Origin of the sequence: Plantibacter lichenum (assembly GCF_050587525.1) — a bacterium.
In the GTDB taxonomy this organism is placed as follows: Bacteria; Actinomycetota; Actinomycetes; order Actinomycetales; family Microbacteriaceae; genus Plantibacter.
In genome coordinates this window covers 55,560-113,230 of the sequence record NZ_JBOBFT010000015.1, presented here as the reverse complement: position 1 = coordinate 113,230, position 57,671 = coordinate 55,560, and the positions used below count along the sequence as shown (strand labels likewise).

The 57,671-nt window shown below is 68.1% G+C and carries 50 protein-coding genes (2 of these 50 cut by a window edge); 21 read left to right on the top strand and 29 right to left on the bottom strand.

The features are described 5' to 3' along the window. The 8 genes from ACQ3HB_RS18080 to ACQ3HB_RS18045 form a co-directional block, all read right to left on the bottom strand. Window positions 1-965, bottom strand: the 5' portion of a protein-coding gene (locus ACQ3HB_RS18080; RefSeq protein ID WP_430921944.1) for an LLM class flavin-dependent oxidoreductase. Its footprint begins 112 nt before the window's first position; only the first 965 of its 1,077 coding nucleotides appear in the window; its start codon is at window positions 963-965; its stop codon lies off the left edge, out of view. A gap of 124 nt (window positions 966-1,089) precedes the next feature. After that, on the bottom strand, window positions 1,090-2,193 hold the full coding sequence (locus tag ACQ3HB_RS18075; RefSeq protein ID WP_430921942.1) for an ABC transporter substrate-binding protein: 1,104 nt from the start codon (window positions 2,191-2,193) through the stop codon (window positions 1,090-1,092). 92 nt (window positions 2,194-2,285) lie between these two features. Continuing rightward, window positions 2,286-3,197 (bottom strand): ABC transporter permease, encoded by a 912-nt coding sequence (locus ACQ3HB_RS18070; protein WP_430921941.1) that lies wholly within the window; start codon window positions 3,195-3,197, stop codon window positions 2,286-2,288. A gap of 11 nt (window positions 3,198-3,208) precedes the next feature. Continuing rightward, window positions 3,209-4,120, bottom strand: coding sequence for an ABC transporter ATP-binding protein (locus ACQ3HB_RS18065; protein WP_430921939.1), 912 nt, complete (start codon window positions 4,118-4,120; stop codon window positions 3,209-3,211). A gap of 4 nt (window positions 4,121-4,124) precedes the next feature. Further along, window positions 4,125-4,640: a flavin reductase family protein gene (locus ACQ3HB_RS18060; protein WP_430921938.1), complete on the bottom strand. Its 516-nt coding sequence runs from the start codon at window positions 4,638-4,640 to the stop codon at window positions 4,125-4,127. After that, window positions 4,633-5,349, bottom strand: a complete 717-nt coding sequence (locus tag ACQ3HB_RS18055; protein WP_430921936.1) for an NADPH-dependent FMN reductase — start codon at window positions 5,347-5,349, stop codon at window positions 4,633-4,635. Before ACQ3HB_RS18055 ends, ACQ3HB_RS18060 begins: the two co-directional genes overlap by 8 nt. A gap of 258 nt (window positions 5,350-5,607) precedes the next feature. Further along, window positions 5,608-6,021 (bottom strand): hypothetical protein, encoded by a 414-nt coding sequence (locus ACQ3HB_RS18050; RefSeq protein WP_430921935.1) that lies wholly within the window; start codon window positions 6,019-6,021, stop codon window positions 5,608-5,610. A 177-nt stretch (window positions 6,022-6,198) separates the two neighbouring features. Beyond that, window positions 6,199-6,537, bottom strand: coding sequence for a hypothetical protein (locus ACQ3HB_RS18045; protein WP_430921933.1), 339 nt, complete (start codon window positions 6,535-6,537; stop codon window positions 6,199-6,201). A 137-nt stretch (window positions 6,538-6,674) separates the two neighbouring features. On the opposite strand from ACQ3HB_RS18045, the gene ACQ3HB_RS18040 reads away from it, so the two are divergent. After that, window positions 6,675-7,250 carry a DUF4232 domain-containing protein gene (locus ACQ3HB_RS18040; RefSeq protein WP_430921931.1) on the top strand — a complete coding sequence of 192 codons (576 nt, stop codon included), beginning with the start codon at window positions 6,675-6,677 and terminating at the stop codon, window positions 7,248-7,250. Window positions 7,251-7,380: 130 nt separating this feature from the next. After that, a complete protein-coding gene (locus tag ACQ3HB_RS18035; RefSeq protein ID WP_430921930.1) occupies window positions 7,381-8,916 on the top strand; it encodes a hypothetical protein in 1,536 nt (511 codons plus the stop codon). A 57-nt stretch (window positions 8,917-8,973) separates the two neighbouring features. On the opposite strand, the gene ACQ3HB_RS18030 is transcribed toward ACQ3HB_RS18035, so the two are convergent. Both ACQ3HB_RS18030 and ACQ3HB_RS18025 read right to left on the bottom strand, forming a co-directional pair. Beyond that, on the bottom strand, window positions 8,974-9,777 hold the full coding sequence (locus ACQ3HB_RS18030) for a hypothetical protein (protein WP_430921929.1): 804 nt from the start codon (window positions 9,775-9,777) through the stop codon (window positions 8,974-8,976). A 74-nt stretch (window positions 9,778-9,851) separates the two neighbouring features. After that, window positions 9,852-10,775, bottom strand: coding sequence for an ABC transporter ATP-binding protein (locus tag ACQ3HB_RS18025; RefSeq protein WP_430921928.1), 924 nt, complete (start codon window positions 10,773-10,775; stop codon window positions 9,852-9,854). A 291-nt stretch (window positions 10,776-11,066) separates the two neighbouring features. Here ACQ3HB_RS18025 and ACQ3HB_RS18020 point away from each other — a divergent pair, with 291 nt between their 5' ends. The 3 genes from ACQ3HB_RS18020 to ACQ3HB_RS18010 all read left to right on the top strand — a co-directional run bounded on the left by ACQ3HB_RS18020 (window position 11,067) and on the right by ACQ3HB_RS18010 (window position 14,646). Continuing rightward, window positions 11,067-12,098: a LacI family DNA-binding transcriptional regulator gene (locus ACQ3HB_RS18020; protein ID WP_430921927.1), complete on the top strand. Its 1,032-nt coding sequence runs from the start codon at window positions 11,067-11,069 to the stop codon at window positions 12,096-12,098. 161 nt (window positions 12,099-12,259) lie between these two features. After that, window positions 12,260-13,702: an arabinose isomerase gene (locus ACQ3HB_RS18015; protein ID WP_430921926.1), complete on the top strand. Its 1,443-nt coding sequence runs from the start codon at window positions 12,260-12,262 to the stop codon at window positions 13,700-13,702. A gap of 290 nt (window positions 13,703-13,992) precedes the next feature. Then, window positions 13,993-14,646 (top strand): hypothetical protein, encoded by a 654-nt coding sequence (locus ACQ3HB_RS18010; protein ID WP_430921925.1) that lies wholly within the window; start codon window positions 13,993-13,995, stop codon window positions 14,644-14,646. Between the two features lie 196 nt (window positions 14,647-14,842). Here ACQ3HB_RS18010 and ACQ3HB_RS18005 read toward each other — a convergent pair whose 3' ends face one another. The 11 genes from ACQ3HB_RS18005 to ACQ3HB_RS17955 all read right to left on the bottom strand — a co-directional run bounded on the left by ACQ3HB_RS18005 (window position 14,843) and on the right by ACQ3HB_RS17955 (window position 28,269). Then, window positions 14,843-15,430 carry a hypothetical protein gene (locus ACQ3HB_RS18005; protein ID WP_430921924.1) on the bottom strand — a complete coding sequence of 196 codons (588 nt, stop codon included), beginning with the start codon at window positions 15,428-15,430 and terminating at the stop codon, window positions 14,843-14,845. Window positions 15,431-16,086: 656 nt separating this feature from the next. Next, complete coding sequence (locus ACQ3HB_RS18000; RefSeq protein WP_430921923.1) at window positions 16,087-17,397, bottom strand: glycoside hydrolase domain-containing protein; 1,311 nt, start codon at window positions 17,395-17,397, stop codon at window positions 16,087-16,089. A 315-nt stretch (window positions 17,398-17,712) separates the two neighbouring features. After that, a complete protein-coding gene (locus ACQ3HB_RS17995; protein WP_430921922.1) occupies window positions 17,713-19,017 on the bottom strand; it encodes an amidohydrolase family protein in 1,305 nt (434 codons plus the stop codon). A 93-nt stretch (window positions 19,018-19,110) separates the two neighbouring features. Continuing rightward, window positions 19,111-20,436 carry a GntR family transcriptional regulator gene (locus ACQ3HB_RS17990; protein ID WP_430921921.1) on the bottom strand — a complete coding sequence of 442 codons (1,326 nt, stop codon included), beginning with the start codon at window positions 20,434-20,436 and terminating at the stop codon, window positions 19,111-19,113. Window positions 20,437-20,717: 281 nt separating this feature from the next. Next, window positions 20,718-22,385, bottom strand: coding sequence for a GntR family transcriptional regulator (locus ACQ3HB_RS17985; RefSeq protein WP_430921920.1), 1,668 nt, complete (start codon window positions 22,383-22,385; stop codon window positions 20,718-20,720). Between the two features lie 154 nt (window positions 22,386-22,539). Next, complete coding sequence (locus ACQ3HB_RS17980) at window positions 22,540-23,178, bottom strand: GntR family transcriptional regulator (RefSeq protein WP_430921918.1); 639 nt, start codon at window positions 23,176-23,178, stop codon at window positions 22,540-22,542. 396 nt (window positions 23,179-23,574) lie between these two features. Continuing rightward, window positions 23,575-24,474, bottom strand: coding sequence for a hypothetical protein (locus ACQ3HB_RS17975; RefSeq protein WP_430921916.1), 900 nt, complete (start codon window positions 24,472-24,474; stop codon window positions 23,575-23,577). Between the two features lie 262 nt (window positions 24,475-24,736). Continuing rightward, the gene (locus ACQ3HB_RS17970) at window positions 24,737-25,963 is read right to left on the bottom strand and encodes an ABC transporter permease (protein ID WP_430921915.1); all 1,227 of its coding nucleotides are present in this window, start codon (window positions 25,961-25,963) and stop codon (window positions 24,737-24,739) included. After that, window positions 25,960-26,652, bottom strand: coding sequence for an ABC transporter ATP-binding protein (locus ACQ3HB_RS17965; RefSeq protein WP_430921914.1), 693 nt, complete (start codon window positions 26,650-26,652; stop codon window positions 25,960-25,962). The genes ACQ3HB_RS17970 and ACQ3HB_RS17965 overlap by 4 nt, the downstream gene beginning before the upstream one ends. Next, on the bottom strand, window positions 26,649-27,782 hold the full coding sequence (locus ACQ3HB_RS17960) for a peptidoglycan-binding protein (RefSeq protein ID WP_430921912.1): 1,134 nt from the start codon (window positions 27,780-27,782) through the stop codon (window positions 26,649-26,651). The genes ACQ3HB_RS17965 and ACQ3HB_RS17960 overlap by 4 nt, the downstream gene beginning before the upstream one ends. Next, entirely contained in the window at window positions 27,772-28,269 is a 498-nt protein-coding gene (locus ACQ3HB_RS17955) for a hypothetical protein (RefSeq protein WP_430921910.1), read from the bottom strand. The genes ACQ3HB_RS17960 and ACQ3HB_RS17955 overlap by 11 nt, the downstream gene beginning before the upstream one ends. Before the next feature lie 197 nt (window positions 28,270-28,466). On the opposite strand from ACQ3HB_RS17955, the gene ACQ3HB_RS17950 reads away from it, so the two are divergent. Together ACQ3HB_RS17950 and ACQ3HB_RS17945 are read left to right on the top strand one after the other, a co-directional pair. Further along, window positions 28,467-29,054, top strand: coding sequence for a response regulator transcription factor (locus ACQ3HB_RS17950; protein ID WP_430921909.1), 588 nt, complete (start codon window positions 28,467-28,469; stop codon window positions 29,052-29,054). Window positions 29,055-29,199: 145 nt separating this feature from the next. Continuing rightward, complete coding sequence (locus ACQ3HB_RS17945) at window positions 29,200-29,658, top strand: OsmC family peroxiredoxin (RefSeq protein ID WP_430921907.1); 459 nt, start codon at window positions 29,200-29,202, stop codon at window positions 29,656-29,658. A gap of 111 nt (window positions 29,659-29,769) precedes the next feature. Here the strand turns inward: ACQ3HB_RS17945 and ACQ3HB_RS17940 are convergent, their stop codons facing one another. The 3 genes from ACQ3HB_RS17940 to ACQ3HB_RS17930 all read right to left on the bottom strand — a co-directional run bounded on the left by ACQ3HB_RS17940 (window position 29,770) and on the right by ACQ3HB_RS17930 (window position 33,923). Continuing rightward, window positions 29,770-31,731 (bottom strand): glycoside hydrolase, encoded by a 1,962-nt coding sequence (locus ACQ3HB_RS17940; protein ID WP_430921906.1) that lies wholly within the window; start codon window positions 31,729-31,731, stop codon window positions 29,770-29,772. Window positions 31,732-31,839: 108 nt separating this feature from the next. After that, window positions 31,840-32,571: a lytic polysaccharide monooxygenase auxiliary activity family 9 protein gene (locus ACQ3HB_RS17935; protein WP_430921904.1), complete on the bottom strand. Its 732-nt coding sequence runs from the start codon at window positions 32,569-32,571 to the stop codon at window positions 31,840-31,842. Window positions 32,572-32,606: 35 nt separating this feature from the next. Further along, window positions 32,607-33,923 (bottom strand): fibronectin type III domain-containing protein, encoded by a 1,317-nt coding sequence (locus ACQ3HB_RS17930; protein WP_430921902.1) that lies wholly within the window; start codon window positions 33,921-33,923, stop codon window positions 32,607-32,609. 160 nt (window positions 33,924-34,083) lie between these two features. Between ACQ3HB_RS17930 and ACQ3HB_RS17925 the strand changes: the two genes are divergently transcribed. From ACQ3HB_RS17925 to ACQ3HB_RS17885, 9 genes are all read left to right on the top strand, one after another. Next, entirely contained in the window at window positions 34,084-34,782 is a 699-nt protein-coding gene (locus ACQ3HB_RS17925) for a response regulator transcription factor (RefSeq protein WP_430921900.1), read from the top strand. After that, the gene (locus ACQ3HB_RS17920; protein ID WP_430921898.1) at window positions 34,779-36,248 is read left to right on the top strand and encodes a sensor histidine kinase; all 1,470 of its coding nucleotides are present in this window, start codon (window positions 34,779-34,781) and stop codon (window positions 36,246-36,248) included. Before ACQ3HB_RS17925 ends, ACQ3HB_RS17920 begins: the two co-directional genes overlap by 4 nt. A gap of 322 nt (window positions 36,249-36,570) precedes the next feature. Next, a complete protein-coding gene (locus tag ACQ3HB_RS17915) occupies window positions 36,571-37,125 on the top strand; it encodes a hypothetical protein (RefSeq protein WP_430921897.1) in 555 nt (184 codons plus the stop codon). 120 nt (window positions 37,126-37,245) lie between these two features. After that, complete coding sequence (locus ACQ3HB_RS17910; protein ID WP_430921895.1) at window positions 37,246-37,962, top strand: S24 family peptidase; 717 nt, start codon at window positions 37,246-37,248, stop codon at window positions 37,960-37,962. Next, complete coding sequence (locus tag ACQ3HB_RS17905; RefSeq protein ID WP_430921893.1) at window positions 37,959-38,648, top strand: hypothetical protein; 690 nt, start codon at window positions 37,959-37,961, stop codon at window positions 38,646-38,648. Before ACQ3HB_RS17910 ends, ACQ3HB_RS17905 begins: the two co-directional genes overlap by 4 nt. Further along, a complete protein-coding gene (locus tag ACQ3HB_RS17900) occupies window positions 38,645-43,660 on the top strand; it encodes a hypothetical protein (RefSeq protein ID WP_430921891.1) in 5,016 nt (1,671 codons plus the stop codon). Before ACQ3HB_RS17905 ends, ACQ3HB_RS17900 begins: the two co-directional genes overlap by 4 nt. Before the next feature lie 147 nt (window positions 43,661-43,807). Then, window positions 43,808-44,656, top strand: a complete 849-nt coding sequence (locus tag ACQ3HB_RS17895) for a S1 family peptidase (protein WP_430921889.1) — start codon at window positions 43,808-43,810, stop codon at window positions 44,654-44,656. 115 nt (window positions 44,657-44,771) lie between these two features. Further along, window positions 44,772-45,707 carry a class A beta-lactamase gene (gene bla / locus ACQ3HB_RS17890; protein ID WP_430921887.1) on the top strand — a complete coding sequence of 312 codons (936 nt, stop codon included), beginning with the start codon at window positions 44,772-44,774 and terminating at the stop codon, window positions 45,705-45,707. A gap of 252 nt (window positions 45,708-45,959) precedes the next feature. Next, window positions 45,960-47,663, top strand: a complete 1,704-nt coding sequence (locus tag ACQ3HB_RS17885) for an alkaline phosphatase family protein (protein WP_430921885.1) — start codon at window positions 45,960-45,962, stop codon at window positions 47,661-47,663. A 36-nt stretch (window positions 47,664-47,699) separates the two neighbouring features. Here the strand turns inward: ACQ3HB_RS17885 and ACQ3HB_RS17880 are convergent, their stop codons facing one another. The 3 genes from ACQ3HB_RS17880 to ACQ3HB_RS17870 all read right to left on the bottom strand — a co-directional run bounded on the left by ACQ3HB_RS17880 (window position 47,700) and on the right by ACQ3HB_RS17870 (window position 49,935). Beyond that, window positions 47,700-48,113: a helix-turn-helix domain-containing protein gene (locus tag ACQ3HB_RS17880; RefSeq protein ID WP_430921883.1), complete on the bottom strand. Its 414-nt coding sequence runs from the start codon at window positions 48,111-48,113 to the stop codon at window positions 47,700-47,702. A 107-nt stretch (window positions 48,114-48,220) separates the two neighbouring features. Next, window positions 48,221-49,018 (bottom strand): ABC transporter permease, encoded by a 798-nt coding sequence (locus ACQ3HB_RS17875; protein WP_430921881.1) that lies wholly within the window; start codon window positions 49,016-49,018, stop codon window positions 48,221-48,223. Beyond that, complete coding sequence (locus ACQ3HB_RS17870) at window positions 49,015-49,935, bottom strand: ABC transporter ATP-binding protein (RefSeq protein WP_430921879.1); 921 nt, start codon at window positions 49,933-49,935, stop codon at window positions 49,015-49,017. The genes ACQ3HB_RS17875 and ACQ3HB_RS17870 overlap by 4 nt, the downstream gene beginning before the upstream one ends. A gap of 212 nt (window positions 49,936-50,147) precedes the next feature. Between ACQ3HB_RS17870 and ACQ3HB_RS17865 the strand changes: the two genes are divergently transcribed. Then, window positions 50,148-50,621 carry a hypothetical protein gene (locus tag ACQ3HB_RS17865; RefSeq protein WP_430921878.1) on the top strand — a complete coding sequence of 158 codons (474 nt, stop codon included), beginning with the start codon at window positions 50,148-50,150 and terminating at the stop codon, window positions 50,619-50,621. 21 nt (window positions 50,622-50,642) lie between these two features. Here the strand turns inward: ACQ3HB_RS17865 and ACQ3HB_RS17860 are convergent, their stop codons facing one another. Next, entirely contained in the window at window positions 50,643-51,443 is an 801-nt protein-coding gene (locus ACQ3HB_RS17860) for a hypothetical protein (RefSeq protein ID WP_430921876.1), read from the bottom strand. Window positions 51,444-51,643: 200 nt separating this feature from the next. Between ACQ3HB_RS17860 and ACQ3HB_RS17855 the strand changes: the two genes are divergently transcribed. The 3 genes from ACQ3HB_RS17855 to ACQ3HB_RS17845 all read left to right on the top strand — a co-directional run bounded on the left by ACQ3HB_RS17855 (window position 51,644) and on the right by ACQ3HB_RS17845 (window position 53,801). Further along, the gene (locus tag ACQ3HB_RS17855) at window positions 51,644-52,708 is read left to right on the top strand and encodes a hypothetical protein (protein WP_430921874.1); all 1,065 of its coding nucleotides are present in this window, start codon (window positions 51,644-51,646) and stop codon (window positions 52,706-52,708) included. Between the two features lie 207 nt (window positions 52,709-52,915). Beyond that, window positions 52,916-53,377, top strand: a complete 462-nt coding sequence (locus tag ACQ3HB_RS17850) for a hypothetical protein (protein WP_430921872.1) — start codon at window positions 52,916-52,918, stop codon at window positions 53,375-53,377. Beyond that, window positions 53,361-53,801 carry a DUF6314 family protein gene (locus tag ACQ3HB_RS17845; protein WP_430921948.1) on the top strand — a complete coding sequence of 147 codons (441 nt, stop codon included), beginning with the start codon at window positions 53,361-53,363 and terminating at the stop codon, window positions 53,799-53,801. Before ACQ3HB_RS17850 ends, ACQ3HB_RS17845 begins: the two co-directional genes overlap by 17 nt. A 347-nt stretch (window positions 53,802-54,148) precedes the next feature. On the opposite strand, the gene ACQ3HB_RS17840 is transcribed toward ACQ3HB_RS17845, so the two are convergent. Then, complete coding sequence (locus ACQ3HB_RS17840) at window positions 54,149-56,413, bottom strand: transglycosylase domain-containing protein (RefSeq protein WP_430921870.1); 2,265 nt, start codon at window positions 56,411-56,413, stop codon at window positions 54,149-54,151. A gap of 36 nt (window positions 56,414-56,449) precedes the next feature. On the opposite strand from ACQ3HB_RS17840, the gene ACQ3HB_RS17835 reads away from it, so the two are divergent. After that, window positions 56,450-57,671 carry the 5' portion of a D-alanyl-D-alanine carboxypeptidase family protein gene (locus ACQ3HB_RS17835; protein WP_430921868.1) on the top strand. 59 nt of this gene lie beyond the right edge of the window, so 1,222 of the gene's 1,281 nt are visible here — the first part of the coding sequence; it begins with the start codon at window positions 56,450-56,452; the stop codon falls past the right edge of the window.

The window sequence follows — 57,671 nt, the reverse complement described above, 5'->3', positions numbered from 1 at the left end:
CCGTCGAGTTCGGCGCCTTCGACGACGGTGGTGATGTGGGAGAGCACCGAGTCGGGAGAGCCCGCGACGTAGGGCGTCTGGAAGGCGTCCTGCCCGGTCGCCGACTGCGTCCACGACGTCGCACGGTCGCGCGGCATCCCCCACGAGACCCGCATGTTCGCGAGCGCACCGACATCGACGCCCTCCGCGATCTGCGCGACCCGGCGCTCTGCGGCGGCATCGGTCTCGTCCATTACGACCGTGAGCATCGCGTACGTCTTCACGTCCCGTCCGAGGGCGGCTGCCTTGTCGTGCACGTCGCGGGACGCGTCGCGCAGCTCCTCCATCGTGTCGCCGGAGAGGAACGCGCCGTCGCTGCGCCGGGCCTGGAAATCGCGGCCGGCGGGTGACCGGCCGGCGCTGATGACGGTCGGACGGACGCGCGGATGCGGCCGCGACTCACAGTCCGTGAGTGTGAAGAACTCGCCGTCGAGCGTGACGGAGTCCTCCTCCCACAACCGCGTGACGGCATCCGTCCACTCGTCGACCATCCGGTACCTGGCCTCCTTCGACATGTCCGCATCCCACAGGCCCATCTGCTCGAACTCGTCCGCGTAGGAGCCGGAGACGATGTTCATGCCAGCGCGGCCGTTCGAGATCTGGTCGAGCGTGACGAACATCTTCGCGGCGATCGCCGGGTTGTGGACGTTCGCGTGCACCGTCGCCCAGATCTTGACCCGCTCGGTCGCCTCGGCGATGCCGGCCATCATCGTCATCGATTCGAGGCTGCGGCCCCAGTGATCCGTCGTTCCGCCGAACCCGCGCCACTTCGCCATCGCCATCACGAAGTCGAGACCTGCCTCCTCGGCGAGGATCGAGGCCCGCTTGTTGTACTCGTAGCTGCCGTCCGGGTGCGGGGCGGTCGTGGAGACGAGCCAGCCGCCGTTGCCGATCGGGAGGAAGATGCCGTATTCGTGTGGAGACATGGGAGTTCTTTCTGTTGATGCGGGATCAGGTGGAACGACTGCTGAGTCGGGTCGGGTCGAGCTGGCGGCACCACGGCCGGCCGGTGTCGGGGGGCAACGACCGGCCGGCCGCAGCGGGCGCCGGTTACGGTGCCGGCCAGATGAGCTTCGTGCCGTCGTAGATCTTCGAGACGAAGGTGTCGTCGAAGTAGGAGCGGACGTCGGCTGGAGCCGTGGCGATCTGGCCCGTCTTCACGAGGAAGGCGCTCTCGGCGTCGACGTTGTCGAGGTCGATGACGCCGACCGCCCGGTCCTTCGGCTGGTTGTCGGCGACGATGCCCGTCTCCGTCTCCCACACCTTCTGGTTGTGGGCGGCGTCGTATCCCTCACCGGAGAGCTTCGCGGCGTACCCCACGCACTCCTTCGCCTTCGTGAGGCAATAGTCGTAGGCGTGCTGGCTGGCGCGGAGGAAGTCCTCGACGGCCGTCGGGTTCTTCTTCGCGAACGCGGGATTGGCGGCGACGGTGCCGAGCGATCCGGGGACGCCGAAGTCGAACGGACGCCACACCTTCACGTCGTAACCCGCGGCCTTCAGGAGGTTGGGCTCGTTGGAGACGAATCCCGTGAGCGAGGCGACCTGGCCGCGAGGCAGGATCGTCGGGTCGTAGCCGACGACGACCTGCTTCATCGAGTCGACGTCGGCTCCCGCGTTCGTCAGCATCGTCGCGACCGCGGGCGGCAGATTGCCCTTCTGACCGAGGGTCGTGCCGTCGAGCTGGCTGAGCTTCGTGATGTCGGTACCCGTCATGAGCACTTCGAGACCGACGTTCGAGTACGTGGAGACGCCGAGGATGTCGACGCCGTTGCCCTGCGCCTGGATGAGGTTCTGTTCGCTCACGCCGGTAAAGGTGACCTGCCCCGATGCGAGGAGCTGGGCGTTCTCCCCCGTGTCCCCGGTGCCCGGTTTGATACTGACATCGAGGCACAGGGCGTCGTAGTAGCCGAGTTCCTTCGCCGCGACCATGTTCAGGATCGAGACGGACGCCTGGTACTGGTACCCGGTCAGGAAGGTGATGGGTCCGGCGGCCTTGTTCTCGGCGCATCGTTCGGCTGACACGGCGCTCCCGGCGCCGGCCGCTCCTGCTGCCGGAGTGGACGAGGGGCTCGCGGTGGAACTGCAACCGACGAGGCCGAGCGCGAGGACCGCGATCGAGGAGGCCACGAGGGCCAGAGGGGTGCGCGAAGGCATAGCTGTCTCCTTGGAGGGGTGGAGGTGCTGGGGGTGGGGTGCGTTGTGGGTGGGAAGTGGGTGCGGGGGCTCGTCCGGAATCGCGGCGAGCGTCAGCTCTGGCCGCCCTGCCGAGAGTCGTGCCAGTGGAGGGCACGGTTCTCGATGGCGGTGATCACGAGGAGGAGGATCGATCCCATGACGGCGAGGCAGGCGATCGCCGCGTAGACGACGGCGAGGCGGTTGTTCGAGGAGGCCACGGAGATGACCGTGCCGAGTCCTTCTGCTGCGCCGGGCGCTGCGAGCTCTGCGACGACCGCGCCGATGATCGACAAGGGGAAGACCACCCGGAGCGCGTTGAAGAGGTACGGCAGCGAGCTCGGCATCCGCACGTGCCAGAGCGTTTCGAGTCGCGACGCGTGGAGGGTCGTGAACACCTGGAGGACCGCGGGCGGCACCGACCGGAGGCCCGTCGAGACGCCGATGAGGATCGGGAAGAAGCAGATGAGCGCCGTCACGATGAGCTTCGGTTCCGGCCCGAACCCGAACGCCACGACGAGGGCCGGTGCGATGGCGACGAGCGGCGTGACGTTCAGAACGACGGCGACCGGCATGATCGCGCGGCGCATGATCGGCAGTTCGGAGACGAGGATCGCGAGGACGTACGCCACGACGAAGCCGATGACGAGTCCGACGAGCGCCACCCGGAGGGTCGCCCACGCGTTCTGGAGGTAGAACAGCGGGTTGCCGGCGAGCGCGTCGAAGACCGAGGTGAGCGGCGGAAGCAGGTAGGGGCTGTCCTTGGCGACGATCACCCAGACGACGGCGAGGCCGGCCACCAGGATGACGACGGGACCCCAGTAGCTGGGCTTGATGAAGCCGAGGCGCGGGGGCAGTCCGGTCCCCGCCTGCTTGACGGGGAGCGGTCCGGTGTCCGCGCGGCCGGCCGGGCCGGAGGCCGCCGTGGCGGATGCAGCGTCCGTGGCGATCGCCGATGCGGGTGCTGACGACGTGAGGGTGGTCATGGGTCGGTCTCCTAGGCTGCGCTCGTGATGGGACCCTCGTCCCAGGCCGACTGCAGGTGGCCGCGGATGAGGTCTTCGAAGTGGTGGAACTCGGGCGTCCCGAGCATGGTCTGGCTGCGCGGGCGATCGAGGGTGATGTCGACGGACGCCGTGATGCGGCCCGGTCGGGCGGACATCACGAGGACCTTGTCCGACAACCGCACGGCCTCGGTCACGGAGTGCGTGACGAAGACGACGGTCGACTTCTGCTGGTCCCAGATGTCGAGGAGCTGGCCCTGGATCGCTTCGCGGGTGAATTCGTCGAGCGCGGAGAACGGTTCGTCCATGAGCAGCACGTCCGGCTGCAGACCGAACGCGCGGACGATGGCGGTGCGCTGCTGCATGCCGCCGCTCAACTGCGCGGGGAGCTTGTGGATCGCATCGCCCAGTCCCACCTTCGTCAAGAGGTCCGTCATGTCCGGCGCGGCCTTCTCCATGTGCCCGCCGATCTTCTTCCGACGGCGCTCGGCACCGCGGTTGACCTTCGCCGGCAGGCTGACGTTCTGGAGGACGTTCAACCACGGCAGCAGCGCGGGCGCCTGCGGGACGAGACCGATCATCTTGGCCGCGCACGCCGCATCGGGCGTCACACCGAAGACGGAAGCGGTGCCCTCGTCGGCCGTCTCGAGGCCCGCGATCAGGCGGAGGAGCGTTGACTTGCCGCAGCCGGAGGGACCGATGATGCTCACGAACTGACCGCGCTCGATCTCCACGTCCACCCCATTGAGCGCCACCTGTTGCTTGGCGCCGGAGCCGTAGATCTTCACGGCTTTGCGGATCGAGATGCTGTCCGGGGCTGCCGCCTGCGCGGATGCGACCGCTTGACTGGTGGCCTGCTCGGGCGATGCGGCCGGGGCCGACACGGTGGAGGACGGTGTGCTCATGCGGCTAGACCAACTTCCTGAAGTCGCGGTTCTGGTAGACGAGGGGGACGTTCTGGGTGCGGATGACCTCGCCGACGCTCACGATGATCATCAGGTGGTCGCCGACCGTCCACCGCTCGTGGACGCTGCCGATGATCGACGCCTGCGCTCCCGTCACGACGGGCACGTGGTCATACCCCTCCTGCAGCGTGACGGCGGAGAACTTGTCGATGCCCTTCGTCGCGAAGTGCCGAGCGATGTCGCCCTGCCCGTCCGCGAGGATGTTGATCGCCACGTGGTCGGTTTCGGCGAAGGCCGGGTAGCTCTCCGCCGTCTCGGCGAGGAACACGGCGACGAGCGGCGGACTGACGGACACGTTCGTGAAGCTGTTCGCGGTGAAGCCGTAGGGCGTTCCTTCGACGCTCGTCGTGACGAGCGTGACCGAGGTCGCCATCCCGGCGAGCGCGCGGCGCAGTTCGGCCGGGTCGAAGCCGTCGGCCGCCGTTGCGGTCGAGGCGGTCGAGCTGGCGAGGTCAGTCATTGCTGCTCCCGGAGGTGTCGAGGTCGGTGTGGGTGGTCGTCGTCGCAGATGTCGCCGTGCTCGCGGACGCTATCGCCGTCGGGGTCGGGGGCGCGGACGCCGTCGGGGTCGGGGGCGGGGGCGCGGGCGCGGGCGCGAATGCGCTCGCGGACGCTCTCTGTTCGGCGGGAACGGCCGGCTCACCGAACGCGGCGGCCGCCGCGAGGAACGGGAGACGATCCGCGACCCACGCGTCCAGCACGGCATCGCGTCGTTCGATGTCCGCCGTGTACGCATCGGGGATCGCCAGGGCTCCCGCGGGACTCACCGAGCCGAGTTCGATGAGCAGCGGGTGCAGATGCGTGGATCCGGCGAGCGCGTGCTGCGGTGACGCCGCGATCGTGAGCGGGACGGTCGCCGTGCGTTCCAGGGCGCCCGGGCCGTAGCCGTCGAGGAACGCTTTCAGGAGGCCCGTGTACGAACCCTTGTAGACGGGCGTCGCGACGACGAGCAGTCGGATGTGGGTGAGCGATGTCCGGAGCTCGGCCAGTTCCTGATCGGTCGGATCGAGCACGCGCCCGCCGAACTCGGCGAGGTCGGTGACCTGTCCCCGGACGGCGCCGAGCGGCGCGAGCGCATCGACCAGTCGGTCGACGAGGGCGACGGTCGTCGCGTGGGTCTTGGATCCGGATCGGGGATTCCCCACGAGTCCGGCGACGGTGAATGTCAAGCGTGCCTCCCAGGCTCAGCAGGCGTCGACCGAGTGTCGACGCGGTGGCCGGAGAGCGAGCGGGTGAAATGCGATGGTGTCGCAGATGGCCCGCGGAGGTCCGTTGCTGCAACGCTAATCCCCGAACGTTACGTGCACCCTCCCCCGCATATTTCCGCCACGTAAACTCCCGGCCCCTCCGTCCTTTCTGCCGAGGGGTCGCAGATTGCGGGTGCAGCCACGTCACACCCACGATTTGCGACCCCTCGGCAGGTGGGTTCAGGGGGTGGTGGCCGCGCCGTCGCGGAAGACGAGGACTTCGACGCCGAGTTCGCGCGCGGCGGTGCTCGGCCAGGACGCCGGCGTGAAGAAGCGGAGGAGCGGCTCGGAGATGCAGAGGACGGCGCGGGGGTGCGCCGGCAGCGCCCGATGCAGCCAGACGAGCTTGAGCATGTCGGCCATCGCCTTGTTCCGGTGATGCGATTTCGGCGGACCGGATGTGGGGACCAGCTGGACGACGACGCTCCCAGCGGCATCGATCCCCTCGACTTCGACGCGGACGCCGCCGTCGATCGTCAGGACCCGTGGCGCGAGTTCGACGGCCAACCGTTCGCCGACGGCCCGCAGCATCGCGTGCTCGACCGACTCCGGCGCCATCCGCCCGGTCTCGCCGACGTGTTCTCGTTCCGCCATGCTGCTGCCCTCGCTCCGTCAGCCCCTGCCCCGGACCCTATCCCTCCCACGTTTCCTCCGTGTTTCGCCACCCTCGCAGCCTCTCCCGGCTCGCGAGGGGTCGCGAATGGCGGGTTCGACGCGGCAACACCCGCCGTTTGCGACCCCTCGCGAGATGAGGCGGCGGGAAAGGCGGCGTCAGGCGAGACGAGTGGCGCGACGAGTGTGGAGTTCGGCGACCATTCGGCGTTCGAGGTCATCGCCCCAGCCGTCGTTCGGGTCCATGCCGATCAGCCAGGTCAGTCCCTTGAGACCGGCCCGATCGAAGCCGACGAGCGCGATCGCGACGACTACGTCATCAGCGGCCGTCTCCTCCGCCCAGGCGAGTGCCTCGCTGAACGTCGCGCCGGTGACGTCAACCGTGTCGATCGCGAAACCCGACTCGTCGGCAGGCGGTACGGTCCCGAAGTACACCCGGAACACGGACTCGTGCTGCTCCCACGTGCTGTCCCGCTCGTCGACCTGTAGGGCATCCATCCCCTCACCCTATGTCCCGGCTCGCGAGGGGTCGCGAATGGCGGGTTGGACGCGGCAACACCCGCCATTTGCGACCCCTCGCGGGCTGGGAAGGGAAGTCGGGCGGGCGGCCGAGTTCCTGGTAGCTTCTGAACATCATGAGACGACACCTCTTCGCGATCGCCGCCGTCCCGCTGGCCGCCCTCGCCCTCGCCGGTTGTTCCGTTGGCTCCGCATCCGAACCGGGGCCTGCCCCGACCGCTGCGAAGGCGACGACGACGCCCGTCACGAGCCCGAACTGCCCCGACGCGTTCACGGCAACGCTCCTCCCTGACCCGACCGGTACTCCGGGGATCCACTACATCGATCTCGTCAATACCGGTCAGACGTCCTGCGAGCTCACGGGCTTCCCCGACATCACGCTCATCGGACCCGCCGATGAGCCGACTGGGCGACCAGCCGAGACCGACGTCGACGACCGCGGACGCACGCCCGTCACCGTCGAGCCGAACGGTCACGCGTACGCGTGGATCCACCTGGTCGAATCGGAGAACGGCCACGCGGACTGCACCTCGCCCGCGCAGGTCTCCGCGCTCTCGCTCCGCGTCCCTGAGGCGAGCGAGCCGGTCACCATCGACTACTCGTTCACCGCATGCGCCGATTCACCCCTGCTCGCGCAGATCCAGATCGGCCCGGTCGACTCCGAACCCCGCTCCCCCAGTCGCGGCTACTAGCCTCCCCCTCCCTGCTCGCGAGGGGTCGCACATGGCGGGTTGGACGCGCCAACACCCACCATTCGCGACCCCTCGCGAGCTGAAGGAAGGGAAATCGGGCGGGCAGCCGAGTTCCTGGTAGCTTCGGATGGTGGACGACGGATCACCCGGTACCAGCACGAGCATCCCGCTCATCGACGGCCCGAGGCGCGCCTCGTTCTCGTGGCCGAGGTTCCTCCTCGACGGGCTCCTCCTGGCCGTGAACGGAGCCGTCGCTCTCGCCGCAGTGAGCTTCGTCGCTTCGGCACTCGTCAGCCTCTGGGCTGGCGGGGCGACGACAGTGAGCTTCGCTCTCCTCATCTTCTGGCTAGCAGCACCGTGGGTCCTGGTTCCTCTGATCCTGGTAGTGCATCCGGCGCTCGAATTCTTCGGACGCCCAGACCGCCTGCTCACCGGCTCGACCGTCGCCGTGAGCATCGTCGCCGTGTTGCTCGTCCCGGCGATCGGGATCTGGTTCAGTCTGTACGGATCCCTCGTGCCAACGCAGCGAGTCGTCACCGATCCAGAGCTCTCCGGGACCGGTCCGACGCACGACGGAGGAGAGGCCCTGGCGACCTTCGGCCTCTACCTCGTCTTCGTCATCCCCTTGCTCGGTCTCCTGCTCGGCGCGTTCCTCCTGCTCGTCGCCGCGAGTTACAAGCGGCCTGTCGTCACCGTGATCACGGCAGTCTCGGTCCTCGCGATCGGCGCGCTGCTGTTCGCGATCGAGGCCGCGCCGCCTCCGCCGCCCGATTCCCGCGCTCCGGCCCAGGTGAGCGACGGCGCGGCCGAGGCCGACCGGATCCGCACCGAGATGGGACGCCCGGAAGGGTTGCAGCAGATCCGCGTCACCGGGCGTCCCGACGGGTCGACCGGTTCCTCGGCGCAGGTCGACCTGATCATCGGCCCCTCGACCACGGCCGCCCAAGCGCACGAGATTGCGGATGCCGCCATCGCGACGGCGACGCGACTCGGGTGGCCGGATGCCACGACCGTCACGATCCAACGTGCGGTCCCGGACATCGTCCAGCCCGTGCCGACGACCCCGTCGGACGACACGGACCCCTCCGCTCAGCAGCCACCGACACCCGACACGGACGATCCCCCGAGACACCGCCCGCCGTGGTCGCTCCAGCTCCTCCCGAAGCAGGTCGAGGACGTCGATCAGGCCCTCGACGACCTCCTCGAAGTCGACGAACTCCCGCCGGGCGTCAGCACGAAATCGTCGGGCGGGTGGCAGTACGTCGACATCACCGACGTGAACGCGTTCCTCGCCGTCCGAAACAGGCTCCACTCGCTCGACACCTTCGCGAAGGGCGCCACGTACTCGGTGCCGGGCGAGCGCAAGCGACTGCGCATCGTGGATGTGCCGGATCGAATGTCGGAAGCGGCGATCGCCGAGATCGTCGCGATCTCCATCGCTCACCCGGACGCGGAGGTGCTCCTCGAGGCGCCGACGGCGGGTCCCCAGTGGCCGACCCTGTACATCTCGGGCTTGAACGATGCGGATGCGGCCGCGGTGGTCGCCCGTTTGCGCTCACCCGAGTTCGTCGGCGCGAACGTGCACGGCTACTCCGTCGAGTTCGTGATCAGGTCCGGCGGCACGGGCGAGTACCTCACGGGCACCTTCGGCGACGTCGTGGAGTGACCGCGTCGTCAGCCAGCCCAGCTCCCTACCCGCCGAGCACCGAACGATGCATCCAGCTCACCGCCGCCCGATCGCCCAGAGCCAGACGCCCAGCCCGATGAGCACCGTCGCCGCCAGAACGATTCCGCCCTCCAGAGCTGAGCGTCCCGCGGCCGTCTGATAGAGCGACCGCGACGCCGCCTCCGGCAGGATCCGGGCGAGCTCGTTGATCCACCGCACGGGCGCGAGCGTCATGAGACCGGGGAGCACGAGGACGAGGCCGAACGCCGCGGCAGTCGCGAACGGGGTGCTCCGCAGAACACCGCCGATGCAGAGCGCGATGAGTCCGATGGCGGCCAACGCCGTCGCTCCGCCGGCCGCGACCCACAGCACCGCGCCCACGACGCCGCCGATGCCGCCACCGGCGACGACCACGACACCGGGCAACGCCCCTCCCATGCTCGCGACGACCGCGGCGGCGACCGCCCCGCCGAGGACGAGCGACACGGACCCGACCGCCCACGTCACGAAGGCGACGGCACTGGCTTTCGCGATGACGGTCATCCGACGGCGCGGAACGATCGCGTGCGTCACGCCGATCTGCCCGTTCGCGTATTCGGGGGTGACGTTCAGCACGGCGACGATGATCACGAGCAGGAAGGAGAGCGGGACGACGGCACCGGCGCCGCCCAGTGCGAGGTCGAGGTTCGCGTGCGGATCCCGTGTCAGGAGCTGTTCCTTGTCCGCGACGAAGAGCCACATGAGGCCGACGGACAGCGGAACGAGTGCGATGAGCGGCACGAGGCTCGACGGAACCGAGAGCATCTTGATGAGTTCGCCATGGATGATTCCTCGGAGGGTGAGCCGATGCTGTCCGCTCACGACGTGCGTCGCCCTCCGTTTCGGAACAGTCGCCGAAGCCGGGCCCGCAGAATTCGCGTGCACTCGCACGGCGCTCATCGCACCGCCTCCGTCCGCGCGCCCGCACTGTGTTCCACGCTGTCGACGACCAATCGTCGGTACGCGTCTTCGAGGGAACCTTCGATCGTCCGCAGCTCGTGCAGCTCGATGCCCGCACGCGCCGCGAGGGCTCCGACCGCGGCGATCGGGGCACCGGTGATCTGCACCGCGCCCTCACCGTGGTCGACGACGCGAGCCCCACGACCCACGACCATCTCGACCAGTTCGGCGAGTCGAGGGCTGCGGACCAGGACGGTCGCACCGTCTTCGTCGGCCATGATGTCGTGCAACGAACCGTCCGCGATCACCCGACCTCGCCCCATCACGATGATGCGGTCCGCCGTCTGCTCCATCTCGCTCATGAGGTGCGAGGACAGGAGCACCGTTCGGCCTTCGGCGGCCAACTCGCGGAGGAACGTGCGGATCCAGATGACGCCGTCTGGGTCGAGCCCGTTGACGGGTTCATCGAGGATGAGGGTGCGCGGGTCGCCGAGGAGCGCCGCTGCGATGCCGAGGCGCTGACGCATCCCGAGCGAGAACTTCCCGGTCGGCGACGCCGCAGCCGAGGCGATGCCGGTGAGTTCGAGAACCTTCTCAACCCTGCGCTTGCCGTAGCCGTGCGTGACGGCGAGCGATCGCAGGTGCGCACGGGCGGGTCGCCTGGGATGCAGCCAACCGGCGTCGAGGAGGGCTCCGACCTCTCGCATCGGCGCGGCCCACGATCGGTACACCGCCCCATTGACGGTCACAGAACCCGAGCTCGGCCGTTCGAGGCCGAGGATGAGTTTCATGATGGTCGACTTGCCGGCGCCGTTCGGCCCGAGGAAGCCTGTGACCATCCCGGGTCTGATGGTGAAGGAGACGTCGTCGACCGCGGTCTTGGCGCCGAAGGACTTGGTGAGTTCGTGTGCTTCGATCATCGTTCGACCGTATGGAACTCCACACGAAGAAACATCAGACCGTCGATGTGCGGATGTCGTCCTCATGTACCCCTTCGGGTGACCGATGTTCGTCGGGTCATCTCTTTACGCTCACGTCACATGGGTTCCCGTTGACTGGCCTCGTGGTTATCGGGCCACACCAATGAGGGGGCGGCAACTGGGCGGTCGCCCCCTCGACCACACCTTCGAGCCACAGTCGCAACGGCAGCGGCATCCGCGACCGCAGCACCCGATAGTCTCGACGCCAGGGCAGCGAACAGAGGACGGCAGATGGCGAAACGGGACATCGGTTTCGCCGCCGTCGCCAGACTGGCGGGCGTGTCGACGGCCACCGTCTCGAACACGCTCAACCGGCCGGAGATCGTCGCACCGGCGACCCGCGAACGCGTCCTGACCGCGATCGCCGCACTCGACTTCGTCCCGAACCGGGCAGCCGCGACGCTCCGCCAGGGCACGAACCGGCTCATCGGCCTCGTCATCCCGGACATCGTGAATCCGTTCTACGCTGCCATCACGCGCGGCGTCACGGAGGCGGCGGCCGAGCACGGGTACACGGTCGCGCTGTGCGTGAGCCACGACGATCCCGATCTCGAGCTCCGCCATTTCGAGATGCTCGCGGAGCACCGTGCCGCCGGCGCGCTCGTCGCGCCACTCACCGCCGACGCGTCGCGCCTCGACCAGCTCCGTCGCGTCGGTGCGCACCTCGTCCTCATGGACCGCACCGCGCCGACCAACGCCGGATGCGCCGTCGCGATAGACGACCGCGCCGGCGGACGCCTCGCCGTCCGACACCTCCTCGCCACCCGCGGTGAGCGGCTCGTCCTGGTGAACGGCGAGCTCACGATCCCGCAATGCGCCGATCGGCGAGCGGGCGCGCGGACCGCGTTCGAGGACCGCGGTCTGGATCCGGACTCGCTCGAGGAGGTGACGGTCGAGGAGATGACGATCGATGCCGGCCAGGCGATCGGCCGACGACTCGCGGACTCTGCGACCTCGCCCGTCAGCGTGGCCCCGGCCGGTGTCTTCTGCACGAACGACCAGCTCGCCGTCGGCGTGGTCCGCGGCCTGACCGAGCGGGGCCTCCGGGTCCCGGAGGACGTCGCGGTGGTCGGATACGGCGATCTCGCGCTCGCGAGCGAGAGCCTCGTGCAGTTGACGACGGTCGAGCAACCGAAGGATGAGTTGGGCCGCGCCGCGGTCGAGATCCTGCTCGCGGAACTCGCCGCAGATCCAGCCGACCACGAGCACACCAACCGGATGCTCGACCCGCGTCTCGTCGTTCGGGAGTCCGCTCCGGCCTGAGTCGAGCCGCGGCGCGTCGGATGGCGCGCATCGTGCTCGACGCGTCGCCGTTCCTGGGCTACAGTTCTTGCAACGCAGAAATTGAATCGATTAAATCCAGTCACCGTCTGCATGTCACCGCACGCGCACGCGACCGGACCCGAACGCGAACAGGATCAACGATGACCGAACACACGTCCGCCGTGCACGCACTCCTCCCTCCGAAACGGCGCCGGAAGCCGCGCATCGGACTCGTCGCCGGCGGCCTCGGCACATACTGGCCGCAGTTCCCGAAGCTGCTCCCCCAGCTGCAGGAATCGTCGCGGTACGTCTCCGAACGGTTCCAGGCGATGGACGCCGACGTCGTCGACGTCGGCTTCATCTCCGACGCGCAGGAGGGCGCCACGGCCGCCGAGCAGTTGCGCCGGGCCGACTGCGACCTCATCGTCCTGTTCCTCACCACCTACCTGACCGCATCGATGGTCCTCCCGATCGCCCAGCGCGCGAACACGCCCGTCCTCGTGATCGACCTCCAGCCCACCGAGAAGATGGACCACGCGTCCTTCGACACCGGCGACTGGCTCGCGTACTGCGGGCAGTGCCCCGTCCCCGAAGTCGGCAACGTGTTCCGCCGCGCCGGCATCCCCTTCCGCTCGGTGTCCGGTTGGCTCCGGCAGGCATCCGCGTGGGAGCGCATCGGTCGCTGGATCGGGGCGGCGCACGTCCGCTCAGCCCTCCGCCACGCTCGGCACGGCCTGATGGGGCACGTCTACCCGGGCATGCTCGACGTCTCGACCGACCTCACCCTCCTCCCGACCACGTTCGGTTCCCACGTTGAGGTGCTCGAGTTCGACGACCTGCGCGTGCGAGTCGAGCAGGTCACCGATGCGGAAGTGGCCCATCGGATGGACCTCGCTCGTCAGATCTTCACCCTCGATGAGACGGTGAAGGAGGACGACTTCGCGTGGGGCGCGAAGGTCTCGGTGGGTCTCGATCGACTCGTCGACGACTTCGACCTCGACAGTCTCGCCTACTACCACCGTGGTCTGAACGGCGAGCAGCACGAGCGGTTGGGCGCAGGCATGATCCTCGGCGCCTCGCTCCTCACGGCACGCGGCATCCCGACGACGGGTGAGTACGAGCTGCGGACGACCGTCGCCCAGTTGGCGACCCAGGTCGTCGGCGCCGGCGGTTCGTTCTGCGAGATCCAGGCGCTGAACTTCGAGGACGACGTCGTCGAGATGGGCCACGACGGGCCTGCTCACCTCGCCGTGAGTTCGCGGGAACCGCTGCTCCGCGGACTCGGCGTCTACCACGGGAAGCGGGGCTGGGGCGTGAGCGTCGAGTTCGACGTGCAGGCGGGACCCGTGACCCTCCTCGGCCTCGGTCAGGACCGCGACGGCTCGCTCGCCTTCGTGGCATCCGAGGGCACCGTCGTCCCCGGACCGTTGCTCGCGATCGGCAACACCACGAGCCGGGTCGACTTCGGCCGCGACCCCGGCGTGTGGGTGGATGAGTGGAGCGCCACCGGCATCGGCCATCACTGGTCCTTGTCGGTCGGGCATCGCGCCGCCGACTACGCGGCCGCCGCGAACCTCCTCGGCATCGACTTCCGTCAGGTCTGAGGTCCCGGTCGCTGAGCCCGTCGGAGTCCGGTCACTGAGCCTGTCGAAGTGCGGTCGCTGAGCCTGTCGAAGTCCGGTCACTGAGCCCGTCGAAGTCCGGTCACTGAGCCTGTCGAAGTGCGGTCGCTGAGCCTGTCGAAGTGCGGAACCCGCACGGAAACGATCTCCGGGCGTGAGGATCCCGTGAGGACCCTCGCGCCCGGGACCGCACGAGCGTAGACCGGATCCATGACCATCGACACCCCGTCACCGGACCCGCTCAGACCGTCGCGCCACGAGCGGAGGGCATCATGACCCTGACGTCCATCATCCCTTCGCTGCGGCGCAGCATCCCCGACCCCATCGCCCCCGACCTCTGGCCGGAGCACACGACCGCGACCACGACCGACATCGTGGTCTCGGGCGTCGCGATGGCGCGGCTCGTCGACTGGTGCGGTACGCCGTGCGTGCACACCGCGGCGGCCGTGATCCGCGGAACAGGTGGTCGGCCGTCGTCAACCGAGCAGGCGACCGTCATCGTCGTCACCGTCACGGGGACCGCGGTGACCGCCTCCGGCATGCACGTCGCCACGATCGACGCCGAGCTGGACGAGGTCGAACCCGTCTGGTCCGAGATGCGGCTCATCGGGCGGGTGTCGACGGCGCACGCGCACATCGCCGCCGTCGTCGGAGCCGATGCGCATGCCGACGCAGACGCCGACGGCACCGATTTCGACTCCGACGACTCCGATATCGACTCAGGCACCTCTGATTCCGAGCGCAGCAACGCAGCGATGTCCGACGAGTGTCGTCCGATCCATCTCGCTCCGCTGCCGGACGACGTCCACGTCGGTGATCTCCTCGCCGTCCCGTGCTGCGGCGCGGTCGCGCTCCGCCAACTCCGCTCCGGAGCGCATGCCCCGACACTCCCACACACCCCCACCACCGACCTCCCTCGCGCATAACTCCTTCAGCCATAACTCCTTCGATCTGCATTCCGCAAACCTGAACGCCCCCGGATTTCCGGGGGCGTTCTGGTTTGCGAGCGACGGATCGAAGGAGTTGTGCTCGACGAGGACCGGGCATGCAGGGCGGTACGAGGAGCGGCACGCAGGGCGGTACGGGGAGCGGCACGCAGGGCGGCGAGGCCGCAGCGAGCGCTCAGTCGACGAGACGCTCGATGTGCCGGGAGTGCTGCTGCACGTCGTACAGCGCGGTCGGGCCATCGCACGGGATGGCGAGGAGGTCGCCGGCCCGAAGGTCCGCGGGCATCTCGACGATCGGCTGCCGTCCGGCGCCGCAGGGACGGAACCGCACCGGTCGCAGCTCGGCGGACGACAGACGACCGATGACCCGACACTCCTCCAACCGCGGCAGGCAGCCCGTCAGCTCGGCATCGACCCAGACGTCGCGGTACGGCGTCGTCCCGCGCACACCCAGCACTTCCAGAACCGCTTCGACGCGGGTGACGAGCACCGAGGTGAAGCTCTCGTGCGTCAGCCCCGTCTGACCCGCCCCAGTGAGGATTGCATCAGCCAGGATCGCGGCGCCGAGCGAGGTCGGCACGGACGCCGTCCGACCGGACGACACATTCCGGACGAACGGCGTCCCCTGTTCAGCGGCTCGCGCAAGCGATTCCGTCCCGACCAAGACATCCGCGGGTTCGAGGACGGCACACACCGGCCACGGCTGCGACCGCGACAGCCCCGCAGCACGACGGAACCACACGACGGGATTGACTGAGTTCATGGCCTGCGCCTTCGATCGGGGACACGGATGTCTCCGGTCTACGCGACGCGCGACCGCCATCGGGCGATCCTCACGCGACGCATACGACGACGAACCGGATCCTCACAGGACCCGGACGAGGGACGCATGTCCGAACGTCGGAGGCTCAGGCTCCCGAATTCGCACTGGAATCGGGTTCCGGCCCCGAGGCGGGTTCCGATGCAGGCCCCGACTCCGACTCCGGCTGCGGCTGCGGCTGCGGCTGCGGCTTCTTGCGCTTACGACGCGGCTTGCCCGAGATGGGCGGACTGCCCGCTGCGAGCCACTCCTCGTGGGTGTGAACGGATCCGATCGAGCACCGACAGGGCACCCTGATCTCGTTGTCGTAGCGCTTGCCGGTGAAGAGTTCGAAGTGCAGGGTTCCGAGCAGGGGGGCGGTGGGTGATTTCGCCGGCGTCGGCGCACTGGGCAGCGATCCGGGGTCATCGGGGCGAGAGGGGGGCATCAGCATCCTTTGGCGTACTGCGCGGCTTCGGGAGTGTTCCGCACGCATAGGAGATGCACAGTCTCCCCGACTGTGACGCGACTTCTGGAAGATGTCGCATATTCACGCGTGAAACCGGTTCCGCTGTCGCTCAATTCACCTCTAAACAACAGATGTCGTTCACGAGGATACGCTACGGGACCGTATCGAAACCACCCCGGACATCGACGGCGGTCTGACCGGGGTCCCGGCCGGACATCACGTTCTTGTCGATGTCCATTGCGCCGGCGCCACTGCCGACCGAGGTCTCCAGGATCTGATCGAACGCCCAGTTGCCCGGCAGCGGGGTCGCGATGTTCCCCTCATAGCCGGTGGACAGATCCCCGACGAAACTGTTGAGGGCGAGGCCTTCCGACTCGAGCACGATGCACAGGCGTCTCGCGCCGTACACGCCGATCACGTAGCCGTGCGACCGGGTGGCGAATACGTCGCGGATACTGCGGAAGTAGGGCACGATCCGATTGTGGATCTGCGCCTCCGAGACATCGAAATCGACCGCGAAGTAGATGGTCGTCCCCGCGCGGAACCCGTAACCGAGCGCTGCTTCCGCAGCACGATTCGCGTGGACGACGCCAGAATCCGCACTGAACTGGCCAGCCGACGTCCCGTCCTCCTGGAAGATGGGGAACACCCCCAGCCCCGCATCGAAGATCGTGTCCAGTTCACCAGGCTTGATCCGCTTGTCCAACGGATCGGCGACGGGCGTATTGGTGAGGTAGCGCCCGACGACGCGATAGCCGGCCTCGAACAACGCCTGAGCCCTCGCCGCCCTCACCGTGGATGCGGCATCGATGGCGGCACCGGCGCGCTCGGTGTCGCCAGTGCTCACGAGGAGCGATGCCCACGTCGAGAAGTCGCCGGCGCCCGAGGGGTCGAGCGCGACGAACGACTGGAACGCCGCGACCGCCGTGGATACGTCGTCCGAGAAGACTCCGTCGTACGGCATCGAGTAGCCGAGGGCGATGAACCCGGCTTGGAAGAGGTGCACAAACGCTTCGTCGGTGTCCTGATCGCCGACCGAGAGGAGACCCTTGGCTTTCAAGCCCGCTCGTGTGGCCGGACCGAAGTTGCCGTTGGCGACGCCGTCCGCCAGCCCGATCTCGAATTGCACGGCGAAGATGAGCCCAGTGGCGAGACGACGGTCCGCGATGCCGTCGAGCGGCAGGGTGACCCAATCCCGCCGCCCGCCGTATCGACGGTTCAGATCCTCCTGAACCGTGAGGATCGCAGCGGAACCGCCTGGTGCCAGCGCGGCGCCGAAGGGAGCGGAGGCAGGCGCAGACCCACCCGTCGCACGACCGGACGCGAAGTCCTGAGCGAAGGCGCGAGCCGGATCGAGGCCGATGAGCGCGGAGACGCAGACGCCTCCAGCCCCTCCCAGGAGCGCACGACGGGAGAGGTCACGAGCACGTGACGTAGAACGTTCGAGCAACGGGGAGACCATGCCCTCCACCCTCTCACGCAACAAGACCACATGGAACTTGACAGGTGATATTCTGGCTCGTTTTTCAGGACGGACCACCCCTGCGATCGGGCCCGGGCAGTGCCACGACCGCAGGAGCGCTTCCCGCAAACCCCGAAGTCGGCAGGGTGTTGAGAGACGGACCGGCCCAGCGACTGGGGGTGTCGCCGGACCGATCCGCATCTCACCCAGACGATACGCAGTCGCTGGGCCGATTACAGGCCCACCTTCAGGGGGCAGGTCCGGCCAGCGCCTGGCAAGCCAGGGCAGAGCCACTCCTCCACGGGCGAGCCGCCTTCACGCGCGAAGTCCGAGCCGATCACGGATCCTGCCCACCTCGAACACCACCCGTTCTTCGTCGATCGTCTGCACGACTCCGCCCCGCAGGAGCTGTCGGCCGGCGACGAAGACGTCCGTCACATCGTGCCCGGTCGCCGACCAGCACAGGTAGCCTCGCGGGCTCAGCATCGGCATCGCACGGACCCCGGAAGCATCCACGACGATCACATCGGCGGGCTGGCCGGGGTCGAGCCGCAACTCTCCGAAGCCGAGACCCGCCGATCCGCGCACGGTCGCCATCGTCAGGACGTCGTCCGCCGAGAGCACGTCCGGCCACTGATTGACTCCGCGCTGGAGCGACGCTGCGAGGCGCATCTCCCGAAAGAGGTCGAGGGCGTCGTTCGATGCAGGACCATCCGTCCCGAGAGTCACGTGCACGCCGGCCTCGAGGAGGTCGACGACGGGCGCGATGCCCGATCCCAGCTTGAGGTTGCTCTGCGGGCTGTGGACGACGGTGCACCCGCGGTCGGCGAGGATGCCGCAGTCGTCCGCCGTGACCCAGGTGCCATGTGCCACGAGGGTCCGCTCGGTGAGCAGTCCGGCGCGATCGGCCAGCCCGACAGGCGTCACCCCGTGCTCCCCCAGGCATCGTTTCACCTCGCCGGCGGTTTCCGAGAGGTGGATGTGCGTGCCGAGGTCCTGCACGTGCGCACGTGCGGCGATGTCCCCGAGCAACTCCTCGTCGCACGTGTAGACCGTGTGCGGCCCGTACATCACCCGCACGAGCGGCTCCTCCCGATAGAGGATGCCGAGTTGTTCGATGCGGGCGAGTTGTTTGCGTGTCCGGCGTCCGCCCGCCGCCTCCCACGCCAGGATGTCGGGCCGGAACACGGCGGGCGCCGGGGCGACGCGCATGCCCGACGTGATGACTGAGTCGATGAGCCGCTCGTCCCAGAAGAACATGTCGGCGAAGGCCGTGGTCCCGTTCCGGATCATCTCGCAGAGCGACGCCTGCAGCGACCAGTACAGCTCGTCGTGCGTCAGTCTCCCTTCCACCTCCTGGACCACGCCGAGCCATTCGCCGAGCGGCAACCCGTCGCCGAGGCCGCGCAAGACAGCCATGCCCGCATGGGTATGCGCATTCACGAGCCCGGGGAGCAGCACGCTGCCGCGGACGTCGATCGTCTCGTCGGCGTCGGCGAGGCCGTCGGCTTCGAGCGTGACGCACCCGCCTGCGTCGATGTCGAGGGCGGCGTCCTCGGCGGGACGTCCGGGGCGTACGACCGCTCCTCCGGCGAGCCGCGTCCTCACTCGAGATGCCATATCGTCACTCCGTTCATCCGCCCGCGTCGATGCCGCACGATTGGACGATATGAGGAACGATGTGACGTCAGCGTAAGGACGGCGTCCGCAGTCTCATTTCCGGTTGGCGGGGCGACGCAACTGCTTCCGGCATTCCTCATGGAACGCACCGATGACACCGTGCACCGCGACGGCATCGCGTCGTCGGCTCGCCGCGTTGACCCGGTGGATCATGGCGAGGGCCCGCTTGCTGCCGAACCCGTCAGGAGCGGCACGCAGATGGCTCTGCAACATCGGCGACACCGATCCGAGCGTTTCGACGAGCTCCGCGTTGCCCGCCGGCACTGCGAGTGCGGAGACGTACCGCTGCATCGTGCCCCCGAAGGCGACGAGATCGCCGCCTTCGTATTCCCGCTCCGCCGCCTTGGTCAGTTCGTCCAGGCCGTCCAGGACCGTGTCGTCGAAGGTCGGGACACCCCGCAACGCCGCATGACGGGTGAGGGCACCCGCGATGAAGAGCGCCTCGTCGACCGCTTCCAGGGTCACACCGTTGACGACCGTGTGGCGGTACGGGAGCACGTCGACGAGGCCGATGTCCGCCAGCCGGAGGAAGGCTTCGCGCACCGGGGCACGGGAGACGCCGAGACTGTCCGCGAGATCTCCGTCGTGGAGCAGTTCGCCAGGCGCGAGTCGCCCGTCGACGATCGCGGTGAGGATCGATTCGTGGACGTCGTCACGGAGCAGACGACGACGATGTCCGAGCGGGACGGCGGTATCCGTGTCGTCGCCGCCCGAGATTCCTTCGAGGAGCGCCGGGACGAAGACCCCGAAGAACTCCCTGGCCGCTGCACACGCTGCAAGGGCGTCACCGTCGCGGGCGGCGTTCCGGACCGCGCGCATCATCGGCAGTCCCTGCTCGAAGTCGAAGCCGTCGTGCAGGCGCAATGCCCGACGGATGTGCGGGTAGACGCGTTCGCGGATTCGCTCGAACGTTGCATTCGAGACGCACTCGCGGAACACCGTGAAGAAGCGCGTCACCTCGGCCCCGCGCGAACGACAGTCCGTGTCGGCGACGAACCTGTCGAGGCTACGGTCCAACAGAGTGATGTCATCGGCGGTGAGCCCGTCGACGGAGAACTCGACCGCCGACGCGTACAAGGCGCCGAGCATGTCGAGCCGACGCGCGAGCACGTCACCGTCGAGCGGCGCCACGCGCGTGTGCTTCTGCGGTTGGACTTCGAGCAATCCGATCTCGACGAGTCGAGCGACCGCCTGACGGACGGGCGTGCGAGACGTCTCGGCGAGCGCATCGAGTTCGTCGGCGCTCACCAATTGGCCCGGCGCCAGCCGCCCGGAGACGATGGCTTCGAGGACACGATCGTAGGCGACGTCGCGGAGGAGTCGGTGGTCCAGATTGAGAGCGAGCAGCGGCGCGGTCACGAGAGCCTTTCGTGCATATCAGATGATCACGGACACATCACGTTACGCGCTTGATGAGCCTCCGACACGTCGCCGAAAGTTGACGGGGTCGTCCGGGGCGCCACGGCCCGGGGAGTCTCGTCGACCGCGACGAGAATCCGTCCGCACGCACATCCGAAGTACCGGACGATCCCCTCACTCGTCGCGTGTCGCGACAGCAGGTCCCAGCAATGTCGCCCAAGGGGCTGCTCACATGTATCCATGTCCTCAGCATCAGGTCATGCCCTTATGCCTGTAAACCTTTACACCGCGCGGGCCTGCAGATCCGCGCCGACCGCTCCCGCGAAGGATGAGATGAGTTCACGCGCGCCACGCTCCCAGCTCCCGGGTTCCGATGCCGTGATGAGCCGCTGCTTGCCGAGCGCATACCGCCATACGACGACTCCCGCATCATCGCTCCGCACGAGTCGACCGACCACGAGCGGGCAGCACAAGGACCACGTCCCCGACTCTCCTCCGGCCACGAACGCGTACCGCACGCCGGCCACGAGGTAGTTGAAGTCCACGCCGTCGATCGGGGCGTCGAGCGACGGCATGTGGCTCACTGGCGGGCGCACGCCAGGTTTCCGCCCTTCGCCATCACTCAGTCCCTCGAAGATCAACCCGTTCAGGGCGTCGTGCGCGGCCTCGAGCTCCTCGCGCTCGACGGCCCGCACGAACCGCTCCGCCATCGTCACGAGCCGCTCGCGGTCGAGGGGCCCGGCATCGCTTGTCCGACGCAGCGTTCCCGGGCTGATGAGCTCGAGGATGCGCTGCAGCGGGCGATTGCGCGACACCTTCGCGACCACATGGACGAGGTCGTTCCTGGCCGCGGTCACCTCCGCGTCGCACGCGTCCTTGGCCACCCCGACGAACACGTCGAGGCGCGTCCTGAGCAGCTCGCAGCTCGCTCTGTCGAACTTCGACAGAGCGAGGGCGACCGCCAGGTGACCGAAGAAGCCGAGAGCCTCCGCGGAAGCGACGATCCGTCCATCGTCGACGAGCGCCACCCGGGTGCCCCGGTTCTGCTTGATCTCGACGAGGCCGATGTCCTCCAACTGCGTGAGCGCCTCGCGGAGTGGCGTGCGCGAGACGCCCAGCCACTGCATCAGCTCGGGGTCGTTGAGCCGTTCCCCGGGGAGGAAGGTGCCGTCCGTGACGGCGGCGAGCATGGTCCGGTAGACGTTGTCCCGAAGCAGGAGGCGCTGCGAGGCGACGTCGTCATGGGACGCCCGCGGACGCTCGCCCCACGTGCCGTCACCGAACTCGGTCGCGGCGCTGATGAAGTCGCCGACGGCGGTGTCGAAATACTCCAGGATGATCGCCTCGGCGGCGGCGGGGTCATGGGCCCGACACACGGCGATGAGCCGCTCAGCACGATCCGGCCCGATCGCGAGGATACCCGCCTGCTCGGAGTGCACACGCGAGATCCAGCGGACGTGCAGACGGATGTCGTCGACGATCTGCCGGAGGATATCGTTGCCCTTGCGATCGACGAAGACGTCGAGTAGCTGCCGGAACGGCTTGATGCTGTAGAACGCTGTGACTTCTTCGTCGGTGACTTCGACTCGGTCACGGAAGCGGGCGAGCTTCTCCAGGTCCTCGGCCGTGAAGGCCGTGACGGCTTCGCGCACGATCCACCCGTAGAGATGACGGGCGACGGTCATGAGCTCGCGGAAGTGTTCGAGGTCGACGGGGCTCACCCGGGTCTCGGCCTGTGGGCGGATCTCGACGAGGCCGACCCGGCTGAGTCGGCGGAGCGCCTCTCGGATCGGGGTGCGCGAAGCACCGGCGAGCTTTTCGAGCATCTTGTCGTTGAGCCTGAGACCCGGGCCGAGTTCGCCGGAGAGGATCGCGGTTTCGAGATCTCGGTACACGCGATCAGTGAGGGTTTCGTGGCGATAGAGCGGGGGCGTATTGGGAACTGGCATATATCTAACATCCTCGTGAAGGTGGACTTACATTGTGAGGACACCAGAGCGTGAACACAACAGGAATATTAAATACGTAGAGACGTCATATGACCTGTCATGCATCACATTGAGGGGCGAGATACCTCGTCGGCGGTTCGGTTCCGCGGAGGCCTCAGAGTTGGAAGACCGTCTCGATCGCGAGCTCGGCCGCAACCGCGTCGCCCGCGACGATCGCCTCGCGCAGTCTCGAGTACCCGGTCTCGAGCGCACCCCAGTCCGTTCCCTCCCCTCCGATCGTGACCGAGAGCCGGTACGCCAAGCCGTCGATCTGGTCTCGCGTCGCGGTCACGAGGACGGGATTCGGGCAGGCCGAGATGAACTCGTCGACGAGATGCCAGCTCTGCCGCCCGTGACCGAGAGCGTCACGGGCGTCCACCCGCACGACGACCTCGTCGATCTCATCGACCAGGCGCGCGACACCCTCGGCATCCAGTTCGGGGACGGTGATCCGCACCATTCCGCCGACGAGTGCACCGAGCGTTTGCAGCACGAGGAGGCGGTCCTCCTGCCCGGGCCTCGCAACCCTCGTGTAGCGCTGCGGCGCCATTTCGATGAGTCCGACGCGAGCGAGGTCGTTGAGCGCTTCTCGGATGGGCGTGCGAGAGACCCCGAGCCAGTCCTGCAGGTCTTGATCGTTGAGGGACTCGCCCGCTTCGAGCGTTCCATCGAAGATGGCGGTCCTGATCTGTTCCGTCGCAGTCTCGCGCAGCGACTTGCGTTCGAATCGGGTATGGCCGGATGGGATTGGCACGGCAGACTCCTAGCTGGCTAGAACATGAGTTGTACACATATGACCTTAGCCGACGGGGTGCGCAGACCCAAGGGCAGCGGCCCACGGAGCACGCGAGCCCTGGCATAAACACCACCCATCAGGAATTTATTCGGCGAAGGTCGGGCGGAACGCGCCGTTCGTCGTCCATCGCCCTGCCAACAAACCACCTGAACGGGGTGCAACAGGTCTCGTGTACAGGGCATCCAGGAAAGAGGGGGAGAGCTGTGACGAGTGACGCGCATCCCTCCCGGGGCCGATATCGCGATGCCGCACAGCGCACGATCCGTCACGACACCGACGCGGAGTAGCCAGAACGGAGTAGCCGAAACGGTCATCCGCCGGCGCGGGCGTGCTCGGCACCCGTCCGCAGCGCCCTCAACTGTGCCGGCGGCCTTGGAGCCGGGCGCGGACGCGGTCGATGCGGGTGGTCGGAACGAGCGGCGCGACCCTCGCCCGCCACTGCTCCTGGTCGAACATCATCGCGTGCTCGGGCGACTCGCCGAACCGCGGATGGCAGTCCCGGTAGGCGACGGCGGCCTGCACCACGCTCGCGGGCGGATCGAAATGCCAACTCGTCTCGCGAGCGCACGCAGGCGCGATCTCCCACAGACCGCTGTCCCCGACATCCGAGGACGATGCCTCACCGACGTCGACGAGGCAGTCGTAGTACTCGAGATCCTCCGCCACGAAACCTCCACCGAGCGAGACGAGGACGGATGTCCCCGGCGCGGGGAGTCGTTGCGTGGAGACGAGCACGTCCAGGTGCGGCAATCCCATCGCACGTGCCAGCATCGCGCGATGCCGTCCATCGGACCGAACCTGGTACACGGGTCCGTAAGGGCCGCGCGTCTCCTGCACCTCGACGGGGGATGCCGCGAGGTTCGCGAGCCACCGCGACCAGCCGCCGGAGCGGGACGCTTCGTCGACGCCGTCGAGAATGTCGGTGAAGGCGTGCGGTCGACTCTCGTGGCGGTCGCCGAGGCGGCCCCACGTGCACGCTTCATCGATCGACACGATGAGTCGCGGGTCGACGACATCGAGTCGGTCGAGCTCCCACGGCTCTGAGGCGTGCGCTGGCCGAACCAGCCGCCAGGGCAGACGCCGCAAGGGCTGCTCATCCTCCAGCGCCCGCCATCGTGCTTCGAGCCACGCGAGCTGTGCATCGCGGAGCGGCATCCGCTCGTCGAGCGCGATCGTCCGGATCTGCGCCGCAACGGTCGTTCCGCGCCGCACCACCGCCTCATAGGCGGCTGTCCCGACGCGGATGCCGGTCATCGCTCGGCCGCTGCCGCAGGTGTCGTCGTCATCGACCTGGTCATGAGCACATCCCCGTCGCGTGATCGACCGTGAGTATCTGGTCTTCGAACACTAACAGGTGTGGAACATCCTCGCCAGACCTTCTGGAACACAAGGTACGCACGGCTTCCTCCGTGTTCAGGAAGAGGTCATCGTCGAGCGCAGAGCGCGCTCCACGTGCATGGCTTCCTGAACACGGAGGAGGGGACTGGGGCGGGACGGCGGGATGGGGGCGAGCGGGTCAGCTGTTGAGCGCCGCGGTCGGCGGCGTGGCGGCCGCCCTGATGGCGGGGTACAGGCCAGCGACCGCCCCGATGACCATGGTCGCGCCGATCCCTCCCGCGAAGACGATCGGTTCCACCGCGACCGGCCACCCGTTGACGTTCGCGAACACGGCGATCGCCCCGTAGCCGATGACGGCTCCCGCGACGCCGCCGAGGGCGGAGAGCAGAAGCGCCTCGGCGAGGAACTGCGACCTGATGTGGCCGCGCGTCGCGCCGAGCGCACGTCGCAAACCGATCTCGCGTCGCCGTTCGAGCACCGAGATCACCATGGTGTTGGCGACGCCGATCCCGCCGACGAGGAGCGCAACCGAGCCCAGTCCGACGAGCATGCCGGTGAAGGCGTCGTCGGCCGCGTTCTTCGCGGACAGGGCGTCGGACGGCCTGGAGACCTCGACCTCCTCCGGGTTCTGCGGGTTCGCCGCTCGAGCGAGGAGCCCTCGCACGGTATCCACATCCTCATCGGCGGACCGCTCGTACACAGTCGTCGGGTAGCCCTCCCAGCCGAGGTGGTCGCGCGCCTGCTGTTCACCGACGAGCGCCATCGTGCCGAGTTCCGGCGCGAGCGGCACGGGGTCGAGGATCCCGATGACCGTGAAGTACTTGCCGCCCAACCACACCTGCGAACCGGGCGTCACGATGCCCAGCCTCTCCGCGGCGAGGTGCCCGAGGACGACCGTGGGGAAGTCGCCCGTCGCCTCATTCAGCCATGCGCCAGTCCTCATCGAGCCCTCGATGACATTCAGGAGGTTCAGATCCGCTGCCTGCACGCTGAGCCCGCCCGTCTGTCCGGGATCGACCGTACGGTTGCGGTAGACGCTCGCGTCCTTGACCGTTCCGACCCCGGAGACCTTCTCCACGCCGTCCACACGCCCGATGGAGCCGATCGCCGACTCGGGCAGGTGCGACTCCTCACCGAAGAGCGATTTGCCGGGCGTGACGGTCAGCATGTTCGTGCCGAGCGCAGCGAGTTGCTCGTTGAGCTGCGCCTTGCTCGACGTGGAGATGCCCACGACGGCGATCATCGCGGCGATACCGATGGCGATGCCCAGCGCGGACAGGACGACACGTGTCGGTCGAGAGTGCAGCCCGGCGGCACCGAGGCGCAGCACATCGGAGTTCAGGAGTCTCGATCGCAGACCGCCGGCGCCGAGGCCTCCGCGACCGCGACCGCGCCTGCCGCTCACGACGCCACCCGCAGATCCACGTCGGACACGACGCGACCGTCTCGGATGGTCACTCGACGTGGCAACCGTTCAGCGAGCTCGACATCGTGGGTGATGACCACGATCGTCGTCCCGCCGAGGTTGAGCTCGTGGAGCAGTTCGACCACGCTCGTCCCCGACTGCTGGTCGAGGTTGCCCGTCGGCTCGTCCGCGAGGAGCAGTGGCGGGTCGCCGACGACCGCGCGCGCAATGGCGACCCGCTGCCGCTCACCACCGGACATCTGATTGGGTCGATGGGTGAGCCGGTGTCCGAGCCCCACACGCTCGAGCGCGGCCGCGGCTCGCCGGCGTCGCTCGCGAAGTGGGACCCCGAGGTAGACGAGGCCGTCCGCCACGTTGTCGATCGCCGTGACCCCTTCGGAGAGGTGGAACTGCTGGAAGACGAAGCCGATGCGATGCGCCCGAAGCGCGGAGAGCGCTTCGTCGCTCAACAGGGCGACGTCCTCCCCGCTGATCTTCGCCCGTCCACTCGTGGGCCGGTCGAGCGTGCCGATGAGATTCAGGAGGCTGGACTTGCCGGACCCGCTGGGGCCGACGATGGCGACGAGCTCGCCTCGTTTGACGGTCAGGGAAACGGAGTCCACGGCGCGGACGGGAGGACTCCCGTGGTCGCGGGTCACCGCATCGAGTTCGATCACAGTGTCGGTCATAGGGCGGGGACCACCACCTTCTGGCCCGCGTCGACGCCGTCACCGCTGATCTCGACGAAGCCACCCGCGAAGAGACCGGTCGTCACGGGGACGATCTTCGTCGTGCCGTCGCTCTGCACGACCTCGACGCCGTAGGTCGTGTCGTCGACGGCGAGGAGCGCGCCGACGGGGACGGTGAGCACGTCGGTCCGGCTTTCGCTCGGGAAGTCGATGGACACGGCCGCTTCCTGGAGCGTGCCGCCGGCAGCCGGGTCGTCGAGCGTGATCGTGACCGGGATGACGACGGACTTCTTGCCGCCGTCCCCTTCCACCTCGGTCGGAACGCCGACCGAGGTGATGACCCCGCCCGCGATGTCCCCGCCCGGCAGACGGACCTGCACGGCATAGCCCACGACGCCGAGCGCCTGATCGGAGAGTTTGAGGTCCGCGGTCACGAGCTTCGTGAGACTCGTCGTCTTGATGACGGGGCCACCCGGCCCCGCTTGACTTCCGCTCGCTGCGACGACTTCGCTCACTCGGACGTCACCCGGCGCGAAGACGATGCGTCCGAGCGGGATGGTGCCGGTCTCCTCGAGGCCGGCATCGTCCTGCCACTCCATGATGGCGTCCTTGGTGTCCCAGTCGAATTCGTCGTCCGGCGTCTCGTCGAAGTACCCGAGCGCCTGGAGGCTCTGCTCGAGCTGGGTGATGTCCGGCCCGTCGTCCATTCCGCTCTCGAACGAGCGCCATGCGGGCACGCCGCCATGGAAGAGGGTGATCGGCAGGTTGTCGATCGAGAAGAGCGTGCCGCCCAGGCCGATCTGCGACCCGGGGGCGGGCAGACCGGTGACGGTGCCGGGAATGCCGGAACTCACATCGGTCGCGCCCGCATAGCCGAGCTTGCCCTGCGACGTCGTCGACTCCTGCAGCGTCTTCCGGATGATCTCGGCGGTCGCCTTCGGCAGGTCCTGTTTGGTGTCGACTTCCGGTTCGCCGGCCTGCACGGCGACGGCGGTCACGGTGCACGCGATGGCGACGACCACGGCTGCACCGAGCGCGGCGAGGATGATCTTCTTCCGCTGACCGGACCGCTCGGGGATTCGTGAATCAGACCCCTCCGAGGCGAGGATCGAATCGTCTTCAGCCGACACTGACCGCACCTCCGCCTCCGAGCGCTTCGCCGCATTCCTTCTGGTCTTCCGCGCTGATTCCCTGGGGGAAGGTGATGTTGCCGTCCTTGGGGTCCTGGACGTCGTAGCCCTTGTCGCGGAGGCACTGCATCATCTTGAGCATGTCCTCCTGATCGCTTTGCGTGATCTCACCCGTGCCGCCGGGCGGATCGCCGATCTTCTCCGTGCACGCGGTCATGGCCTCCTTGAACACCGCCTCGTCTCCGACGTCGACGCCGTTCCCGCGGTCCGCTCCCGGCGCCGGGAGGTCATAGCCCTGCTCTTTCATGCACGCGTTGAGCTTGAGTTCCCAGGCTTCGTACGCCTGCTGATCGGTCTGTTCGGCTCCCGAAGCGGCGGGCTTCGACGATTCGCCGCCGCCCGCGCTGCAACCGACGAACAGTCCGACGAGCAGCGGGACCGCCGCGAGTGCTGCGAGCTTCCGCCGGATTCGCTGTGTGGTGGGCATGGTGACTCCTTCTCGGTGATACTCTCACCATCTGATGTTGCAGATGAACGAGCGTAGAACGTGAGGACATTCGTCCTGATGTGGCACCAGTTCATCCCGACGGGTGTTGCGGCGCTGTAAAGCCGCTCCACACGTTTTCTTCACCCCTCCCCTGCTTCACTCACCCCGTGCAACCCGACTCCGAAAGAAGAACTGACATGCGTGTACTCGTCGTCGAAGACGAGGTCCTCCTCGAGTACCTGTCCATCAACGACTACGACGCCGTCGTCCTCGACCGCGACATCCCCGGCACCCACGGCGATGACGTGTGCGCCGAACTCGCGCGTTCCGGCGCATCGGTCCGGGTGCTCATGCTCACCGCCGCGAGACGGACCGATCAGAAGGTCAGCGGCTTCGAACTCGGCGCTGACGACTATCTGGCGAAACCGTTCGAATTCACCGAACTCGTCGCCCGCCTCCGGGCGCTCGGGCGTCGGAGCGGGGACGCGAAACCTCCGGTCCTCGAGCGCGGCGGTGTGAAGCTCGACATCTTCCGGCACACGGTCTCGCGCGACGGGCTCCCCATCCATGTCAGCCGGAAGGAGTTCGCCGTCCTCGAGATCCTCCTCGCAGCGGACGGCGGCGTCGTGAGCGCGGAGCACCTCCTCGAGAAGGCGTGGGATGAGAACGCGGACCCCTTCACCAACTCGATCCGTGTCGTCATCTCAACGCTGCGCAAGCGCCTCGGCACCCCCTGGGTCATCGAAACGGTCCCAGGAGTCGGCTACCGCGTCGTGGGCGGCTGACCACGGCGCGCGTGCCGTCCACGACACGTTGACGTTCGTAAAACAGGCGGCGTGCAGGCCGACTCCTTACGGCGTCGCAACATCAGCCGGGATGCACTGGTCGCGTCGCCGAAGCGGCGACTCACCCTAGGAATCGGAGCAGTACATGACCACTCCCAGCACGCCAAAGCCAGCCGTCAGCGTCGCCACGACCGTGTGGTCCGGCAGCCTCGCAGGAGGGCGCGGACTCGTGAACCTCGACAGCTCCGATACGGCGCGGTTGCCCGTCACCTGGCCCGCGCGCGCCGAGGGCACGTCGCCGGCAGCGCAGTCGACGACACCTGAGGAGCTGCTCGCCGCGGCGCATGCGTCCTGCTACTCGATGGCGCTGACGCACATGCTCGGCGAGGCCGGCGGGAGCGCGGAGAGCATCACGACGACGGCGAGGGTCGGCTTCGTGGCCGGCGTCGGCATCACAGGTGTCGATCTCCACGTGAAGGTCCAGGTGTCCACGTTGCCGAAGCAGCCGGAGACGCTCATCGACATCGCTCGCAGCGCCAAGGACAACTGCCCCGTCTCGCTCGCGTTGCGCGTCCCGATCACGCTCACCGTCGACCAGCGCTGAACTCACATCGACGGCGGGCACCGAGTCGCCCGCGAGGAGGCCTCCGGTCACATGCATCCCGGCCCCTGCGGCACAGGATGCTGGATCGGTGGCCTCCACCATCCGGTCAGGTCATGGGCAGTACGTCGTATCCGCGTCCCCGACTCGGGCGACGGCGCATCCGGCAGGAACTCCCGCTCTGTCCGACGCGCCGAAGTTCACGGTCACCGTGAGCTCGTCGTCACCGAACACGGTGCGCTGGACGCCATCCTCCACGCGCTCGAACGACGTGAGCGGCGACGTACCGGCTGCCTGTTGCAGGACCTCGAAGAAGCGCTGCATGTTCGCGAGGTCCTCGCCGTGCTCGTCGAGGACCTTCTCGTCCAACGCGATGACGGCGGGCGTGTTGTAGAGCATGTTCGTGAGCGTGCGGTCGCGGACGAGCCCCGGGAACTTGTACAGCCCCATCTCCCATCGGTCCGTTGAGATCACCGAGTCGTGCAGCACCGTCTCGTACAGGGGGATGCGGTAGGCGGGATCGAACATGGCCGTCGCGAGCTCGTCCGGCAGCGTGGTGTCCTTGAAGAAGAACGCTGGACGCTCCGCCGGCCACCAGGCACCCCACTCCTGCTCCTTCTGGAAGGCCCAGATGCCGCCGGCGATGGGCGTGCTGGAGCCGTGGGAATAGCTGACGACCGGGTTCGCCCACGCGGCGACCGTTTCGGAGCCGAGGACGAGCGGGTTCCCGTTCGAGAACGCACCGGAGCCCAGCGCCTGCATGCGGGCGAGGCGGCGTGCGCGGTCCTCGGCTTCGGTCTGCGGGTGGAGGGGCGAGTAATCGCGGAAGAGTTGCCCGACCGCGTCGACGTCGAGGAAGTAGCTCGTGGCCCCGTTCTTCACGAAGTCCTGGACACGGTTCGTCAGCGCACTGTGCTCGACCTCGGCCTGCTCGAGCGCGGCGGTGCTGACGGAGCAGCCGCGACCGCCGAAGCCAGTCACCGGCTTGCCGTCCTTGTCGATCACGCACCCGTTCGGCCAGACGTCCCCCGGCCAGATCGATGCCTCGGTGTCCGCGTCTGCGGGATCCTGCGCGTTGTCCCACGTGTCGTACGGGCCAACCAGGTACCCGGCCTGCTCGGCCGCATCGACGGTGTCGGAACCCATCGGGTCCCCGTTCGCGTCGTAGCCCAGCCAGGCGTGTTCGATGCCGAGCGCTTGCAGACGGGCGACGAGCTCCGGGTCGCGTCCGTCGCCCCAGGTGTAGCCGTGGAAGGCGCCGATCAGCTGTCCCGTGTTCGGGTTCGCCGCGATCTTGTCATCGAGGGAGACGAAGCCACCGCTCGACTGCAGATACCGGCGGTAGTCCTGGGCGGCGGCGACCGGGTTCCCATCGGTCGGCGCGAAGGTGACCCCGAAGGTCCCGGTCGCCCGGTCGTTCGAGAACGTGTGCTCGGCGTACGCCTGCAGACGCGCATCCTCGACTGTGAAATCGAGCGTTGTCCCAATGTCGTCGTGGACGATGTAGCTGACGCCGCGGTCCGCGAACGTCGCTCCCCAGAACGGCATCGTCAACCCTCCGGCGAAGTCCCAGCTCCCGCCATCGAGACCAGCCTCCTCCGACAGCCAGAAGGCGTCCGTGACGGGGATGGAGAGGCCCTCGCCGTTCGGGAACTCGACGGACCGGATGTCCGGCGCGGCGGCGACCGGCCACGCGACCTCCCGGTCCGAGCCGGAGACGAGCTCCATGCTCAGGCGTCCCTGCTCCTCCGACGCCACGACGGTTAGGTCCGATGATGCGAACCCCCACGTGACCGATAACGGCGTCACGGTCGGGTCGTCGGGCGCCCCGAGCGCCGTCAGGCTGGGCGCCGACCACGTGTCGACGCCCTGTTCGCCGTGGTACTCGATCTGCAGCGTGGCCGGATCGATGCTCGCGCTGCCGCCTTGGATGGGAATGAGGACGCGTCCGTCGACGAAGCCGGGGGAGGAAGCCGCCATGGCCGGCGACGCGCAACCGCTCGCAGCGATCGCGAAGGCAACCGTTCCGGCCGCGAACACGCGCCGACGGTCTCTGAATCGTTGTGGTCTGGTCATCCCAGCACCCTGCCCGCCGATGATGAAGCGAACGTGACGGCCGGTGGCGGCCGGACCATGGGCTCACGCCCGCAGTCCGAGCGCCACCGGCCGGATGACGCGATCCTGTTAGCCGAAGTCCACGTTCGAGCAGGCGAAGAACGCTTCGTTCGACTGCACGGAGCCGTCTGGCTTGATGTTGCCCTGCCAAATCGTGTAGATCACGTGCTGACCGCTCTTCTCCGGCAGGAGGACCGGAAGCTCGGTGCGCATGTTCGGCGTCCCCTGGTCGACCGATGCCACGTTGTCGGCCACGAGGAAGGGGGTCTGCTCGAGGTTGTCCCAGGTGATCGGCTGCTTCGGGTCGTACCCGTCCTTCGTGACGTAGTAGCTGAAGGTGTACGGGTTGTGGGCGACCGTGTTCTTGAAGTTGAGCGTGTAGTCCTCGCCACCCGGAAGCTCAGTCGTGGGCCAGTCGTCGCTCGGCGCGTCGAGGCCCGCGAACTTCTCATTGCCGGCGGCGCAGAGCTGCCCGCTGGGAGCGACCGTGCGGTACTGCGCATCCTTCTGACCGAGGCGAGTGTCGCCGACGACGATGCCCATCCACTCGTCGAACTGGAACGAACCGGCGATGTCGTAGGCCATGTTGCAGCCCTCGTACTCGGTCTCGCCGACGGGGAACTCGGTGACGCCGGCGAGCTTGCAGCCGAGCACGCGGCTCATCGGGTCGTCGCTGCTGCCGTGCGCGAATGCCGGACCGGCGGAGAGGCCGATGACGGTGAGCGCGACGACGGATCCCGCGAGGACCGCGGCGTTCCTGCGCCCCTTGGGCTTGTCGAGGAACGATTTCATGTGCTTCATGTTGTGGGGTGCTTTCTGGAGAAGTCGGGCGCGGGTCAGTTGGTGACGGTGAGCTCGGGCGTGAACGCGCTCCACGAGCCGTCCGTGAGCTGGGCGCGGATCTTGACGGTGTGCGTGCCGCCGTCGGTGCCGAGCTCGACGTTGCGCTTCTGAGCCGAGGCCTGGTCGGAACCGATCAGCAGGGTCTGTGCGTAGACGCCGTCGATGTAGATCTCGTACCGCTTGGTCGCCTCGGCCGGGGTCCAGCCGAGCTGCAGGCGGTGCATCGTGGTGGTGCCGTCCTGGTAGGTCCCGGCCGCCGCGGTGAAGCCGGTCGGAGTGCCCGTGCCCGGCTCGACGACGACGTCCTCGAGGGTGGTCACGTGGGCGAGCTGCGAACCGCCCGCGTTGTCGGCCGCGTCGACCGCGTGCACCGAGAAGACGTAGTCCGTCTCGGGCAGCAGGCCGGTGATCGTCTCGGACGTCTTGTCGCCCGAAACGGTCTTCGAGCCGCCCTTGCCGTCGTTGATGACGTAGGAGGTCACGCCGACGTTGTCGGTCGCGGCGCCCCAGGTGACGTCGACAGTGCGCGGGCCGGTCGCGGTCGCGGCGATCTCCGTCACGTCGGACGGCGCCTCGGTGTCCTCGACGGGCGCGCCGGCGGTCGTGCCCGTGACGACATCCGTACGGTCGGATACGTTGCCGGCGGCGTCGAACGCTTCGACCTCGTAGTCGTAGGACGTCCCGGCCGCCAGACCGGTGATGTTGGTCATGCGCATGTCGCCGGGGAGCTCCTTGACGACGTCGCCGTCCTGGATGATCCGGTATCCGGCGACCTTCACGTTGTCGGTCGAGTGCTCCCACATGACGTGGATGGTCGACGAGTCGACCGTGTCGGCGGTGAGGTTCTTCGGGGTTGACGGCTTCTCGGTGTCCTCTTCGCCGTCGGATGCCGAGCAGCCCGCGACGGCGGAGCCGTTGAGGTCGCAGCCCTCGAGCGTGAGCTTGTCGGTGCCGTCGCCCGCGACGCCGAACGAGATGTGCTCGCTCTGGCCGCCGGCGAGGCCGCCGTTCTTCGGGGTGAGCGTGACCTGGTCGCCGACGACCGTCGCGTCGATGTTCCAGCTCGAAGAGTTCTGGAACGAACCCTCTGGAACGGTGAACTGGAGCTTCCAGTCCTGTGTGTCGGTCGTCGTGTTCTTGAGCACGAACTGGCCGCTGGCGTGCCAGGTCGAGGAGGGGTCGAGGGTGAGCGTGCCTTCGAGCGGCGAGGCGTTGGCGGCGGTGACGGCGAACGCCGCGCTGGGGAGGGCGATGGCAAGCCCGGCGACGCCGGCGATGATCGCGGCGCGTCGCTTGTTGGGTGTCTTCACAGGGGGATTTCCTTCAGATGGTTTTCTCGGGAGACGGAGTAACTCGTCATCACATATTCAGGATGACAGCTGATGTTAACCAACTCGACCTCGCAGCGTCGTCCCCGAAAGTTGATCGACGCACACAGGAACTCCAGATACCGCCGTCTAGTGTGCATGCATGACCCAGCAGAACCCTCTCCGCCTCCTGATCGTCGACGATGATCCGGACATCAGGACGTCCCTCGCCACCGCATTCGGCCTCGAAGGCCACATCGTCGAGACGGCCGTCGACGGAAACGACGCCCTCCGCCTCCACCCCGTCTTCGGTCCGGACGTCGTTGTGCTCGACCTCATGATGGCTGGCCGAAGCGGAGTCGGCTTCTGCCGCGCCATCCGCGCGGTCGGAGACCGCACGCCGATCCTGATGCTCACCGCCCGAGACGCCATCGGCGACCGAGTGGGAGGTCTCGACGCCGGTGCCGACGACTACCTCACCAAGCCGTTCGCGCTCCCGGAACTGTTCGCGCGAGTGCGCGCACTCGCCAGACGGCTGGAGCCGAGCGGGGGCGCGAACGGCCACGCGGACGCGATCCCGGGAGTGGCCCTCGACGCAGCCTCACGCGTGGTGCATGTGGACGGCGAGACGATCCAACTGCGCGCGATCGAGACGACGATCCTCCATACGCTGCTCGATCACCCCGAACAGACCATCACGCGGGACATCCTCGCCGATGCCGTCTGGGGCCCGGGGTGGACACCGCACTCGAACGTGATCGAGGTCGCCGTCTCCTCGCTCCGCGCGAAGCTCGAGGCCGGTGGCCGACCACGCTTCATCCACACGGTGCGGGGGCTCGGCTACCGGGCGTCGAAACCGTGACGGCCGCAGAGGGATCGCCGCGCCCCCATCGCCCGCTCGGCATCCGCGGCAGGTTCACGCTCGCGATCGCCGGGACCGTCGCCCTCGCGGTCCTCGCGCTCGTCATCGCCGTGGGTGCGTTCGGGACGATGCTGCTGCGCTCCACCCACGACGTCGCCTTGCAACGAGAGGCGAACCGCGTCGTGTCACTCCTGAATACGAACGCCGACTACGTGGCGAGCGGCACGTGCGCCTATTCGACCGAGCCGGCGTGCACCGTCGTCATCGATGCAGACACCCCGGCCGGTCGCTCGACGATCGGGTTGGAGATCACGCAGAAGCAGCTCGCGTTGACCGGAGAGTCCCGGTCGCCGGGCGACGACGGCGCGCTGTGGTCGGCCGCGGATTCGCTGTGGTCCGACGAGACCATCCAGACCGAGCACGGCCCGGTCGCGGTCCGCGTCCTCACGACCCCGCTCGCCGACGGTCGCGCGCTCGTCTCGGCCTCCCCCACAGAGATCGTCGACCGGGCCGTCGGCCGCCTGCTCGCGATCCTCGCCTTCGCCGGCCTCGCCACGGTGTCGGGCGCCGCCCTCGTAAGCGCAGTCGTCGCCGGGCGGACGGTCCGGCCGATCCTCCGTCTCACCGGTGCGGCGGAGCACGTCGTCGGAGCAGGCGACCCGACCGGCCGCGTCTCGCTCCCCCGCACCGACGAACTCGGCCGACTCTCGGTCGCTATCGACGACATGCTCGCCCGGCTCGATCGCGCCGAGGCCGCGAGACGACATCTCATCGAGGACGCCTCCCACGACCTCCGGAGTCCGCTCACCGCCCTGTCCACGAACCTCGAGCTCCTCGAACGCGACGGTTTGCCGCCGGAGCTGCGCGAACGCCTGCTCGCCGACGCACGCCACGAGACGGCAGACATGGCGCGGCTCGTGCACAACATCACGGACCTCGCGACGACGACGGCGCTCGCCCAGACCGAGTACTCGCCGAGCCGAGTCGTCCAGGACGCTGTGCGCGCAGCGCGTCGCCGCTGGCAGACGGAGTTCGTCCTCGACGAGCGATTCGGAGCGCGCCGCCAGGCGGTCGGCGACCACGACCTGCTCGTACGGGCGATCCTCAACCTGCTGGACAACGCCGCCAAGTACGGACCGGCGGACGGCGTCGTGCGGGTCGAGGCCGGCGAGGACGCCGATGCTTGGCACGTGGCCGTCGCCGACCACGGCCCCGGCATCCCTGCCGAGGCGCTCCCTCACGTCTTCGACCGCTCCTACCGCGTCGACCCGTCCGTCCGTCAGCCGGGTTCCGGCATCGGTCTCGCGATGGCGAAGCAGACCGCTGAGCGCCTCGGCGGCACACTGACCGCCGTCTCCGCACCGTCCGGCCTCTCTCTCGAAGTCCCGGCCCAGGGCTCCACCGGCACGACGATGCATCTCCGACTCCCGTTCCCACCATCGCCCATTTCGCCTTCCCGCCCGTGATCCCCGTCGGTGCGCGCGAGCGTGCTGTGGACCGTGCAGGACGCGCAGTCGAAACACCCGCTGATCAGACACCCATCACATATTGACTTCGAGTGATTCGGAGACAGACGCAGATCAACTGCCGAAAATATGAGGGCGCACGGCTGCGCACCGGCCCCGTGCGGAGCCGACACGCGGCCGCTGAAGGTACCTCACATCTGATCGGTAATACGCAACTGGCGTTCCAATATTTTGGATGTCATACTCTTCATGGTTTCATCCGAAGCCGCTCATTCTGCCCGCCGTCGGAGCCCCTCCGACGCAACCTGGAGAAGCACATCCCATGACCACCATCACCCGTAAGCGCGCCATCATCGCCGGCGCGTCCGTCCTCCTCATCGCCGGCGTCAGCACCGGTGGCGCCCTCGTGACCGCTCAGTCCACGATCTTCGGCAACACCTTCGCCTCGGAAGAGGTCACCGAGCCGCTGCCCCTCATCGAGGTCGACGGAGACGCCATGTCCGCCGTCTTCAGCGGCACCGCAGCCGGCGAGGTCGAGTCGAAGTACTACACGCTCACGAACCTCTCCGACCCCGCCACCGGCGGCAAGGACGTCACCGTCAACATCAAGTCGCTCGTCCACACGGGCGGCAACAAGTCCGACGCGCTGACGAACTCGCTCTCGACCCGCATCAACGTCGCCGGCGTCGAGACGGCCTCGGGCAAGCTCTCGAACATGGCCCTTCCGGCCGCGAACCTCATCACCGTGCCCGCCGGCGGCGAAGTGACCGTCCGTCTCGACGTGTTCGTCGCACAGATCAGCGACTGGGACGCGAGCCTCGGCGACGACGCGACCGCGACCGTCGACTTCCAGTTCGACACCATCGCAGCTCCGTAAGACCGGCGCCAGTGCGGCTCCGAGACACCCCTAGCGTCTCGGAGCCGCACCCTCATCTTCGCGGATGACGACGGCCAAGACACCCCACACCTGTTCGCTCGCCCTCCCCGAGAAGACTCCATGAAGCTCACCCTGCTCGTCGCCCGAGTCGTCGCGGTCGTCGCCCTCCTCATCCTCGCGGCGCCCTTCGCCTGGGAACGCATCACAGGCGACTACTTCATGACCGTCACCGGCGCCTCCATGCGCCCCGCCTACCAGGTCGGCGACGTCCTCGTCGTGCAGAAACCCACCGGCACGGAACTCCAGACGCAGGACCAGATCGTGGTCGTCTCCGTCACCCCCGGCAACAAGGCACAGCAGTACGTGCACCGCGTCCACGAGATCACCGACGCCGGAACCACCCTCAAAGGCGACGGGAACGAGATCGCGGATCCGTCCCCCGTCACCCAGGCACAGGTCATGGGGACGCCTCGCCTCGCGATCCAGGGTTCCACCGCCGTGCTGTACCACCTGACTCAGAACCTCTATGGACGCATCGCACTCGTCGCGCTCATCGTCCCGGCGTTCCTCTTCTCGACACCGAAGAAGCCTCGCGGACGTCGCGCCGCCGGACAGCCCGTGACGGTGGCGCCGGAGCGGACCGCAGCAGCCCCCTCGACGGATCCGTCCCACGCAACCGGGATCGACGCGTTCGACGCGATCCTCGCACCCGCCCCACCCACGCGCACACCGCAGCCGCCGGACGCGTCCCCGTCACTCACCACGGACCAGTCCTCCACCACGGACCAGCCCTCCACCGCATCGCAGTCCTCCCCGCAGACCGGAGCCAACGCATGACCCGCCCCCTCGCCACCACATTCGCCACCCTCGCGGCGGCAGCGACGCTCGCCACCGGCTTCGGCACCGCAGCCAACGCCGCCCCAACGACCGAGACGTCGCCAGTCGGCGGCCTCGTCGTGACCCCCGGGAACGCGCTCTTCGACGTCGCCCTCGAGACGGGGGTGCCGGAAGTCCGCGAACTGACCGTGTCCAACACCTCCGCGAGCGACTTGGACGTGCAGTTGAGCGTCGCCCTCTCCAACGACGCCCCCGGCGACCACCGGATGGACACCCTCGAGTTGCACGCGACGGGCGACTACGCCTCGTGCGACGCCTCGATCATGCACGGAGCGGAGATGATCGCGTTGACCGACGTGCGCCGTGTCGACCAGGAGTCCGTCGCCGCGGGCACCAGCCGGACCATCTGCGTCGGCGTCCTGCTCCCCACCGACACGCCGCCCATGGACGCGGCGACGACGGTCGTCGACTTCCAGTTCCATGCCCTCGACGCCGGCACCGGCCCCGCGCAGGACGGCGACCTCCCGTTCACCGGGACCGACGCACTTCGCTTCCTGCCCACGGCGATCTTCGCGCTCCTCACCGGAGGGTTCCTCGCCTGGATGGCACGCCGCCGTGCGGAACCCGTCGATCGAGCAGGGAACTCGAGCGCGACGACGACCGCGAGACCGGACACCGCTTCATGAGCGGCGTCCATCGCGCACCGCTGCGGGTGCGATTCAGTCGCCGTGCGCTCCTCGCCTTGTCCGCTCTGACCCTCATCGCGATCTCGATGACGACGATCACCTCGGGAGGGGCCGTCGAAACCTCCCGCGAGGAGATCGCGAACAACCGGTACGTGACCGATCCGGCGGCAGCGGAACCGTACGGGATGCACGAGGCACGGCTCGCCCCGTTCGTCGGCGACTCGTTCATCGACCGCGCGAAGGGCGCCGTCTCCTTCCAGTTCTTCCTCGGCACCGTTGCGCCCGCCCTCGTGCCCACCGTGAAGATCGGACAGCAGATCCGCCTCTCCCTCGAACTCCCCGCGACCCTGGGGCTGGACACCACCTCCGGATGGTGCAATCCCACCGCGGGAGGAACACCCCGCGTGTATCTGAGCGCGGAGTGCACGACGATCGAGCACTCGAACGGGAGCACCCGAGTCGATGTCGTCCTCACGGCGAAGCGCAATCTCACCTCGTCGCACTGGGTGTACCTCCGGGAGAACTCGATCGGCGTGCGAGGGAGAGACGGCCAGGTCGTCGGAGCCGGTCGAGCGCTCATCACCGTCGAATTCCCCGACGACGTGGGCCACTTCCGTCGGTCGACGCAGGAGCTGCCCTTCACGACCGCCGTGGGCGTGGCCACCGACCTCGATGTGCGCAACGCCCAGGTCACCGTCGACGGCGGCACGGGGACTCCGAGCTATTACACGCACGACACGGGGTACGTGAATTTCGAGACGAACCTGGCGGACCCCGCCAACCGTGGAGTGACGCTGCGGACCGGTGAGTCCTTCACCTACGCCATCCGGATGCCGTCCATGACGGGCGGCACGGGAACGCTCGTCTACGATCCCACTCGCACCCCCGATCCGTCGAGACCGGACGCCTGCGCGCGCGCACTGGACGGCTACGACATCCGCTGCGACGTGGTCGGGACCGCCATCCGGCTGATCACCACGCGCACCGGACCGGACATCGTCAACGACCGTCCCATCGCGGACCGCGTGTACGTGCCCATCAAGAGCACGTACGCGTCCACGAGCTACGCTCCCATCTCAACGACCGTTCAGGTGACCCTCACCGCCAATGCGGAGCAATGGGGTTCCCGCCCCAACCTCGGCATTGCGCAGTTCATCACGCACGGGTACCCGCGCACGGGGCTCACCATCGCGAGACCCGCGCTTGCCCCGTACGTCGGGTCCTCATTCGCCGGCGGCGGCAGAGGACACCTCTCCTTCGACTTCTTCGAGGACCGTTCCTCCGTCCCGGCGTACACGCTCGTCGAGTCGGGTGACACGTTGACGGTCACCGTCGAGTCCGGTGCACGGTTCCGTGCGTCCGACGCCTCGTCGGGCCCGGAGCAGGACGATCCGAGTCGCAACTGGTGCGATGGAAGCGCCCCATGGGGACCACTGCTGGACGGGTATCTGAGCGTCCCGACGTGTTCGACGTCGATCGATCCGACGAGCGGGAACGCCGTGACCACGGTGACGACGTCCGCGCTCCAGACGGTTCCCAACGAGCGGTTCAGCGACGGATTCCGGCTTCGCGTGGATGCCGGGACGGCGCTCTCCGCGGGCACCGAGCAGCTCGTCGTCACCCTTGCGAGTTCGCGGTTCGGCACGGTCACGAACAACCGGCAGAGGACGGTCCGGACGCCGACGATCGAGGGCCAGTCGTCTGGCCTCGGCGTGTGGAACGCCGAAGCGCTTCTCCCGTCGTCGAACGCCGTCGGTGAGCAGGGCGCTGAGGGCGCCGAGGGCGCCGATCGCTCCGACGTCGCCGCGGCACCCGACGGCCACGTCACCTGGACGGCAAAGCCTGGCGCGGACGGCGGCCCGTCGGGCCCGATCTCCGTCACGACGGGTGACGTGATCACCTACCGCGTCGAACTGCCCGTCGGTCTCGAGTACAGGGGCGGACGACGTCTGCGCGCTCCCCGACCGGTACACCGGTTTCAGCGTCTCCTGCGTGACCACCGACTCGTCCGTCGAGGTCGCGCTCACCCGCACAGGACCGGACGATGCCGCGTACTCCTTCGATGCGTCTCTGCCCTTCTCGATCCCCGTCCGGCCGACGAGTCCCGGCTCGACGGTGGACGACGACGTCGAGATCACGCTCACCACGACGATCGTCCAGTCCGGGTCCGACCACCGTCGAGCACTCGCCCCCGTTCACACCACATCGACCGACGTCGTCTCCGGCGACGCGTCCCCCGACATCCAGGAGCCCGCCTCATGACGAGCCCGATCAGGCCGACCCGCCCCGCCGGCAGCCCCGGCGCTGCGACCGGTCCACGGAACAGACCCGCACCACGCATCGATCCCCGCTACCGCTCGAAGGTGCAGCGTGGGATGCTCGTCGCCGCTGCCGCACTGCTCGCCACGGTCGCTGTCGTGCCCGTCGATCAGCTCGCCGCGGCAGTCACCGGTCGAAGCTCCGTGCCGGGCAATCGGTTCGTCACGGACACGAAGGCGAGCGATCCCTACGGCGTCCACACGGCGAAGATCAGCCCTGCCACCGGTCGTTCATTCGTCGACGGCGCGCAAGGGCAGATCACCTTCTCCCTCTTCGCGGCGACGTCGGCTCCGAACCCCTTCCCGGCCGTGAAGGCTGGTGACCACATCGAGATCGTCACCGAGTTGCCGTCGTCGTTGCGGCCGTCCTCGACCTTCGGTTGGTGCGACCCCGGCGCGACGGGCGGCGCGCGCAACGTCGTGACCGCTGCGTGTTCGACCGAGGAACGACCCGACGGCTCGTCGGCTGTTCGCACGACGCTGACGGCGAAGGCCGACCTGACGTCGGCGGCGCAGTGGAGCGCTCTGAAGGCGAACACGATCGGGGTCGTCGCGGAGGCCGGACAGGTGGCCGGTTCCGACACCGCGCACCTCACGATCGCGTTCCCGGACGATGCAGACCACTTCCGTGACCGCTCCGCGGAGCTGCCGTTCACGACCGCAGTCGGTCTGGCCTCGTCCCTCGACGTGCGGAATGCGACCGCCGCGCAGACCACGCCGTCGAGCAACAACATCTGGTACCCGGGCGAGCAGGGCTACGTGAGGTTCGAGACCGGTCTCGGCGGCACGGAGAGCCGTGGCGTCACGATGAGGACGGGCGAGTCGTTCACCTACACGATCGACGGTCTCGGCGACGCCAACACCAGTCTCGTGTTCGACCCCCACCCGGATCCGGCTTCGACGACCGAGAATTCGTGCGCCCGCACGGTTCCCGGATACGACATCAGATGCGAGGTCGTCGGGCGCACGATCTCCTTCATCACCACGAGGACCGGTCCCGATGTCGTGGACGACCGCCCCATCGGCGCGACGGCGGCGATTCCGTTGATCGGCAAGCAGCCTCCCGGCCCGGCAGTGTACGTGGAGCCGCGAGTGTCGCTCAGCGTGGACATGGACCAGCTCGGGTCACGCCCCGTGGCCCAGACGGCGCCGCCAGTGTGGATTTGGGGCGACTACCGGGCGGGCTTGGGCGTCCATGATCTCGCGGTCACTCCGTACGTGGGGCAGTCGTTCGCGAACGACGGCCGCGGGCGCTTGACCTTCGACTTCTTCCCGGGGACCCCGCCCACGACCCTGTGGGACATCGTCCGGTCCGGGGACCGGTTGACGATGACCCTGAACCTCGGCACCGCGTTCACCGTCGAGACGGAGCGGACCGAGGCGTGGCACGGCGACACGACCCGGAACTGGTGCGACCAGCAGGACGCCTGGGGGTCCGACCTCGACGGCTACCTCAGCGCCCCCGACTGCACCGCCTCGGTCGACGACGCGACCGGCGCGACCACCCTCACGCTCACCACCCGAGCACTGCGCAACGTGCCGAACACCCTCCTCGCGGACGGCGTCCACGTGCGCGTGCGATCCGCCTCGACCTCGACGGACGCGACCCACCAGCTCACCGCGACGATCGCGAGCAGCAGAGCGCACGCCGTGGTCCGCCCGTTCCGGCAGGGCGACGCGGACGTCATCACGATCGACAACGAGTCCTCCTCCCTCGGGACCTGGCGAGCGGAGGCCGGCACCCGCTCCGGCGATCCCGGCACGATCCCGGAGGGCCAGGTGAGCTGGTTCAGCGATCCCGGCAACAACGAACCCGGCTTCTGGCCCTTCGCCGTCGACGCGGGCGACACCCTCACCTACCGCGTCGATCTCCCGGAAGGACTCGCGTACACCGATGCACCGACGGTCGACACCGCGAACGTGTGCACCGAACCCGACCGCTACGCGGGCTTCACCGGCTCATGCGCAATCGACGGCCGCACGATCACGTACACGTTGACACGCACCGGCCCGTCGGAGGGATGGATCATGCTCGACCAGAGCCTCCCGCTCACGATCCCCGTGGTTCACGACACGGCCGACGACACGGTGTCGGGCGACGTCATCATCACCCTCGACACCTCGATCGAACAATCCGGTTCCGAACACCGCCGCGCGATCGTCCCCCTGCAAGCACCGACACCGAACGGCTACGGCATCCACGCCCCCTCGATGAAGCCGTTCCTCAGCGAATCCTTCATCGACGGAGCAGAGGGCGCCATCGAGTTCGACTTCTTCGACGGCGACGCCGCCCCCGCCGACACACCCCGGGTGCTGGCCGGCGAACAGTTCGTCATCACCGCGGATCTCCCCGCCTCATTGGAATTCACGAACGCGTACGGCTGGTGCCATCGCGGCGGGCCGATCCAACATCGCGTCAACAACTACGCCAGCACGGTCTGCGAAATCACCGATCACGCGGACGGCTCCTCCTCGCTCCGCATCATCGTGTCCGCCAGGACCAGCCTCCCGACGGCGGCCGGGTTCTGGGCGTCCATCAAGGACAACCAGATCGGCGTCGTCGCGCGTGACGGCCAAGTCGACGGGACCGGCTCGGCGCACGTCACGATCACGTTCCCCGACGACCCCGACCATCTCCGCACGCGAACCGCCGAACCCACGTTCGCCACGCGAGCAGGCGGAGCACCCCGCTGACCGCGTCCCGAGGATTCGGAGCGTTACGAGTCGTTCGTCGCACCGGAACTCCTTACGCTGCGCTCACCCCGCGCCTGATCGAATACGGGGAGAAGGGCCGATGACCTCTGCCCTTCTCCTCCGACCGCTGTTCGAAAGGCATCGACCATGACGATTCCAGCCCCCGTGGCCCGCTTGGCGGCGGCAGCCGTCGCGAGCTGTCTGCTCCTCGTCGGCGGTGCCGCCAGCGCCACCGCAGCGCCCTCCCACTCCTCCGACACGGATCCCATGCCCTACGTGGTCGGCGGGGATCCGGCGGACCCGGAACGCTACGCCGGGTTCATGGCGTCCCTCCAGATGGTCAATCCGGAAACGAACGAATGGATGCACGTGTGTGCGGCATCGGTCATCTCGCCGTGGCAGGTGCTCACGGCGGCGCACTGCGCACCTGACCTGTCGGCAGGGCAGGCCTGGCGCCTCGTCGTCGGAGCCAGCGTGCTCCCGGCGGGGGCTCCCGGCGAGCGCGTGCAGATCCGCGGACTCTCCGCATCGGTGAGCCATCCCGACTTCGGGTGGGAAGGCTACGACGCCGCCGTGCTCCGGCTGCAGAGCCCACTGATCGATGTGCAACCGGTCAGTCTCCCCACCCCGGGCACCGACGCGCTCCTGGCGCCCGGCTCCATCGCGACCCTCATCGGCTGGGGCGCCACCGACAGCGACGACGAGGACGGCTCCCTCATCCTCCGTGAAGTCGGCCTGCCGATCCTCTCGAGCGGTGAATGCGCGCTGGCCGGAGGCGCCGTGTTCAACCCGGATTCGGACATGTGCGCCGGAAAGACCGGGCACTCCGCCTGTTACGGAGACAGCGGCGGACCCCTGTTCCGGACGATCGGTACGACCGTCTACCAGATCGGCATCGTTTCGCGCGGGTCGATCACCGGATGCGGACAAACCGGGAACCCCACCATCTTCACGTACACGGGATCGGAAGCGATTCGCTCCGGCCTCGATTTCTGAGGAGGACCGGATGCCCTTCTGCGGACGTGGACGCGCTGCGCAGGGCGGCATCACCTCAGTTCCATTCCAGGTTCGCGTTGCGGGACCCCGCAGCGCGCCGAGCAAGGAGACACCGATGCCGTCACGCCGCACCTTCCTGACCCTGACCGCCGCCGCCGTTCTGGCCGGATCGACCGGATGCTCGAGCCCAGGCGCGCACTCATCGCCTGCGTCGGCCCTGACGACCCGTCCGCCGTCCACGCCGACCACCGTGCACGCCGATGCAGCGTTCGCAGCCCTGGAGCAGGAGTTCGACGCCCGCCTCGGCGTCGTCGCATTCGACACGGGCGCAGGGACGACGGTCGAGTACCGCCCCGACGAACGGTTCGCCTTCGCTTCCACGATCAAGGCGATGCTGGCAGCGACGATCCTGCAGACGCGCACGATGGAAGACCTCGACCGGGTCATCCAGTACACGGCCGATGATCTCGTCGCCTACTCACCCATCACGGAACAGCACGTGGACACGGGAATGCCGCTTCGAGACGTCGCGACCGCGGCTGTCCAGTACAGCGACAACACGGCCGCGAACCTCATGTTCGCGCAGCTGGGCGGCCCGGCGGGCGTCCAGCAGCTCCTGCGCGCTTCGGGCGATGCGACGACGAACGTCGACCGCCTCGAGCCCGATCTCAACGAAGCGACGCCTGGCGACCTTCGCGACACGAGCACACCCCGCGCGCTCGCATCCACACTCGACGCGTACGTGCTCGGCGACGCCGTCGAACAGCCGAAACGAGAACTGCTCGCCGCCTGGCTGCAAGGGAATACGACGGGAGGGAAGCTGATCCGCGCCGCCGTACCGACCGACTGGACCGTCGGCGACAAGACCGGTGCGGCGTCCTACGGGACACGCAACGACATCGCCGTCCTCTGGCCGCCGGCGGGAGCCCCGATCGTCATGACCGTCCTGTCGAGCCGAGCCGCACAGGAAGCCTCGTATGACGACGTCCTGATCGCGAAGGCTGCGGCGGCAGCGCTCACGGCGCTCGGCGTGCTCGCCACCGCGCCCTGAGCCACCGCCCCCTGAGCCACCGCCCCGCCCCCTGAGCCCCCGGTCCCTGAGCCACCGGTCCCTGAGCAACCGGTCCCTGAGCCTGTCGAAGGGTGAGGGCCAAGGTGCCCCACCGCGAGTGATCAGCGCCTGAACGATCATGAACACTGACGGAACGATCGCTCTGACCACCTGGCACCTGGCGTATCCGACATCAGAATTGAAGCACCCCGCGGCGACCATGCCGACCGGACCGATCTGGAGCACATCACCATGTCACGTGGACCACGCACCCGCCCCGTCAGCAGACGAACCGTCCTCGCCGGAGGCGCAGCCCTCGCTGTCACGGCCGCCGCCGCCGTCACGGCCAGTGCAGGTGCAGCACCCGCCTCCGCGATGACCCCGAGCACGCGGACGGCACGCATCCCGAAGAGCATCATCATCGGCACGGACGGCTGCGTCTTCACCCGGCTGCAGGACGCGCACACACCCAACATCGATCGACTCGTCCAGGCGGGGATGCTCGCCACGAGCAATCTCGGCGCCGATCCCCTGGCGCCGACGGTGTCCGGCCCCGGCTGGTCCAGCATCGCCACGGGAACCTGGCCCGACAAGCACGGCGTCGTCGACAACACCTTCGCCGGATCGAAGTTCACGACGTACCCCGAGTACCTGACCCGGCTCAAGACCGCGGATCCGGAGCGTTCGACGCTCGTCGTCGCCTCCTGGGATCCCGTCGCCGCGCACATCTTCGGCCCGTCCGTCGATGAACGGATCGGCTCCCCCGGCGACGCCGCCACGGTCGAAACCGTCTCCGACCGGCTCGAGAACGGCGACCCGGACGCGATCATGGTGCACCTGGACGAGCCCGACATCGTCGGGCACGACTTCGGCGCGGCTTCGGCGCAGTACCTCGCCGCCATCGAGAACGTCGACGTCCAGGTGGGGCAGCTCATGGACGCCATCGAGGCTCGCGCCACGTACGCCGACGAGGACTGGCTCATCGTCGTCACGACGGATCACGGGCACACGCCGGAGGGCGGCCATGGTGGCAACTCGATCGGCGAGCGCGGCGTCTTCGTCGTTGCGAGCGGTGGCGGCATCACCCCGGGTTCGCGGCGATACGACGTCAAACTCGTCGATGTCGCTCCAGCCGTCCTCCAACACCACGGCGTGATCGCGGAGTCCGACTGGGACCTCGACGGCGCGGCGTTCGATCGGCTCCCCTCCGACGATTTCGCTGTTCTGCGCGACGCGCTTCTTCCGGCGGTCGACGAGGCAGCGGTCGCGGGCGTCCTCGGCTGGACGCACGACGCGCCAGCGGGCTGGAGCATCGACAACTCGCGCATGCCGGCCGGCGGCACGACGGAGTGGAGCGGATGGGCGTTCACGACCGATGAGTTCTGGACGAACACGGACCTCGGACAGGGCCGCGAGACGAGCGTGCGGAATCGGGACGTGTTCGCCGTAGCCGATTCCGACGAGTGGGACGATGTGGCCCACGACGCCGGCCCGTTCGATTCGACGCTGCTCACCCCCGCTTACCCGATCTCCGGAACCGGCGAGGCGATGCTGTCGTTCGCGACGAATTACCGGGAGGACCCTTCGCAGACGGCATCCGTCGTCGCACGCTTCGATGGCGGGGAGCCGATCGAGATCCGCTCCTACACGACGAGCGTCAATCGCATGGAGCGCATCCCCGTACCCGTCCCGCCCGGGGCGGCAGAAGTGCGATTCGCCTTCGCCTATGCCGGAGCGAACGGCTTGTTCTGGACCGTGGATCAGGTCGCATTCTCGGAGCACCCCGGACCAGATCCGGAGGTCACTGTTCCCGAGATCGAGGAAGGCGACGAGGTCGGCCCCGGCATGCTGCCGGCTACGGGTTCGTCCCCCGCGCCGGTCGCGGCGTTCGGGGCGGCCGCCCTCGCCCTCGGTGCACTCGCCGCGTTCCGGACGCGGGGGCGGTCCGCCGACTGACGACCGGCTCGACCGAATGCGGGACCACGGCCCCTCTCACACCGCCCCGACCCGGTCGGCCAGCAGATCCTCGATGACACGTTCCGCGGTCGCGTGTTGTTGCTCCATGAGCGCTGCGAGTCGGTCGATGACGGCGCCGCGCACCGGCACGTACACGGTCCGCGTCCCGTCGAACGCCGATGCCGCCAGGGCGGGACGCCGCGCCCTGATGCTTTCGATCATCTCGCGGAGGAAGCGATCGCTCGCCTCGACGTCGACGACCCAACGCCCGTCTACCCGACACGCCACGAGGTGACCTCGGCGCACGTGGTGCATGGTCGAGGCCCTCGACACCCGGAGGCGGAGGGAGAGCTCCGCAACACCGAGGGGGCGCGGCAGATCGTCGATGAAGTCCTGCACGACTGCATCGGACACTCGCCCGCGCAGCTCGGCCTCTCTCGTCTCATCCATAAGTAAATGTTAGTAGATGTGATGAGCAGGTCGAACTGCGAACGTCACGTGCGTCGGGGCGCACCCCCGAACGGAGGTGCGCCCCGACGATGCCGATGCGGCCGGACTCAGATGTCGCGACGACGGAGCGTGAGCGCCCACCCCACAACGCCCACGAGCACCCAGAGGCCGAGGACGGCCGCGCCATGGAGACTGGCGGCCGTGACGTGCGGCGTGATCACCGATGCGGCCGCCCAGTTCGGCAGATACCGGATGACGTCCATGGAATTCGGCAACCCGGCGAGCGCGATCGGCGCGATGAAGAAGAGCACGAATGACGCTGCGATCGCGAATGCAGCACTGCGCAGCATCCCACCGAGGCTCAATGCGATGACGGCCACCGCCGCCCAGGCGACGCCCGCGCACGCACTGGTCACGGTGATGAGGGCGAGTGCGTCACCCGGGAGCGGACCTCCCGCGCTCAGCAACAGCAGCCCCGACGCCAACGCCGTCACGAACCCGAGCACCCAGGAGACCCCAGCGAGCGCGACGGACTTCGCGAGCACGAGTGTCCATCTCCGCGGCAACGCCGTCAGCGTTGAGCCGATCTGTCCCGTCGAGTACTCACTCGAGACACTCAGCACGCTCGCGACGGCGACGATGAGCGCGGCGAAGAGGATGAAACTCCCCTGAACGGAGGAGAGGCTGCTCAGATTCTGGACGGCATCATCTCCCGGGACGAGATTGCCCTTGCCGATGAAGGCGAACAAGACGCCCAGTGGGATGGTCGAGAGGAAGGTCAGGAGGACCGATCGGACCGTGACGAGCTTCAGCAGCTCGCCGCGTACAGCCCCGATGAAGGACACTCGGTGCGCGAGCGTGGTCCGCGCGGCGTCAGCCCGAGTCGTGTGGTCGACGATGGTCATCGCTGCAGCTCCGTCCGCGCTCCTGCGCCGTGTTCGATACTGTCGCCGACCAATTGCCGGTAGGCGTCTTCAAGGGAGCGCTCCGAGGAACGGAGCTCATGGAGGGGGATGCCGACGTGCGCGGCGAGATCTCCGACATCGGCGGCGCTCGCCCCGGAGACGCGGATCGTCCCGTCCTCGACGGAGAACCCGGCCCCGGCGCGCTGGAGCACATCGGCGAATTCCTTGAGGCGGGGGCTCCGGACGATGACGGACGCTTCGGTCCCGCCCGCGATGATGTCCTGCAGCTCGCCGTCGGCGAGGATCGCACCCCGTCCGATGACGATGATGCGGTCCGCGGTCTGCTGCATCTCGCTCATCAGGTGCGAGGAGAGGAGGACGGTGCGACCTTCCGCCGCGAGCTCCCGCAAGAACTCGCGGATCCAGATGACGCCGTCCGGGTCGAGACCGTTGACGGGCTCGTCGAGGATGAGGGTGGCCGGGTCTCCGAGGAGCGCAGTGGCGATGCCGAGCCGCTGCTTCATCCCGAGCGAGAACGTGCCGACGTTCCTTTCGGCCACCGAGGCGAGTCCTGCCTGCTCGAGGACCTGATCGACGCGGCTTCGCCCATACCCCTGCGAGAGGCCGATGGCACGGAGGTGGTTCCGGGCCGAGCGTCGAGGATGGGCCCAGCTCGCATCGAGCAGCGCTCCCACATCCCGCATGGGCGCTGAGGATCGCGTGTACTGCGAGCCGTTGACGGAGACGGATCCGGACGTCGGACGCTGCAGCCCGAGGGCGAGTTTCATGATGGTCGATTTGCCTGCGCCGTTCGGCCCGAGGAAACCGGTCACCACACCGGGACGAACGGTGAAGGAGACTCCGCCGACGGCGTGCTTGTCGCCGAATCGCTTGGTGAGTTCGTGTGCTTCGATCATGTTTCCCCACGATACGAGCGCTGCTCATCTGACACATCAGCAATTGGTTCCGGTCTCATTTTCGAGGAATGGCACCCTGGTACCACGCCCTTCTCGGAGCCGGAAATCACCGGCCTGCGTCCTTACGCCCCCATAACATCCGCTCGGGTGCAGTTGGCTCCGCACCTCGATTCAGCGGTGCATCATCACCCCACCGACAGAACGGAATCACCATGTTCGCGACCCCTCGCCGCCGTCCGCGCCCCGCCTTTGCCCTGCTCGCCCTCCCGCTCCTCGTGATCGGTCTGGCTGCTTGCGGCTCGGGCGATGCCGCTTCCGAAACGCCGAAAGCCACCGACGCGAAGGAGCAGACCTTCGATGAGTACCTGCTGGATTTCGCCGCCTGCATGCGCAGCGAGGGCATCGACTATCCAGATCCCGGCCCGACCCAGCAGACCGATTTCGGCGGCGCCGACAAGGCGACGCTCGACGCAGCCGGTGAGGCCTGCACGACGAAGCTGGGAGGCCCGCCCGTGCAGGAGGGCATGGATCCGAAGTCCCTGCTGAAGAAGAGCCTCAAAGCCGCGAAGTGCCTCCGGGCCGAGGGCGTCGATGTCCCGGATCCGAAGGAGGGTGACGACGGCCTGCAACTCCCCGACGACGCGCCGGAGGACGCCATCGTCAAGTGCTACGCCGACTTCCGGTGACTCCCGCCGTCGCGTCGCCGGTCAGCGCCCGACGACGCTACGGCGGCGCACGCACCAGGCGAGCATGACGGCCGCGACCACCCAGGCTCCGAGCACGAGCGCACCGTGCGCGGGCGACTCGCTGATCCCCGGCGCGGCCACCGCCCGTGCCGCGGACATGGGCAGATAATCGGCCACGCCGGACGGTCGGAACGCCGACTCGACGACGACGGGCACCACGATCGTGAGGAGGAGGCTGACGGCGATGCCGAGTGGACGCAACCGCGCCATCACACCGATGCAGAAGGCGATCACGGCGAACGCCGCCCAACCGCTCCCGGTCCCGACCGCCGTCATCATGACGAGCCACACGGTATCCGGCGGGAACGCCCCGCCGATCCCGAGCGGCGCGATCGCCGAGAGCACCGCCGCGAGGAATCCGTCCGCCCAGACGAGTCCGGCCCAGGCGACGAGCCGGACCGAACGGACGCCGTTCGGTCGTGACGCACCGCCGTCTTCTGCCCGTCGCGTGCGCTCACCGTCGGCCGCGACCGCGAGCACACCGACCACGGCGAACAGGACGCAGCCGATGGTGAACGAACTGCCCTGATGAGAGAGGACGCCCACCCGGTCGAGTTCCGGATACGTCCCTCGCGGCCCCACGCCGAGCGTACTCAGGAGCACGCTGAGCGGGAGCATGGCGACGAGGGGGCCGATGATGGCGTTCGTGGCGAGCAGGGTGGCCGCCTCGCGACGCGCGGCGATCGCGCCACGCAGCAGGCGTCGCAGCCGTCCGGACCCAGAGATGTCTTCGGCCGGGGAGGTGTGTATCGATGTGCGCACGAGTCGCACGATAGGCGAACGCGTGTATCGACAGCATAAGGATGGAGGTTCACCAGACATGCATCCTCCGCATGTGCCGTCGTGATGGTGTGGGGCGCGACTCGTCCACCGACGCCGATATCGCCGTGGCGTGGAACGACCGCGGGCGGGCTGTCAGGAAAGCCCACTATCGTGTGTCGTCGATCCTGAAACGGGGACCCATGAGCACGACGCCGACCAGAGGTGGAACGCCCGCCCGGAAGGCGGTGCCCGCCCGGAAGCTCCTCCTCGCCGTGCTCGCCACACTCACGCTCGCGGGCTGTTCTCTCGATCGGTCCCTGCCACCGGCTCCGACCACTCCGACCACTCCGACGCCAGAGGTTCACGAGTCGACGTCCGCGCCCACGACGCTGCCGAACGCCTTCCCCGATCTGAGCTGCGATCAGTTGGTTGGAGCCGCCGACTGGGACGCGCTGTTCGGTGAGCGACTCACGTCGAGTGCACTCTCGAGCGACGAGGCACCGCTCCTGCAAACCGGCGGCATGACCTGCAGGTGGTCGGACGGCGATCGCGCCCTTGAGGCGCGAGTCGCTGGCGACGGTGGCGATCACTGGGCCGCCTTCAATTCCGCCTTCGCCCACAACGAGTGGGCGATGGACATCGGCGATCGCTCCGGCACGACCTGCGAAGCCACCGCTCAGCGATGTGAGATCCACGTCCGGAACGGCGAGGTGTTCCTCGAACTCGTCGCGACGGGGCTGATCGGATCCGAGACGACGATCTCCGACCACATCCGGGCACTCGCCGCCGCGATCGTCGATGTCGTGCCGCAACCACACCCAGTCGAGCGAGCCGAGGCGACCCGCGCAGGTCGGTGCGATGACATCGTGCCCGTCGGCGCCCTCGCGCAGGCACTCGACGCTGATGCCGCAACGGTGCGCTACCTCGGCCCGTCGGAGACCGGCTACTCACTCCTCCGAGATGTCCGACAGGAGGAGGGGGTGACCGAGTGCGGAGTGAGCCTGAACGGGACGACGACCGCGCTCACCTATTCGGTCGCGCCCGGTGGCGCATGGGTCGTGGCCGACCGGTCACGGTTCGCAGACCTCACGGAGGAGACCGTCGGGTGGGGCGACGGCGCCGAGGCGTTCGTGTCCACAGCTCCCGGCGGAGACCGCCGCGCGCTCATGGCGGCTGACGACGACGACCTCCTCAGCGTGCGCTTCGCCGACCCGGACGACGCGTCACGAGCCGTCAGCGTGCTGAACGAGCTCACCTCGCGGTGAAGCGACATCGACGTCACGAACAACACGGCTTCAGCCACCACGTCCGTCACCGCCTCGGCTGACGAGTCCATGACGAAGACGACGATGCGACGCGGTCAGGGCGACCTGCTCCCCTCACGCCACCGTCCTTACACCGTGAGAACGGCGCGTCCCCTCTACTGAGAGGACGGCACCGCACCGGTGTCGACGAACACGAGGGAACACGACATGAACCGATCGCGCCCACAGCACCGCATCGCCGCCCTGGCGGCCGTGCCACTGCTCATCGGCCTCTTCGCCGGGTGCAGCGCCGGACAGGACACGAAACCGTCTGCCGACTCCGCGTCCGACTCTGCGGGCACCAGCCAACAGCAGTACGACGCGTGGAACATGAAGTTCCGCACCTGCCTGAAGGACAAGGGTGTCGACGTGCCCGACGACCCCAAGCAGGGGCTTCCGCTCGACGACTCCTCGAAGGACCTGCTGGAGACGTGCATGGAGGAAGTCGGAGAGCCACCCGCACAGGCTGGTCAGCCCTCTGAGCAGGAGCAGCTCGACGGCATCATCAGGATGAACGAATGCCTCCGCGAGCGCGGCTACGACGTGAAGGACCCGACCCCCGGCGAGCCGATCATGCTTCCGAACATCACCCCGGAGGACCAAGAGGCCTGCAATCCGTCCGCGAAGTAGGGTCCCCCTCCTCAGGCTGGACGATCCACGCACCGTTCAGGGCACCTGGGCCTTCGTCCGCAGCGTCGCCGACGTGCTCTCCGGCAGCGTGACGTCCGTGCATGGAACGCTCACGGTCAGCGCACGCTCCTCAACTCGCCTGCGCTGGACGGAGACGGGCGTCTGGGAGCGGGGCGGCGTGTCGACGCCCATTCGTCGCGCCCTCCGGATCGAAGGGGACGGCGACCTGTGGAGCGTCGTCTTCGACGATGGCAGGCCCTTCCATGACTGGGCGGTGGACGTCGACGTCGTGCACACGTGTTCCCCCGACAGGTACACGGTGCGATTGAACCAACAGGGCGAGGACTGGACCACGACCTGGCGCGGAGTCGGCCCACGCAAACGCCTCGTGATCGTCACGGCGTACAGCCGCTCTGACCACTGAGTCGGGCCGGCACGACGCCATCCGGCCGACGAGCCACAACTCGGTGAACGGCAGTCTGGCGGAGGCTCCCCACACCCGCCCGGGCCTTCGCCTGATCGGATGTTCACAACTCAGGACGGGTCCGGCGTGTCGGGCCCGTCCTCCGGCGTGTCGGGCCCGACACGCCGAGGCGCTCCTGAGTTGTGAACACCCGAGATGCGGCACCTTCCGCGAGGTCGGTCAGCGGGCCTGCCGGAGAGCCCTTCGGCAGGCTCAGGGACCGGGACCGGGACCGGCTCAGGGAGCAGGAGAGGCTCAGGGATCAGGACAGGCTCAGGCTCAGACTCAGGCTCAGGGATCCAGCGGACCTACGGCGTCGGCTCCGGCGTCGGCTCAGGCTCCGGTGCCGGGGGCTCGGGCGCTGGCGACTCAGGCGCTGGCGCTGGGTCCTGCGAGGGCTTCTCGCTGGGCTCGGGATCGGGCACCCGGGACGTGTCTCGCGGCGGGGTCGCGAACTCGTCACCGCCGAACTTGGCGTTGGCCACGGCCATCACCTGCGGCCAGACCCTGTGCCGGATGTCGGCGGCTCGCACACCGTCGAGGCGCGCCTGCCTGAGGTCCTGGAAGCCCGTCGCGTTGAACGTGCCGACGACCGTGGCGGCCTTCGTGCTCGCGCCGCTCATCCACGTCGCGATGTTGTCATCCGTCGTTCCCGTCTTGCCGATGAGCGGGATGCCGTCGCCGACACGCGACTGCGTCGTCGTTCCACCGGCGAACGTCTGCTGCAAGGCGGAGTTCGCCGATGCGGCGACGCCGGGCTCGATCGCCTGACGACAGTTCGCTCCCGGCACGGCAGCTTCGGTGCCGTCGGGCTTCACCACCCGGTCGATGGCGATCGGATCGCACATCATGCCGTTCGCGGCGAGCGTCGCGAACGCGGCGGCCATGCTCATCGGCGCGACCTCATTGGTGCCGAGGACCGTCGACGGGTACTTCTCGAGCTCTGCGCCGTTGGCCCGGTGCACACCCATCGACGTCGCGGTGTCGCGGATGCCGCACAGGTCGAGCTTCTTCGCCATGGCGATGAAGCCGGTGTTCTCGGAGTTCACCGTGTTGAACAGAGCCGACCACCGGCCTCCGTTGCCGCCCTCATCGTTCTTGGGGTTCCAGCCGGCCTCGGCCGTGACCGTGCCGCCGTCCACGCAGCTGTCTTTGAAGGTGCCCCAGCTGGATCGGCGCTGTGCATCGACGGTCTCGTTCAGTCCATGGCCTTCCTTGAGCCATTCGACGAGCGTGAAGATCTTGTACGTCGATCCGGGCTGGAAGCCGGCGGAACCGCCGTAGGCGTGATCGGTGTTGTAGTTGATCGCCGAGTAGTTGGCTCCCGTCGCGATGACCTCCGGATCGTTCGCGTAGTCCTTGTTCTGTGCCATCGCGAGGATCCGCCCGGTTCCGGGCTGCACGGTCACGGACACGCTGCCGACGTCGAACTGGTCGCTCGCGTGCGGCACGTACTCGTCGAGTGCGGCCTGGGACGCGCTCTGCAGATCGATGTCGATCGTCGTGTAGACGTCGTATCCGCCGCGGATGAAGTTGGCCCACCGCTCGTCCTCGGTCGCGCCGAAGACGGGATCGTTCTGGAACACCTTCGTCACGTAGTCGCAGAAGAAGCCGGAGCCGGCGATCACGTTGACCGCGGTCGTGCAGCCGGTGCTGGACGGTGTGATCGCGGGCGTGATCGGCAGAGCGAGCGCGGCAGCATGCTGCTCCGCCGTGATCTTCGCCTCCTTGAGCATGTGGTCGAGGACGTAGTTGCGACGCTCGAGCGTCTCTGCGTACCCGTTCGCGGTGCCGTTCTCCTCGCGATCGGGGCGGTCGATGCGGAGCGTCTCGGGGTTGTTCACGATGGCGACGAGCGTTGCCGCCTGTTCGAGCGTGAGGTTCGCGGCGCTCGTGTTGAAGTAGTAGCTGGCCGCGGCTTCGATGCCGTAGACGCGACCGCCAAAGCCGGCGATGTTGAGGTAGCCGCGGAGGATGTCCTGCTTGCCGTAGCGCTTCTCCAGGCCGATCGCCATGCGGATCTCTTTGATCTTGCGCTCTTCGGTGGTCGCGGTCGCTTCCTCGTACGCGGCCTTCATCTTGACCTCGTCGGTGATCGCCTCGGCCTTCTGTACGAGGACGTTCTTCACGTACTGCTGCGTGATCGACGAACCACCCTGGGTCGTGCCGCCGCTGGCGTTGCTGAGGACAGCGCGGACGGTGCCCATGAGGTCGACGCCCGTGTGCTCGTAGAAGCGAGGGTCCTCGGCTGAAACGGCTGCGTCCTTCGCGAAAGTGGAGATCTGGTCCCAACCGACCTCGACCCGGTTCTGCTGGTAGAACGACGCCATGTGCACCGGGTTGCCGGCGCTGTCGACCGCGTAGATGTTCGTCTTCTGGGCGAGGTCGTCGAGCTGCAGGAAATCGGGGATGCTGTCGAAGATGCCGATCGTGCTGTTGGTGGCCGTCGCGGCGACGGCGAGCATCGGCGTCACCGTTGCTGCGGTGAGGACGCCAGCTGCGACGCTGAGGCCCAGGAATCCGGTCAATCCGCCGGCGACACCGCCAAGGGTGCGTCCGCTCGTATTCTTCATGCGCAGATCGTAACCCGGGCATGTGATAGTTGTCTGATGGCCCGAACAGACTCTGCGCGCTTTCCCATGCACCGCAAGCGGACGTATCGTCGCCGTCGGTTCGTTGCAGCGGGCGTCGCCATCGTCCTCGTCGGATCCGTCGGGTACGGCACGGCAGCACTCGCGCAGCCGATGCCGACCGTCGCGGCATCGATCAGCGCACCGGCCATCGAGACCGGCGCCGCCGCGCAGATCGACTGGCCGTCCGCAGGTCGCGGAGCGCTCGGCGCGGTCGGATTCGACGGCGTCCTCAGTTCGAGCGGCGGCGAGGATCCGTTCCCCATAGCGAGTCTCACGAAGACGATCACGTCGCTCGTCGTGCTTGAACACAAGCCGATCGCGGCCGGCGAGAGCGGTCCGGACATCCAGATCACGGATGACGACGTCCAGTGGCTGGACGACACGATCGCCGAGAACGGTTCGTGGGCGCCCGTCGTCTCCGGTTCCGTCTTCACGCAGCGGCAGGTGATGGAGGCGATGATGCTGCCGTCGGCCAACAACTACAGCAAGACCCTCGCGATCTGGGCGTTCGGGAGCGTCGATGCGTACCTCGAAGCGGCCCGTGCCTGGTTGGCCGACCATGGGCTCACGGGCACGACGCTCACGAACACGAGCGGGCTCGGCGCCTCGAACGTGAGCACGACGCGCGATCTCGTGGAGGTCGGCAAGCTCGCCCTCGCGAACCCGGTCCTGGCGGGAATCGTGTCGGAGAAGACCGCGGTGCTGCCTGCCATCGGTGAGATCGAGAACCTCAACAGCCTGCTCGGCACCGCCGGCATCACGGGCATGAAGACGGGGACGGACGACGATTCGGGGTCGTGCATCCTCTTCTCCGCCGAGGTTCCCGTGGATGGGACGACGATGACGGTCGTCGGCGCGATCCTCGGTGCGAGCACCTCCGGCGAGCGCAATGCGGCCCTCCTCAAGGTCCTCGCGAGCGTCCCGGGTGCCTTCGAACGCGTGGAACTCGTCGCGGCCGGCGAGCGCGTCGGCTCCTACGCGCCGTCGTGGGCGGACGGCGCGATGGTCGGGAGCGATGTCGTGGCACGCGATGACGCATCGGCGCTCGTCTGGAAGGGCACGACGGTCACAGCGGCGGCGAAGGCCCGCACGATCGAGGCGGGTTCGAGCGGGTCGACGATCGGTTCGCTCGAGTTCACGCTCAGCGCTCCGTCGCTGGACCAGGGCACGACCGTCCGTGTCCCGTTGACGCTGGCCA

Excerpts from the sequence above, each read along its gene's own strand:
- ACQ3HB_RS17905 (WP_430921893.1), top strand. The coding sequence starts at position 37,959 with ATGACCCGCCCCCTCGCCACCACATTCGCCACCCTCGCGGCGGCAGCG.
- ACQ3HB_RS18060 (WP_430921938.1), bottom strand. The coding sequence starts at position 4,640 with ATGACTGACCTCGCCAGCTCGACCGCCTCGACCGCAACGGCGGCCGAC.
- ACQ3HB_RS17900 (WP_430921891.1), top strand. The coding sequence starts at position 38,645 with ATGAGCGGCGTCCATCGCGCACCGCTGCGGGTGCGATTCAGTCGCCGT.
- ACQ3HB_RS18005 (WP_430921924.1), bottom strand. The coding sequence starts at position 15,430 with ATGAACTCAGTCAATCCCGTCGTGTGGTTCCGTCGTGCTGCGGGGCTG.
- ACQ3HB_RS17880 (WP_430921883.1), bottom strand. The coding sequence starts at position 48,113 with ATGGATGAGACGAGAGAGGCCGAGCTGCGCGGGCGAGTGTCCGATGCA.
- ACQ3HB_RS17950 (WP_430921909.1), top strand. The coding sequence starts at position 28,467 with ATGCGTGTACTCGTCGTCGAAGACGAGGTCCTCCTCGAGTACCTGTCC.
- ACQ3HB_RS17870 (WP_430921879.1), bottom strand. The coding sequence starts at position 49,935 with ATGATCGAAGCACACGAACTCACCAAGCGATTCGGCGACAAGCACGCC.
- ACQ3HB_RS18050 (WP_430921935.1), bottom strand. The coding sequence starts at position 6,021 with ATGGCGGAACGAGAACACGTCGGCGAGACCGGGCGGATGGCGCCGGAG.
- ACQ3HB_RS17965 (WP_430921914.1), bottom strand. The coding sequence starts at position 26,652 with ATGACCGACACTGTGATCGAACTCGATGCGGTGACCCGCGACCACGGG.
- ACQ3HB_RS17840 (WP_430921870.1), bottom strand. The coding sequence starts at position 56,413 with ATGAAGAATACGAGCGGACGCACCCTTGGCGGTGTCGCCGGCGGATTG.
- ACQ3HB_RS17975 (WP_430921916.1), bottom strand. The coding sequence starts at position 24,474 with ATGACCGGCATCCGCGTCGGGACAGCCGCCTATGAGGCGGTGGTGCGG.
- ACQ3HB_RS17955 (WP_430921910.1), bottom strand. The coding sequence starts at position 28,269 with ATGCCCACCACACAGCGAATCCGGCGGAAGCTCGCAGCACTCGCGGCG.
- ACQ3HB_RS17945 (WP_430921907.1), top strand. The coding sequence starts at position 29,200 with ATGACCACTCCCAGCACGCCAAAGCCAGCCGTCAGCGTCGCCACGACC.
- ACQ3HB_RS18025 (WP_430921928.1), bottom strand. The coding sequence starts at position 10,775 with ATGATCGAAGCACACGAACTCACCAAGTCCTTCGGCGCCAAGACCGCG.
- ACQ3HB_RS18070 (WP_430921941.1), bottom strand. The coding sequence starts at position 3,197 with ATGACCACCCTCACGTCGTCAGCACCCGCATCGGCGATCGCCACGGAC.
- ACQ3HB_RS18045 (WP_430921933.1), bottom strand. The coding sequence starts at position 6,537 with ATGGATGCCCTACAGGTCGACGAGCGGGACAGCACGTGGGAGCAGCAC.
- ACQ3HB_RS17855 (WP_430921874.1), top strand. The coding sequence starts at position 51,644 with ATGAGCACGACGCCGACCAGAGGTGGAACGCCCGCCCGGAAGGCGGTG.
- ACQ3HB_RS17915 (WP_430921897.1), top strand. The coding sequence starts at position 36,571 with ATGACCACCATCACCCGTAAGCGCGCCATCATCGCCGGCGCGTCCGTC.
- ACQ3HB_RS18020 (WP_430921927.1), top strand. The coding sequence starts at position 11,067 with ATGGCGAAACGGGACATCGGTTTCGCCGCCGTCGCCAGACTGGCGGGC.
- ACQ3HB_RS17985 (WP_430921920.1), bottom strand. The coding sequence starts at position 22,385 with ATGCCAGTTCCCAATACGCCCCCGCTCTATCGCCACGAAACCCTCACT.
- ACQ3HB_RS17865 (WP_430921878.1), top strand. The coding sequence starts at position 50,148 with ATGTTCGCGACCCCTCGCCGCCGTCCGCGCCCCGCCTTTGCCCTGCTC.
- ACQ3HB_RS17895 (WP_430921889.1), top strand. The coding sequence starts at position 43,808 with ATGACGATTCCAGCCCCCGTGGCCCGCTTGGCGGCGGCAGCCGTCGCG.
- ACQ3HB_RS18000 (WP_430921923.1), bottom strand. The coding sequence starts at position 17,397 with ATGGTCTCCCCGTTGCTCGAACGTTCTACGTCACGTGCTCGTGACCTC.
- ACQ3HB_RS18065 (WP_430921939.1), bottom strand. The coding sequence starts at position 4,120 with ATGAGCACACCGTCCTCCACCGTGTCGGCCCCGGCCGCATCGCCCGAG.
- bla (WP_430921887.1), top strand. The coding sequence starts at position 44,772 with ATGCCGTCACGCCGCACCTTCCTGACCCTGACCGCCGCCGCCGTTCTG.
- ACQ3HB_RS17885 (WP_430921885.1), top strand. The coding sequence starts at position 45,960 with ATGTCACGTGGACCACGCACCCGCCCCGTCAGCAGACGAACCGTCCTC.
- ACQ3HB_RS17875 (WP_430921881.1), bottom strand. The coding sequence starts at position 49,018 with ATGACCATCGTCGACCACACGACTCGGGCTGACGCCGCGCGGACCACG.
- ACQ3HB_RS18015 (WP_430921926.1), top strand. The coding sequence starts at position 12,260 with ATGACCGAACACACGTCCGCCGTGCACGCACTCCTCCCTCCGAAACGG.
- ACQ3HB_RS17910 (WP_430921895.1), top strand. The coding sequence starts at position 37,246 with ATGAAGCTCACCCTGCTCGTCGCCCGAGTCGTCGCGGTCGTCGCCCTC.
- ACQ3HB_RS17925 (WP_430921900.1), top strand. The coding sequence starts at position 34,084 with ATGACCCAGCAGAACCCTCTCCGCCTCCTGATCGTCGACGATGATCCG.
- ACQ3HB_RS17995 (WP_430921922.1), bottom strand. The coding sequence starts at position 19,017 with ATGGCATCTCGAGTGAGGACGCGGCTCGCCGGAGGAGCGGTCGTACGC.
- ACQ3HB_RS18010 (WP_430921925.1), top strand. The coding sequence starts at position 13,993 with ATGACCCTGACGTCCATCATCCCTTCGCTGCGGCGCAGCATCCCCGAC.
- ACQ3HB_RS17850 (WP_430921872.1), top strand. The coding sequence starts at position 52,916 with ATGAACCGATCGCGCCCACAGCACCGCATCGCCGCCCTGGCGGCCGTG.
- ACQ3HB_RS18075 (WP_430921942.1), bottom strand. The coding sequence starts at position 2,193 with ATGCCTTCGCGCACCCCTCTGGCCCTCGTGGCCTCCTCGATCGCGGTC.
- ACQ3HB_RS17935 (WP_430921904.1), bottom strand. The coding sequence starts at position 32,571 with ATGAAGCACATGAAATCGTTCCTCGACAAGCCCAAGGGGCGCAGGAAC.
- ACQ3HB_RS18040 (WP_430921931.1), top strand. The coding sequence starts at position 6,675 with ATGAGACGACACCTCTTCGCGATCGCCGCCGTCCCGCTGGCCGCCCTC.
- ACQ3HB_RS17940 (WP_430921906.1), bottom strand. The coding sequence starts at position 31,731 with ATGACCAGACCACAACGATTCAGAGACCGTCGGCGCGTGTTCGCGGCC.